General features: G+C 42.4%; 40 protein-coding genes, 3 pseudogenes and 1 CRISPR repeat array (2 of these 44 running past the window's edge). Of the genes and pseudogenes, 8 read left to right on the top strand and 35 right to left on the bottom strand.

Annotated elements, in window-relative coordinates; all coding sequences use genetic code 11:
- The 3 genes in view from BLS69_RS24010 to BLS69_RS24000 are tightly spaced (at most 19 nt apart) and all read left to right on the top strand, a layout consistent with a single transcriptional unit that may run on beyond the window.
- On the top strand, nt 1-1,044 hold the 3' portion of the coding sequence (locus BLS69_RS24010; RefSeq protein WP_091037278.1) for a hypothetical protein. The gene continues 930 nt to the left of window position 1, outside the view; 1,044 of the gene's 1,974 nt are visible here — the last part of the coding sequence; its start codon lies off the left edge, out of view; its stop codon occupies nt 1,042-1,044.
- A 19-nt stretch (nt 1,045-1,063) separates the two neighbouring features.
- On the top strand, nt 1,064-2,044 hold the full coding sequence (locus BLS69_RS24005; protein ID WP_091037277.1) for an AAA family ATPase: 981 nt from the start codon (nt 1,064-1,066) through the stop codon (nt 2,042-2,044).
- 3 nt (nt 2,045-2,047) lie between these two features.
- Nucleotides 2,048-3,529 carry a hypothetical protein gene (locus tag BLS69_RS24000; RefSeq protein ID WP_091037275.1) on the top strand — a complete coding sequence of 494 codons (1,482 nt, stop codon included), beginning with the start codon at nt 2,048-2,050 and terminating at the stop codon, nt 3,527-3,529.
- Between the two features lie 964 nt (nt 3,530-4,493).
- Here the strand turns inward: BLS69_RS24000 and BLS69_RS23995 are convergent.
- From BLS69_RS23995 to BLS69_RS23920, 17 genes and pseudogenes are all read right to left on the bottom strand, one after another.
- A pseudogene (locus BLS69_RS23995) lies at nt 4,494-5,338 on the bottom strand (Rpn family recombination-promoting nuclease/putative transposase).
- Between the two features lie 36 nt (nt 5,339-5,374).
- Nucleotides 5,375-5,677, bottom strand: coding sequence for a SpvB/TcaC N-terminal domain-containing protein (locus BLS69_RS33005; RefSeq protein ID WP_371129095.1), 303 nt, complete (start codon nt 5,675-5,677; stop codon nt 5,375-5,377).
- Nucleotides 5,678-6,012: 335 nt separating this feature from the next.
- A complete protein-coding gene (locus tag BLS69_RS23990) occupies nt 6,013-6,357 on the bottom strand; it encodes a DUF3221 domain-containing protein (protein WP_176872985.1) in 345 nt (114 codons plus the stop codon).
- Between the two features lie 32 nt (nt 6,358-6,389).
- Entirely contained in the window at nt 6,390-7,661 is a 1,272-nt protein-coding gene (locus tag BLS69_RS23985) for a chymotrypsin family serine protease (RefSeq protein ID WP_091037264.1), read from the bottom strand.
- A gap of 494 nt (nt 7,662-8,155) precedes the next feature.
- Nucleotides 8,156-9,736 carry a gamma-glutamyltransferase gene (ggt, locus tag BLS69_RS23980; protein WP_091037261.1) on the bottom strand — a complete coding sequence of 527 codons (1,581 nt, stop codon included), beginning with the start codon at nt 9,734-9,736 and terminating at the stop codon, nt 8,156-8,158.
- A gap of 57 nt (nt 9,737-9,793) precedes the next feature.
- Complete coding sequence (locus BLS69_RS23975; protein ID WP_091037260.1) at nt 9,794-11,122, bottom strand: amidohydrolase family protein; 1,329 nt, start codon at nt 11,120-11,122, stop codon at nt 9,794-9,796.
- Nucleotides 11,119-11,559 carry a cupin domain-containing protein gene (locus BLS69_RS23970; RefSeq protein ID WP_091037257.1) on the bottom strand — a complete coding sequence of 147 codons (441 nt, stop codon included), beginning with the start codon at nt 11,557-11,559 and terminating at the stop codon, nt 11,119-11,121. The genes BLS69_RS23975 and BLS69_RS23970 overlap by 4 nt, the downstream gene beginning before the upstream one ends.
- Nucleotides 11,560-11,605: 46 nt before the next feature.
- Nucleotides 11,606-13,288, bottom strand: a complete 1,683-nt coding sequence (locus tag BLS69_RS23965) for a CocE/NonD family hydrolase (protein ID WP_091037254.1) — start codon at nt 13,286-13,288, stop codon at nt 11,606-11,608.
- A 96-nt stretch (nt 13,289-13,384) separates the two neighbouring features.
- Complete coding sequence (locus BLS69_RS23960) at nt 13,385-14,719, bottom strand: FAD-binding oxidoreductase (protein WP_091037252.1); 1,335 nt, start codon at nt 14,717-14,719, stop codon at nt 13,385-13,387.
- A 48-nt stretch (nt 14,720-14,767) separates the two neighbouring features.
- Nucleotides 14,768-15,784, bottom strand: coding sequence for an ABC transporter substrate-binding protein (locus tag BLS69_RS23955; RefSeq protein ID WP_091037249.1), 1,017 nt, complete (start codon nt 15,782-15,784; stop codon nt 14,768-14,770).
- Between the two features lie 44 nt (nt 15,785-15,828).
- On the bottom strand, nt 15,829-16,686 hold the full coding sequence (locus BLS69_RS23950; RefSeq protein WP_091037248.1) for a fumarylacetoacetate hydrolase family protein: 858 nt from the start codon (nt 16,684-16,686) through the stop codon (nt 15,829-15,831).
- Nucleotides 16,683-17,525, bottom strand: coding sequence for a creatininase family protein (locus BLS69_RS23945; RefSeq protein ID WP_091037246.1), 843 nt, complete (start codon nt 17,523-17,525; stop codon nt 16,683-16,685). The genes BLS69_RS23950 and BLS69_RS23945 overlap by 4 nt, the downstream gene beginning before the upstream one ends.
- 72 nt (nt 17,526-17,597) lie before the next feature.
- Complete coding sequence (locus tag BLS69_RS23940; protein ID WP_091037243.1) at nt 17,598-18,785, bottom strand: amidase; 1,188 nt, start codon at nt 18,783-18,785, stop codon at nt 17,598-17,600.
- A gap of 21 nt (nt 18,786-18,806) precedes the next feature.
- Nucleotides 18,807-19,619, bottom strand: a complete 813-nt coding sequence (locus tag BLS69_RS23935; protein ID WP_091037240.1) for a cysteine hydrolase family protein — start codon at nt 19,617-19,619, stop codon at nt 18,807-18,809.
- Between the two features lie 63 nt (nt 19,620-19,682).
- Complete coding sequence (locus BLS69_RS23930) at nt 19,683-20,711, bottom strand: ABC transporter substrate-binding protein (protein ID WP_091037236.1); 1,029 nt, start codon at nt 20,709-20,711, stop codon at nt 19,683-19,685.
- Nucleotides 20,712-20,737: 26 nt separating this feature from the next.
- On the bottom strand, nt 20,738-21,616 hold the full coding sequence (locus BLS69_RS23925; RefSeq protein ID WP_091037235.1) for an ABC transporter permease: 879 nt from the start codon (nt 21,614-21,616) through the stop codon (nt 20,738-20,740).
- A gap of 30 nt (nt 21,617-21,646) precedes the next feature.
- Nucleotides 21,647-22,444 carry an ABC transporter ATP-binding protein gene (locus tag BLS69_RS23920; RefSeq protein WP_091037233.1) on the bottom strand — a complete coding sequence of 266 codons (798 nt, stop codon included), beginning with the start codon at nt 22,442-22,444 and terminating at the stop codon, nt 21,647-21,649.
- Nucleotides 22,445-22,716: 272 nt separating this feature from the next.
- Between BLS69_RS23920 and BLS69_RS23915 the strand changes: the two genes are divergently transcribed.
- Nucleotides 22,717-24,315 carry a PucR family transcriptional regulator gene (locus tag BLS69_RS23915; protein ID WP_176872983.1) on the top strand — a complete coding sequence of 533 codons (1,599 nt, stop codon included), beginning with the start codon at nt 22,717-22,719 and terminating at the stop codon, nt 24,313-24,315.
- Nucleotides 24,316-25,444: 1,129 nt separating this feature from the next.
- The gene (locus BLS69_RS23905) at nt 25,445-25,882 is read left to right on the top strand and encodes a hypothetical protein (protein WP_091037227.1); all 438 of its coding nucleotides are present in this window, start codon (nt 25,445-25,447) and stop codon (nt 25,880-25,882) included.
- Nucleotides 25,883-25,990: 108 nt separating this feature from the next.
- On the opposite strand, the gene BLS69_RS23900 is transcribed toward BLS69_RS23905, so the two are convergent.
- The 9 genes and pseudogenes from BLS69_RS23900 to BLS69_RS23860 form a co-directional block, all read right to left on the bottom strand.
- Nucleotides 25,991-26,461 (bottom strand): AbrB/MazE/SpoVT family DNA-binding domain-containing protein, encoded by a 471-nt coding sequence (locus BLS69_RS23900; RefSeq protein WP_091037226.1) that lies wholly within the window; start codon nt 26,459-26,461, stop codon nt 25,991-25,993.
- Nucleotides 26,462-27,985: 1,524 nt separating this feature from the next.
- Nucleotides 27,986-28,808: pseudogene (locus BLS69_RS23895) on the bottom strand (Rpn family recombination-promoting nuclease/putative transposase).
- Nucleotides 28,784-29,047 carry a hypothetical protein gene (locus BLS69_RS23890; protein WP_256332409.1) on the bottom strand — a complete coding sequence of 88 codons (264 nt, stop codon included), beginning with the start codon at nt 29,045-29,047 and terminating at the stop codon, nt 28,784-28,786. The pseudogene BLS69_RS23895 and the gene BLS69_RS23890 overlap by 25 nt, the downstream one beginning before the upstream one ends.
- Before the next feature lie 136 nt (nt 29,048-29,183).
- A CRISPR array of direct repeats spans nt 29,184-29,960; the repeat unit is 33 nt; unit sequence ATTTCAATCCACGCACTCCATACAGAGTGCGAC.
- 195 nt (nt 29,961-30,155) lie between these two features.
- Nucleotides 30,156-30,293: pseudogene (locus BLS69_RS23885) on the bottom strand (PD-(D/E)XK nuclease family transposase); the annotation flags it as partial.
- A gap of 1,321 nt (nt 30,294-31,614) precedes the next feature.
- Nucleotides 31,615-33,711: a CAP domain-containing protein gene (locus tag BLS69_RS23875; protein ID WP_091037223.1), complete on the bottom strand. Its 2,097-nt coding sequence runs from the start codon at nt 33,709-33,711 to the stop codon at nt 31,615-31,617.
- An 835-nt stretch (nt 33,712-34,546) separates the two neighbouring features.
- Nucleotides 34,547-34,609 (bottom strand): hypothetical protein, encoded by a 63-nt coding sequence (locus BLS69_RS32745; RefSeq protein ID WP_256332418.1) that lies wholly within the window; start codon nt 34,607-34,609, stop codon nt 34,547-34,549.
- Between the two features lie 43 nt (nt 34,610-34,652).
- Entirely contained in the window at nt 34,653-34,793 is a 141-nt protein-coding gene (locus BLS69_RS32740) for a restriction endonuclease (protein WP_371129094.1), read from the bottom strand.
- Nucleotides 34,794-35,800: 1,007 nt separating this feature from the next.
- Nucleotides 35,801-36,793 carry a WG repeat-containing protein gene (locus tag BLS69_RS23865; RefSeq protein ID WP_091037221.1) on the bottom strand — a complete coding sequence of 331 codons (993 nt, stop codon included), beginning with the start codon at nt 36,791-36,793 and terminating at the stop codon, nt 35,801-35,803.
- Nucleotides 36,794-37,666: 873 nt separating this feature from the next.
- A complete protein-coding gene (locus BLS69_RS23860) occupies nt 37,667-38,284 on the bottom strand; it encodes a hypothetical protein (RefSeq protein ID WP_091037220.1) in 618 nt (205 codons plus the stop codon).
- Between the two features lie 657 nt (nt 38,285-38,941).
- On the opposite strand from BLS69_RS23860, the gene BLS69_RS23855 reads away from it, so the two are divergent.
- Nucleotides 38,942-39,922: a hypothetical protein gene (locus tag BLS69_RS23855; protein ID WP_143023620.1), complete on the top strand. Its 981-nt coding sequence runs from the start codon at nt 38,942-38,944 to the stop codon at nt 39,920-39,922.
- Nucleotides 39,904-40,038: a hypothetical protein gene (locus BLS69_RS32735; protein ID WP_256332407.1), complete on the top strand. Its 135-nt coding sequence runs from the start codon at nt 39,904-39,906 to the stop codon at nt 40,036-40,038. The genes BLS69_RS23855 and BLS69_RS32735 overlap by 19 nt, the downstream gene beginning before the upstream one ends.
- A gap of 515 nt (nt 40,039-40,553) precedes the next feature.
- Here BLS69_RS32735 and BLS69_RS23850 read toward each other — a convergent pair.
- From BLS69_RS23850 to BLS69_RS23825, 6 genes are all read right to left on the bottom strand, one after another.
- Nucleotides 40,554-41,093: a hypothetical protein gene (locus tag BLS69_RS23850; RefSeq protein ID WP_091037213.1), complete on the bottom strand. Its 540-nt coding sequence runs from the start codon at nt 41,091-41,093 to the stop codon at nt 40,554-40,556.
- Nucleotides 41,094-41,099: 6 nt separating this feature from the next.
- Nucleotides 41,100-47,201, bottom strand: coding sequence for a polymorphic toxin-type HINT domain-containing protein (locus BLS69_RS23845; protein ID WP_091037210.1), 6,102 nt, complete (start codon nt 47,199-47,201; stop codon nt 41,100-41,102).
- An 11-nt stretch (nt 47,202-47,212) separates the two neighbouring features.
- Nucleotides 47,213-49,696 (bottom strand): chitobiase/beta-hexosaminidase C-terminal domain-containing protein, encoded by a 2,484-nt coding sequence (locus BLS69_RS23840; protein WP_256332406.1) that lies wholly within the window; start codon nt 49,694-49,696, stop codon nt 47,213-47,215.
- A 523-nt stretch (nt 49,697-50,219) separates the two neighbouring features.
- Entirely contained in the window at nt 50,220-50,750 is a 531-nt protein-coding gene (locus BLS69_RS23835; protein WP_091037207.1) for a S8/S53 family peptidase, read from the bottom strand.
- 146 nt (nt 50,751-50,896) lie between these two features.
- On the bottom strand, nt 50,897-51,808 hold the full coding sequence (locus tag BLS69_RS23830; RefSeq protein ID WP_091037205.1) for a trypsin-like serine peptidase: 912 nt from the start codon (nt 51,806-51,808) through the stop codon (nt 50,897-50,899).
- 64 nt (nt 51,809-51,872) lie between these two features.
- Nucleotides 51,873-52,868 (bottom strand): S8 family peptidase, encoded by a 996-nt coding sequence (locus BLS69_RS23825; RefSeq protein ID WP_091037199.1) that lies wholly within the window; start codon nt 52,866-52,868, stop codon nt 51,873-51,875.
- 208 nt (nt 52,869-53,076) lie between these two features.
- Here BLS69_RS23825 and BLS69_RS23820 point away from each other — a divergent pair, with 208 nt between their 5' ends.
- Nucleotides 53,077-53,889, top strand: coding sequence for a M12 family metallopeptidase (locus BLS69_RS23820; protein WP_091037197.1), 813 nt, complete (start codon nt 53,077-53,079; stop codon nt 53,887-53,889).
- 788 nt (nt 53,890-54,677) lie between these two features.
- Here BLS69_RS23820 and BLS69_RS23815 read toward each other — a convergent pair.
- The 3 genes from BLS69_RS23815 to BLS69_RS23805 all read right to left on the bottom strand — a co-directional run.
- Nucleotides 54,678-55,490, bottom strand: a complete 813-nt coding sequence (locus BLS69_RS23815; protein WP_256332405.1) for an Rpn family recombination-promoting nuclease/putative transposase — start codon at nt 55,488-55,490, stop codon at nt 54,678-54,680.
- Nucleotides 55,491-55,723: 233 nt separating this feature from the next.
- Nucleotides 55,724-55,960 carry a hypothetical protein gene (locus tag BLS69_RS23810; RefSeq protein WP_091037192.1) on the bottom strand — a complete coding sequence of 79 codons (237 nt, stop codon included), beginning with the start codon at nt 55,958-55,960 and terminating at the stop codon, nt 55,724-55,726.
- 18 nt (nt 55,961-55,978) lie between these two features.
- Nucleotides 55,979-57,671, bottom strand: partial view of a DNRLRE domain-containing protein gene (locus BLS69_RS23805; protein WP_091037189.1) — the 3' portion only. The gene runs 3,191 nt beyond the window's last position; only the last 1,693 of its 4,884 coding nucleotides appear in the window; the start codon falls outside the window, past its right edge; the stop codon is at nt 55,979-55,981.

Here is a 57,671-nt window from a genome sequence, read left to right as displayed (position 1 = left end):
TACCATGAAGATGGTGGCTTTCCCGCGGAAAAGTTCCCTGAATTGGAGTGGGCAGTTTGGGATGTGATTTGTCTAGATAATGCAAAATCACATTACGCTAAAATAGTTCAAGATCGACTCACTAACTTAATCGGATGCACTCCAAACTTCGGTCCAGTAGCATTACCAATGAGAAGGGGAGTGATTGAAAGATTTTTCAAAAACTTGGCTGAAAGCTTATTTCATCGATTACCAAATACAACGGGAAGCGGAATAAACGATCCAAAAAGAAACAATCCCGAAGAAAAAGCACTTAAACTAAATATCACATACGATCATCTATTACAACTTGTTGATGTGATTATTTCGAATTACAATGGGACTCCACATCAGGGTATTTATCAGCAATCGCCTCTTGAACTTATGGAAAAGAGAATTAGAGAAACTGGTTTACTCCCAAGGCGTTTAGAAGATGATAAACGATCGGAGATGCTATTTATGCAGACATCAATAAAAAGAACAGTAAGAGGTTCACTAAAATCCGGAAGGAAACCCTATATTCAATATGAAGGTGTTGAATATCGTAGTGAGAGGCTAGCAAATTCGGCTTATCTACTTAATAGCGAGCTCGTGCTTCATGTAAACGTCGATGATCTTCGAACGTTAAAAGCCTTTCTTCCTGACGGTAGTGAATTCGGTTATCTAATAGCGAGTGGGAGATGGTCACTGACTGCTCATTCCTTGCAAACGAGACGTGCGATCAATTCGTTAGTCCTGAAGAAGTTGATCCACTATACTACTTGGGACGATCCTATTTTCGTTTATACCGACTACCTCATGAGTCAAAAAAACTCAAAAAAATCTACTAACAAAATCACTCAGGTGAATGAGATAAGGAGAAAAAAACCGACAGATTCAACAACTGAACAATCGAAAGCATTAGAAGAAGCAAAAGTACAACATGAATTATTAGACAAAGTTCGAGAAGAACAAATCAATAGGGAGAAGCTTAATGAGATGGATAACTATGATCGCTTGATCAAACAATTCAAGACAAAGTATTAAATAAGGAGAAGAGATTACAGTGAAAAAACACTTTGTTCCTGTTGGAACACACCCTATTGAAGTAGGGCATTACAAACTCCCAACCAAGGAAGTAATTCGTTTAATGGATAATCTTAAAAAAATTGTACTAAACCGATTACCAGGAATGATTGTTTATGGGCGGCCACGTATAGGAAAGACCTTTGCAGTAGTCTTCGCATTAGAGAATTTGCCACAATATTTAAATGCGCCCATACCAATTTTTATTGTCAACAGCAACTCGTATAAGTTTCCCAACGAAGGGAAATTTTTTGCAGATCTCCTACGTGGTTTTAATTTCCCTTTTAAAGCCAGGAGACAATCTGATGAAATGCGGAATCAAATCGTCAATTTTCTAAAAGAAAAAGCGGAATTGTCTCGCTTAAGAAGGGTTATCTTGATTATGGATGAGGCACAAGTCTTAACAGAGTCACATTATGTTTGGTTAATGGACATTTACAATGAACTAGCTCAGGCCAAAATCAGTATGACTGTGATTTGCGTCGGTCAAGAAGAGCTGCTCACGAGAAGAACCTTCTTTCTAGGACAACGTAAGTCCCAAATTATTGGACGTTTTATGACACATGAGCATCGTTTTTTTGGTATTACTTCCTTAGACGATATCAGAGCTGTTCTTCGATGCTACGATTTATCAGAAATCTCTGCATATCCTGAAAACAGTGACTGGAGCTACACTAGATATTTCTTTCCTGAAGGATATGAGAAAGGTCATCGCTTGGAAGATGCTGCTCCTTTAATATATAAACAATTTCAAGATCTTCGCAGCGAACATGGAGTACATTCAAAATTTGAGATACCAATGGAGTACTTTGCTTATGCTGTTGAAAACGCTTTGAAAGTATATGGGGCCCATGGGGAACAACTTGAATGGATCTCAGATCAACATTGGGTTGAATCCATCAAGATTAGTGGCTATATTGAATCTGAAATTTATATGGCTTTAGCAAGTAAGGGCGGTTAGTATATGAATATCGTGTGGAGGAAAGAATGGATCAATGAATATGAATCTCCCTGGTCTATATTTGAAAAAATGACTTTGGTAAACCTAACAGATCGGAATGAAATTCTTAAGGTCTTTGGCAGTAGTCATGTAAAGAAGATTACACAACATATTGGAGATAAACAAAGGGAACTATTGCAGTTAAATGGTTTCAACATCGAAAGTCTTCATGAAACACTAGATTTTAACTTGCAAGAACACAATTATAAAAATATTCAGTCGTTGATAGCACCATTTTCTGAATTATATAGTTCCTGGGAGCATTGGTTTCATCGAGATTTGCATTGGTGTTCAAAGTGTATGGAGGGAGGGTTTCATTCTTGGTTGCATCAGTTTAAACTTCTCGATGAATGCGCATTTCATGATCTCAAATTGAATAATGTTTGTCCTACTTGTAGGTCAACAATACCTTTCTTGTTGTCAAGTAGGCAGTTAGAACACGCATTTCAGTGTAAGTGTGGATATGCATTTGCTACTTTTCATGTGTCCAGTTGGAACAAATGGAGAGCTCCTGATCAAATGAGTCCTGTTGTGGATCGTTGGCTTCAAGCAAACCAGGCAAAAATGAAGACATCAAACATCAATTCCAAATGGATCATTCATGCACAACATTGTAATTTAAAGCGTTTAGTTACGGATGAACCTGAAGAGATAAAAGTAATTCATTCAGAAGTATCCGCGCACAGAAAGGATTATTTCTCTAAGCGTTTCCAAAAAGATTTACTGCAAGTTACTTCTAATGCTGTTCAACAAGTCGTGGAACGATTATTTCAGAATTCCCTTAAGTTTCATCAACATTGTATTACTCAATTAATTGAACTTAGAAAATCGAATGAAACGATTGAATTCCCTGAAATTTGTCCCTATGCATACGCTTATGTTTTTTGGAGAAAATCTCTTTTAAAGGAGGAACATTTCTACAGCTTAAAAACAAGCTCGAATTCTGATGTAGCTCCACTACTAATTAGGGAGCTTCTGGAGTATTTCTCTGATCAGGTCGTCAATTATCAAATGAAAATCCGCAAAAGTATTGATATGGGGGGGCTTTCCTGGATCCTTGAAAAACTAGTGATACAGTTCAGTGAGAATTTCTTCCGTGCTTGGATGGAGACCGCAGGGAAGAGAAGTAAAGAAATTAGTGTACCTTCTTGGAATGAAATTGAAAATATGAGGGACCGCACGTTTCCAGATGTTGCTTTCAAATACAACTTTGATGAGAGCAGCTCATCTAGCAGCATTGAGTATTATCATTTGCAAAACAGAGAACCGTCGTTGACTATCAAATGCAATTGCCCGAATCAACATGAAACCGCTAAACAAGATATTCAATCAATGATATCGTATACACCACAAAAAATTGCGATCCTGAATATGAGTAATCCAAGTGACGAACATAAGATCCTCCAAAAAACAGTAGAGACATATGTGAAAAAATTGAATTTTTGAAGCCGTTAATCTTAAAAGATTGACGGCTTTTTGTTTTTAACCCGGACCTTGATAAATTATGAATGGAAAGGGGAAAGTAAACGGTAATCGGTACAAGTTCTTGTCCTTTAACGGTACAAGTTAAGTAAACGGTAATCGGTACAAGTTCTTGTCCTTTAACGGTACAAGTTCTTGTCCTCCGACAAAAATCGGCAAAAAAAAGTTGGTCTGCTATGCTGCACGAGCTTTGTTTACATTTACACAAAATCAGGATTTTGTACATATGTCTTAAGTGGAATCTTTACCCACTTGTAGGAATGTGCAAGTACATTTCTTTAGTAGTGAGTCTAGGCATTGGCTGATAATTCATATAAATTAATCCATTTTATTCCAGGTTCAATCACCCTGTCTTCTATGTATGTGCAAAGTAGCTAGATTGTATGCCGCGACCACCAATTTATTTTTATGATTCAAAATACGCTTCCTATGTGCTATAATCAAATGGCATGATTTGCCTTGAGTGCGGTTAGCTTATCTCCGAAAGGAGGTGAGCGCTATGAACTTCTCCTTCTCAGACGTGATAATGTTCGCAACATTTCTAATTGCGGTACTAACGTATGTAGATAAGAAGAAGAAATAACCCACTCTGAGGTTCGCGCCAAAAGTGTGGGTTATTTCCGTCTTTGTCATCATTAATGGAGATGGGATTCCCTACTCAACAATAATTGTGCAGGGAGACGGTATAGCGCACCGTCTTCTTTATGTAGTATATAATACCACAGTTGTTTTTATACATCAATAATGATCTTGTTGACTATAGTCGATTCTAATCTCTTGGTTCGACTGTTTTTAATGTATTACCCAGTTCAATCAACCTGTCCACAACAGTTCTTCTTATCTTGGGTACGTCACGGAACTATCTCCATTTTATTACTTATCTGTTGCTCAGATGCCCTTACTAAGATGTCATCGGCAACATTTATGATCAAACTTTATGGTGTTTTATGAGTCGTTCCACTTCTGCTTTTGTCAGACCGGTAGAAGAAGCAATGATATCAACATCTACTCCTGATTGAATCAATTTCTTGGCAACATCAGTAGCTTTGTTACGCTCTCCTTCTTCCTTTGCCCCTTCAATCATAGAAGCTTCATCATGCAAATACTTTTGTCTGTCCTCGTATAATCGGCGGGATTCGGCATCCTGACTAAGAAATTCCAACGTATCCATTGCTTTTTTTAATACAGGTTCGTTCATCGTCAGCACCTCCCAATTGGATTTATCGACACCTTTTAAGAATAATAGCCAGTTAACCAAACCACCATTTTCTACTGGAGTCGCATGGTCGCCAAGCTTGGGCAATTCCAGAAAATGCAGTTCTATGTCATCTATGAGCGAGATCCCACTCCGGTCTTCACGCAGATGGAATACGTTATGATATTGATCATTGGGCAAAAAAGAATAGTTCAGGATGTTAATCGTCACGCATGTTTCAGCATCTTATAAGAACGCCCCTCTTGAAGCTGTCCGCTGTATAGCTTGCTCCAGTAAAACATCGTTCGTTTCTCAGTATCATATTTATTGAATAACTGCATTTCAACGTTGATGAGCTCGCCCTCCGCTGTTCTTCCGTGTATATCAAGGATGGATTGCTTCTCACGAGGAGTGTCCTTCTCGGTATATGGATTCAACAAGATGATTTCTGTCAAAGGCGGCCTACCTGCCTCTACAAAAGTCTTGTTCAAGAAGGCAAGCAGAACATCCCGATTTTCTTCACTGCCAAATATACGTTTGAATAAAAAATCATTTCGGGGGTCAAGCAGTTCATTCATCTGCAATCATCTCCATTCATTCATAGTATATCACGCTTAAAGGTTCTTAGACACACACCAGACAGACCACCCTTTACGTCTTTTTCTCCATTCTTTCTCCTCTTTGGGTGTTGCCTCTCCGCCATGAGCAGAATTAACAAATATTCTGACCCGGGGGAGTCTTTTTATCGAACAAACGCTAATATTGACATTATCGAACGTATTTTCCGGAAGCCATTCATATATCTTTGCAGCGCCCGCAGGATCGGAACTTCTGGAGGATGCACTCCAGCCGAACACCGTGGAATTGTCTCGTGTCACAGCCCGCCATTCTTTTCCTTCGTCGCAAGTTCTGTGCACTTTCAATCTGGGCGTTTGCCCTCAATACTGGGGCGGTAGTATCGGATCATAAAGGAGCCATCGGGAGAAAGTTCTCTTTGTATATGACGATGAGTGGCTTCAGCTCACGGTGCTTCTGGTATTGATGAGAAAAGTTTATTCAAGCTCTGTTCTTGGCGATAGTATTCCATTGGGCATTAGTTTTGGGATTCTCTATCTCTTTGGAATTGTCTTCTAAGAAAACCCCTGATCAATTACTTGTTCTTGGCTCGGAACTCAGCTTGGAATAAAAATTTGGTTCTTAAAACAAAAAAGCCGCTAAGTAGCGACTTTGATATTAATTACCTTAACCTTTATTATTCAATAATGACTTTTTCAGCTATAGCTTGTGGAGGTGATGACTGGGCTATAAGATTTTTTATCCATACTTCAGCTTTTTTATTTTTTATTGAACTAGCAAATTTAGACTCGGCTGCCCCACCGATAACTATTTCACTATCCTCATCTTTACTTATCCAAATTTGTTTCATTGCAGGATCATCTGGGTTACCTTGTTCAATCAATATTTGATTATCTTTTTCATTAACTTCTATAATTGTACCGCTGATGTCCGCATCTGATTGAGTTTGTTCATTTTGAGAACTACAGCCGACGGCTAGTAGTAACAAAACGAGTGTGAGTCCACTCACTAGTTTAGCCATGATTATCACCTTCCACTTGCAATATAAAATCATCAATAGGAGGAATCGGTGTAGACTCCCGAGAGACCTAGCGAACTAATTGTATAACTATATTTTGAAAAAGCTTGCCATGTATCTATTCCACCTTGTCTAACTATACCAGTGTGGGTACCTTCAATTCTTGCATAGTTTCGTACACCATTATTGACGACATTGTATACTAATCCTCCACTATCTCCTAGCTGTGTACCACTAAGTCCAGTAATGATCATATCAGTCGGTCCACCATTAATATCATAACTAGTGTCAACAATCTCAGCTAGAGGATAACTACTTCCATTCAAATTGTACCCGTGTACTCTTACCTTATCTCCAACCTGACGATATAGGCCAGAGTAATCCGTTGTCCCTATCGTTAAAGAATTACCATTTAAATTATGGCTCGGATTTACAGATGAGTTGTATACTATATAACCTGCATCGAACTTAGACGTATCCGAAAATACAGCATTGTTCATTGTACCAATCGGGCTAGAACCGTCAGATAAGTCATACCAAGTTCCATTCTCACAATGCCCCGCAGTAACACCGACGTTGTTACCATTGGCACGACCGTTGAAACCTAAACTACATGCCGGGGAAGTAATAGCAGTTCCTCGTTCAATTTTTTCTCCGGGAAACAAGTTATACGCTTGTGTTTGAAGGCTCAACTCGCCTATTACCCATCTCACCATATCTTCATCGATATAGTTTAGTATCTCTTCCTTAGCATTATCGTACTGCTCTTGTGAGATGTACACATTAACTTTGTTCAACTTAGGATTTATACCAACCGCTTCTAACCCTAACTCTTTCATTTTTCCAGATAATGATTCTTTTGCTTTAGTCAGTTCTTCTAAAGAATATTTTACAATTAAATATTCAATATTTTGAGGAAAAACACTCGTGCTCATTACTGAACTTTTTAATTCGTTTGGTAACTCAGTAACAAGTATGACATTCTTACCGTTTTCATCGGTGTATGCACCAGTATAAATATCGCTATGGTTGCTCATTAACTCTAGTTGTACGTTACCTCGATCTATCAATATATTTGTGTTAAGTAGACTGGCTTCAGGATATTGTTCCGTGACTGCCTCTGCCTCAGTTTCTAATGACTTCGTGAAACTAGTAGCGGTAGGTATCTCCCATTTATGACCTGGATCATTGCTTTGCACTCTAATGTTATCGTTTGATATGGACTCCGCCGCTTGACCTGTACTAATAAAAATACTTAACGATATCATTAGCAAGGTTACTATCAGTGATAAAATGCGCTTGTTCATAAACTATCTCCTCTCATAAGGTATATAAAATAAAACGCAATTTTCAGTAAAATGTTGCATTTATTTTTATATTTTTACTCAAATTGGTTCATCTAATCGAGAATGGGAACATGTTCTTGTTCATTTCGGCAATCGGTACAAGTTCTTGTCCTTGGCTCGGGACAAGAACTTGTACCGATAACATAAAAAAGCCGCTAAAATAGCGACTTCAATAGGAATATGTTCTTGTCCCTCGTCATGTTTGCATCAAAACCAAGATTCGGAAACATCAACACCAAGATGTCCCAAATTACTGAGAGTTACGGCAACGGTTGATAATTGATACAAAATAATCCCGCTGCCCAGATTAATAGCGCAGTTTATACCCGGAATTTGTTCGGCTGGAAACCGGTGGGAGAATCCGTCCAATACTAGATTTATCATAACATCTAATAAAAAGCGACATGATATTTCCGTTTAATATATGACTGTTAAGGCTACGCCTCGGTTCTGGTTTACCATCCAATAGCCGCACCATCGCAGCGGGGGTCTGTGCCCCCGAGCAGGAAGCCATTTTCATCGATCATAATGGCATGCGCATGTCCCATGACTCTAGCAAAATCTTCAACTGTGTGTACCTCGTGTCCGGCTAGCCTTAAACGCTGCTGCACTTCTGCCGCAATTCGGCCTTCCACTCTTAATTCTTGCGTTGCCTCTCCCCATGTTCTTCCCCACACCCAGCGGGGTTCACGCACAGCGGTCTGGGGAGTCATACCATAATCGACCATGCGGGTCAGCAGCGCGGTCTGTGTTTGGGGCTGACCTTCTCCTCCCTGGGTACCGTACAAAATATACGGCTTCCCATCGCGGCACGCCATCGCTGGCATCAGGGTATGAAAAGTTCTTTTGTCTGGTTCAAGCCTGTTCACATTCGACGGCTCAAGAGAAAAGAACGAGCCCCGGTTCTGCAGCAAAATACCGGTGTCTCCCCCAACCACGGCCGAGCCGAACTCAAAATAGAGGCTTTGGATAAATGAAACGGCATTGCCCTCACTGTCTACTACCGCTGCATATGCTGTATCATGGCCTACCGGTTGAGTATCCATCGGCAGGGCTCGCTCCATATCGATGCAGGCCGCCAGCTTCGCGGCATAGGATTTGGACAGCAGCCGGTCCAGAGGAATGGAGAAAAATTGTGGGTCTGTCAAATAACGATCGCGGTCACGGAAGCTCTGCTTCAGCGCCTCCACAAGCAGGTGATAGTACTCATAGGAACCATGCTCTATACTCTCCAAATCAAACTGTTCTAGAATATGAAGCGCCATTATACCAGTAAAGCCCTGTGAGTTCGGAGGGACCTGATAAAGATCAAGTCCTCGGTAACTCCCTTTGACCGGTTCCACCCATTCACCTCTGTGTCTCGCAAAGTCCTCTAGTGTCAGCAGACCGCCCTGCTCCTTAAGGGAGCGAACAATCTCCTGACCAACACTGCCAGAATAAAATACGTCTCGGCCCTGGTCCGCAACCTGCAGCAGGCTGCTTCCCAAAGCAGACTGCACAAAGCGGCTGCCCTGCTCCGGGACTTTCCCCCCAGGCAGATAGATGGCGGCTGTCTGTGGATAAGCTGCCAGCACATCGAAGCGCTCGGCCGTATTGACATGCTGGTCCGGCGACAGCGGGAAGCCTTCCAGCGCATAACGGATCGCGGGCTCAAGCACTTCTGCCAGCGTCTTCGAGCCATATTCCTGCAATATGGCATCCCAACCGTCCACCATACCCGGCACGGTAATGACGCTTCGGGGTCCCCGCTGTGGGATGGCTGATTCGCCCGCAAAGCAGGCGGTAGTAACCCGGCTGCCCGAACGTCCACTCGCGTTATATGCCCTGACTTTTCTCTCTCCGGTGTTATAGGTCAGCCAGAAGGAATCGCCTCCCAGTCCTGTCATATGTGGGTATACGACGGCAAGACAAGCGCTCACCGCCACGGCGGCATCAAAGGCGTTACCTCCTTGCTGCAAAATACGCGCTCCTGCCGCGCTGGCCAAAGAGTGAGGACTGACTACCATGTTCTGTGTGCCTGTGACTTGTGCAACCATCTTGCCACCCTCTTTCTCTTCTGTGTTCAACTGACGGTAATTCCTTTTTGTTGCCAATCATGTTATCAAATCAGACGCAAACGTCTGGGCTGTATGCAAAGCAGACTGCCATCTGCCGGAGGCATACACCCAGCGACTCATTTTTGTACCAGATAGCAGCTGCGTGATATCCGAAGCATCCGTTACGACAAAGTTGCAGTCATGCCCTTCTTCTATTCCGTACCGGTCGCAGCCTGTGATCTCAGCAGGTGTATCCGTGATCATCCGCAGCAGCTGTACTAAATCCTGTTCACTGCCCATATGGGCCGCATACGATGTGATTTGGGCGATCTGTATCAGATCCCCGCGGCCGAACGGATGGAACGGGTCTTGAATATTGTCGGAGGCCGCTGCAAGTGGAATACCTTCTGCAAGCAGCTCGCGAATGCGTGTTGTGCCCCGTCTTACCAGGCCGCGATCTTCCCGTCCCTGAAGATACAGGTTCACTGCAGGCAGCGTTACCGCGTTCAGACCAGCTTCCTTCATCTTCGCCATCACATGCTGTGCATCTTTTTCCGTCATTGCAGACAACGAGCACAGATGGTCTGCCGTCACTTTGCCCTGATAACCGTAGCGAATCGTATGCTCTGCTATGCTCAGCACGGTTTTTTTTCCGGGATTATCACTTTCATCTGCATGCAGATCAATGGGTACGCCGAAACGTTCCGCTAACCGAAAAATCCTGCCTATCTCCCGTTCAGGGTCGTCTGCCAGATGAGGGGCTCCACCCAGTACATCAATTCCCATCCGCAGTGCTTCCTCGATTGCCTCATCCGCAGCTTCATGATTGCCGCGGAACGGAACCATTAGCGCATATTGGATAGCCATACTGCCCATCAACTTCTCCCGTACTTCCAAGGCTGCCTCAATCGTCCGAAAGGCCACCTCTCTCCCCAAATGAACAGGGAAGTCAAGGTGGCTCCTTATGGTCGTGGTCCCGTAGCTCAGTGCCATTCTGGCGGCCGTCAGCATGCGTTCCGCCAACTGCTCCTTGCTGAATGTCTGTACAGCCTGGCTGTAATTAAGAATGGCTTCATGAAGTGTGCCGGATCGGTTCGACACCTGCTCAAGCGAAAAAGCTTTATCCAGATGCATATGACAGTCAACCAGGCCAGGAAGCATCATCCCGCCCTGCAGATCGATGCAATCCGCGTCTGCCAACCGTTTCAGATCCGATCCAGCCTGGTGCGGGACCATCAGACGGGAAGCACCGCTTTCCCGTGTATCAAGGAAACGATCCTGCCGACGGACACTAACCCATTTTCCAACCTCCGCCTTTAGTTCATAAAGACAGAGGTCTTCCCGATGCGGAAGACGCACATTAATGAAATGCAGCCCTGCACTCATTGCGCGGTAGCCAGCGCCTGAAGCACGGCCAGATCCTCCTCGTCAAGCTCGGTGGCCGGACCCGCTTTGATCATATCCGAGAACATTTCGTCCGGTACCATTGTCGTCAAACAATACAGACGCGTGCTGCCAGTGTTAATAATGTCGTGATGGTTGCCCGGCGGAATAATAATAAATGAGCCTTGACGGATCGGAGTCTCATATTCGTTGCCAACTTTGGCAATCCCCTCCCCTTTTAGCACATAAAAATATTCATAAGCCTCCCGGTGTTCATTGGATGGAGTTCTGCCTCCAACCTCGAAGATCTCCACAAATGAAGTGAAAGGAACCTGCTCCCTGTCGCACAGTAAAATGAACTTGTTCGTATCCTGTGCGGAAATTTTGTGGACGGGACAATTCTCAAAGTTACCAGCAACCAGACCTGGAATGTTCACCATATACATTCAACCTCACTTTGATTGATTTTAATGTATGCTTCGCTTTTCATCTTTTCAACGGCAGCTTCAAACAGGATATGTCCTGTTTGAAGCTGCGAACAGCCGTGGTGGCAATCTTCAACCCACCTGTTCCCGTGCTGTTCCTCTCATCCCAGACACCGTTCGGATGCCGAGCGAATAACGGGAAGGCGCTGCCTGTCAACTCAAGCCGGACATACGAGCCAGCCGGCAGGGTAGCAGCCAAGGGACGCAGCCGAATCCTTGCCGTTCTCCATTCATTGGAGGCATCTGCTCCTTCACTGCAGATTTCCGTGCGACCCACACTCAGTAGCCGGGCCGTTCCATTCTCAGATACGGTCGTCAGGACTGCTACCAGATCCGTCGGACCTCCCAATGTTTGGTACTGCACGGACAACTCCGGGGATCCAAAAATCGGGATATTCTCTGGAATCGGTCCTCCCGTATATACCAGAATCTCTTGCCGTTCCTGAATGGCAGTTCGGTCGGATGGCAAGTAAGAGTCCAAACGCATCGGCAGACGCGAGTCGTATACGAATACATCCGGAACAGCCTCCTCCACGTCTTCCTTATGCTTTTCGAGTCTTCCGCCTCCTGCTGCACCGTTCGCCGGGGTCTGTGACCCCGACAGATAAAAAGATTCGGACGGAGAGGACCCATCCTCAAATACAGAAGGTAGCTGTTCCGCTGTATGCCATTCATGACTCAATTGGTCAAAATATCGGATCGGCAATTCACCAGGCAATTCCATGTCTTCCTTGCCCTTCAGCCAATAATCAAACCAGCGCAGCTGCTCCAGATGATGACCACCATCCGCTTGCTCTCCATGGTCGATTCCGCCCGCTCTGCGTCCCCATGGAATGTGAGCCCACGGGCCGACAATGAGCCGTTGAAAACAATCCGAAGTGGCCGTAGCTTGTAGAGCCTCGAACGACTGTAACGTGCCCATTAGGAAGGCGTCATACCAGCCACCAATATGCAACGCCGGCACCGGTTCCCGGGCGATCTCGTCGATCCAGTTCATCCGCTCCCAGTACTCATCGTACGCTTGATGATCGGTCCAATCATAAAATGCGGGAAAGTATTGCTCCAGAATCGGATGTCTTTCATTCAATGGCATTTTCCAAAGCATCTCCTCGGGGCTGCGTATGAGTCGTGAGCATTGCTCTGCCGTTTCGAAGTCACCCGCTCTTTGTGCCGTGTCACGAGCCAGTTGGAAAGCCCAGGGCAGATGGTTGCCAAGTGCGAAGGAGCCATGCGGATAAAATAAGCCGTGGTACATATCTGCCGGACACATGCTCGGTGCAATCGCCTTGAGCGCAGGGGGGTTGAGGGAAGCTGCTGCCCATTGTGTTAGGCCTTGATAAGAGAAACCGTACATGCCTACGTTCCCGGTCGAGCCGGACAGACCGGCTGCCCATTCAATGGTATCAAATCCGTCCTCAGCTTCTTGAACAAACGGATTAAATTCGCCTTCCGACTCCCCCCTCCCTCTGACATCCTGGATTACCACGATATATCCCTTACTTGCATACCAGACGGGGTGGGCATGCGTAACGGTAGAAGCAATCGACCGTCCGTAGGGCTGGCGCATCAGCAGCACAGGATATTCTCCTGTCTCGTCCGGCAGGTATATATCTGAATACAACGTTATGCCGTCGCGCATCGTGCAAGGGACCTTGCGGCGGATGACTACATTTCCAAATTTCATGCAACTCGCTCCTTTGCTGTAGATACGGATTGACTATTAAAATCCGCATGGCACGTTAACTGCTGCAGGTTGCGCCATTCTTCCATCACCCGTTGATTAGACACCGCTAACAGCCGAACGCTTTAATTTCTCCTGATTCAAAATTCCCTTCGGGTCATTGCGATGTTTGATTTCCCACAAACGATCATGGGCGTAAGATCGCCCGCCCTCCTTCAAATCCCATGTATGCGGATTGTTGACTATAACGCGGTTTTTCTCGTAACATTCCATCAGCTGATTCAGGTTTTCCTCCGTTGTGAAGGGAACCAGCGGCAGGCCGGAGATCAGCAAATTCCCGTTTTGCCGGGCAAACTCGATATGATTCATCACTTCCGGATATTCCTTTTTCACAGAGGAGATTTGCTCAAGGGCACTGGATGGTTCAAAATTTAGCTGCAGGTAAGTCAAGCCAGGATCTGCCTTGCGCGCCCACAAAGTTGTATGATTCCATGTGAAATCGGAGACACCTACACCTTTGTGATACTGTTCGGCAGCGACCTTCATAGCCAAGTGACCTTTATACTTCGATAGGATACGTTCAAGCTGGGATTCGTTGGCCGTATCCACTTCCAGTAATGCGACAGCATGGTCAGCGGGGAGATCAAGCGGGAGAAAATAGGATGGTACCGGCCATTCATGGATGGAAATTAGCCGTTTCATCAAGGAAGTGTCCTCAGCTACCGACTGCCCGAAGCGAAAAGCCTGTTCAAAACTGTCAAAGGTCACTGCCCATTGCATCCATTCCACTCGGGGAGCCAGATTGATTTCCACTTCGGACAAAATGCCGATTGTACCGTAAGTATGCAGGTAAGGCAGCACTTCGTCTCCCTGGAGCTCAATGGTACGGGGATGAACCTCAACGGTCTTGATTTTTAGTGAACGTACCAACCCATCCCAGATCGTCCCCCAGCTGATCGAACCGATGCCGCCAAAACCGCCGCATAAAAAACCGCCGATCGTCGCGGATTGAAAGGTGGAAGGCATCGTACGCAGCTCGTAACCTGCCTTGCGGGCAGTGGATTCCATTTTGCCGAGTCTGGCACCGGCCTGGATCCGCATAGTGCCTTCTCCCATTTCGAGCACCTTATTGTATTTGGCCAGATTCAGGACGATTCCGCCTGTGACCGGAACGCATTGGCCATAGTTGCCGGTGCCGTTCCCCCTGATGGTCAGCGGAACTCCCAGCTCTGCTGCTATGGAGAGCAGATCGTCAAGTTCTTCCTCGGTGCGCGGACTGGCGATGCACTCGGCGACCTTACCCTGCAGCTGACTGGCCAGCACAGGAGAGAAGTGATGATAATCCATCGAATATTTGGCAAGGGCTGCCTCCTCCCACTGCAGTAATTCCGGATCCATGCGTTCTTTCAATACGGCTATCCAATGTTCATTCATTCGGTTCCCCTCCCGTATGTTGTAAAACTGATTTCCTAAAGGAATCTCTTAGGAACTCGGCAAGAACTCATCCGTAAATACTTTGCTGACATCAGGCTCCTCTTTCAAGGCCCCAATCTCCTTTAGCTGCTTTCCGAGCTCCGTCCAGCGTTCCTCTGTCATGTATCCAACACCATGTGTCGCCGCATCACCTTCATATACAAACGGGATAAGCGCTTCTGCGGCATAGTTCAGCTTTTCTTTCGTAAAATCAGGGTTTTCCTTTAAAATGACGTCATTCACGGTATCATAATTGGTCTTGTAATAATCCCAGCCCTTCATCGAAGCCTCGACATAACCACGCACAATATCAGGATGATCCTGCATGTACTGCTCCGTGGTGAACAGCACATTGGAATACGGGTTATAACCGGCATCTGCCAGTAGCAGGAAATTAATGTCTACATTCTGCTGCTTCATCTCGTACGGCTCACTGGTTACATATCCCTGAATCGCAACCGTTTCATCGGCTACAAAAGGAGCCAAAGAACCGGTATAAGCCAATTCCTTCACGTTACCCAATTGGTATTTACTCTTCACAAAATCCCAAAACACCGAGCCTGTCCCCACGTATACGGAGCGGTTGTTCAAATCGGCCAGGGAGGACATGTTCTGATTGGCATGAACCATAAGTCCCTGCGGGCTTTTCTGGAATATTGTCGCAATCGCTACAAGAGGGATTCCTTCTTCACGAGCGACCAGCAATTGATCCGCTGTTGCCAGTCCGAACTGCGCCTTACCTGAAGCCACGATCTGTGTTGGAGACACCTGCGGCCCACCAGCCTGGATGGTCATATCGAGACCAGCCTCATTGTAGTATCCTTGTTCCTTTGCCGCATACAGACCCCCGTGCTCTGCTTGTGCAAACCAGTTCGTCACCTGTGTAATTGCCGTGAGTTCCTCGCTTCCCCCTGTAGCAGAGGCTTTCTCAGCCGTTGGCTGATTCCCGCAAGCCGCTAGCAATGTGGATAAGGAAAATATTGCTGCGAGTAAAACTGCAATTCCCTTTTGTCTGTACTTGTTCATCTCATTACCACTCCCCAAGGAAAATTACTGATGATTTATACGACTTACCCTACCGGATTTCGAAGCGTCATAAAGCCACTGATTCTACACTCGGCGACATCTCCTTGCTGAATCCGGACGGACCCGGGTGTGCCTGTCATGATCACATCTCCCGGATAGAGAGTCATCATCTGTGAAAAATACGAGACAATGAACCATGGATGATACATCATGTGAGACACCGTATTGCTATGAATAACCTCATCATTCAACACAGTTTCAACAACGAGGCTCTGCAGATCACTTATTTCATCAGGTGTTATTAGTTGTGGTCCAAGACTGAAAAATGTATCGAATACCTTGGATCGCTGCAGGAATCTGGGGTTCCGTGCGTGAATGTCCTGGTTAGTCATATCCAGCGTTACGGCAAAACCTGCAATGACCTCCTGCGCACGTTCTTCCGGCACATTTTTGCAGGTTCGGCCGATGATAATGGCAAGCTCTGCTTCTGATGTCACATTCACATCCTGAGCCGTCAGCTGGATATACTCTTCCGGCCCGATCAGGCTTGAGTCCGGCTTCATGAAGCAGACTGGCTCACGCTCTGGAGGAGTAGATGCGAGATCGATCGCTTTTTGCACATAATTCATGCCAATTCCCCATATTTTACGAGGGTGGCGGAAGAGAGGAGCGGATATGGCTCCTTCTGAAGGTATGAAAGGTATTGATGAAACTGCTCTATCCCCGTGCTTCTGATACCACTGGATTAGCTCCTCTAGCTGGCCTTGCTGCAAAATCTCCATAACGGAGGTGCTCCAAGTGCTTCCTTCCGCCCTGTTGATCTCCTCTAGAAGAAAGAATCGTTCCGCATGTTCAATCGCGGCCTGTTCACCATCGCCGTGTTTCAGACTGACGAGCTTCACGGGGTGCTTCCTGCTGGCTGTTGAACCGGTTCAGTCCCGCGGACATCGGTGATTTCAAAATCACACAGTTCCTCCAGCGCCTCTGACAAAATCGTTGAGATTCTATCCTGAATAATGCTGCCTTTCTCAGGCGTGGCCGTCGTAGCATCACCAGCAATGCCGGTAGCGGAGATATCAGCCATCTTCCAGGCGAAACGAATTTTCCCTTCTAATGTAAGAAAGCGGTAAGAGGACATATCAGGAAGCTCTTTGACGAGGAACTCCTTGTTCACCCATTCCGGTTTAATGGACATCACGAGAGAGGTTTCATAATCGCCACCATGAATACCGTATTCCAGCTCCTCGGAAGACAGGAGATCCTCTGCCACATTCAGACTGCTGGGACTGAGATAGAAAACCATCATCCCCGTTCTGATCCGTATTTCTCGTGATACCGTATTTAGCAAATCCGCGTTGCCGCCATGGGTGTTAAACAACAGTAACTTGCGAAAACCACTAGCCTTCAGACTTTCTGCAATGTCCAGCATGATGGCATGCAGTGTGCTCGCAGATAAGGAAATCGTGCCCGGAAGTCCGATATGTTCATTGCTTTTGCCATACGAAACCGGAGGCAGCAGCCAGATCTCCTTATCCGCCCGCACCCGCTCCAGCGTTTGTGATAATGTCGCTTCCCCAATCAAAGTGTCCGTATATACGGGCAGATGGGGGCCATGCTGCTCCACAGCTCCGACTGGGAGAATAACCAGCGCCTTATCCTTCGGCAGTTCTTTGACCTGTTTGCTTGTCAGACGGGGCAAAAATCGTTCCTCCCACGCTGTTCCTTCATATCGTTGAAACATAACTGACACCCTTTCTCCTGAGGCTTTATTGTTTTTACACGTTGCTTCATGTCCATATATCGAATGATGCTCTTATCCTTTTACTTCTGAATTTACTGCTGAAAAAAAGGATGTGGCCCATTCCAGCAAACGTTGATCCTGTCCCAGACCGGCAATGATCGAAATACCGACCGGGCCGCCCAGTACCTCCGCAGCGGGAATTGTAAGCTGCGGCAGACCCGACAAGCCGGAAATGCAGGTTAAACGCATCGTTTTCACTCTTCGTTCTTCAATTAAAGGCCCGCCCAACCCTAACTTCGGGGCCGCTCCAGTCGTCGTAGGAATCACAAGCACCGTATCCGTTCTGAGCAGGTCAGCCATGTGCTTGCACACCTCAATCCGGCTTTTTGCTGCCTTCTCCTGATCATCACGTTCAACGGTGGATGCCCAGGAGAATCGCCCGGCCGTATCTGGTCCGAAGGTCGGCTGCTCACGTTCAATCCACGCCCCGTGCTCCTGCCATATTTCATAACCCTGGATCGTCCTGAACATGGTCATCCATTCAGGTAGACCCTGCGGGGCGATCCGAACAGTTTCATGACTCGCAACCATGCCGCACAGCAACTTTAGGTAAGGGGTAAGCGCCTCTTTGCTCTCAGTGTCAGCAAGCTCCCACGCATCCTCACCGATGAGCACCCGGCTGAAGCCTGTACCCGAGTCTGTCTGCGGCAAAAGCACTTCTCCTACCCGGCACAGCGTCTCGAGATCACGTGCCATCCAGCCGACGGTGTCGAAGCTGGGAGCGAGTGGGATAACGCCTTTCGCGGAGACAATGCCATGCGATGGACGCATTCCATAAATTCCACAGTACGAAGATGGAACACGGACCGATCCTCCCGTATCCGTTCCAAGGGAGAAGTCAGCAAGCCCAGCGGCGACAGCAACCGCCGATCCGCTCGATGAACCGCCAGGGATGCGATCGGGAGCCCTTGGATTCACTGGTGTTCCATAATGAACATTTTCACCATTCAAGCTGAACATCAGCTCATCCGTATGCGTCATCCCCGTTAGTCGAGCTCCTTGCTGTAATAGCAGGTTGAGCGTTTCCGCGTGTTCCATCGCCGGCCCATGCGTCTGGAGCCAACACGGATTACCGGCGCCATTTGTATTGCCACAGACGGCAAACACATCCTTGACCATAAAGCTGAGTCCGTTCAGCCTACCCTGACCTGTCGGTTCAACGATCACTTGGTTGACGATGGCGTTCCATTGGTCCTTCATTGCTTCATCCCATCCTTCCGCTCAGCCTTCTAACGATGCCAGCTCTTCTGAGGTATTTCTCTCTATAGGAGTCGCTGCCCCGCTCAGCTCTTGTACCAACCAGGTGGAATCCGTAACGAAGCCATAACATTGCTTGATATTGTACAATGTCGCTTCTATGCAGAAATCCGGGGAGCTTGTTGCCGAGCAATCCTCCAGAAGTATGCCGTCATATCCGAGACAAGCCGCGTCCTGCAGAGTATGCATGACACACTGATCGAGATTTACTCCGGCAAACAACACCGTTTGAATATTAAGATTGCGTAGAATACTGTCCAGTGGTGTATCCCAAAACCCGCTCATGCGATATTTATCCACATAGATATCGTCGGGGGACGAATCCAGACCATCGACAATTGCCGTTCCCCAACTGCCTTTCTCCAGCACCTTGGAGCCGTTCCCCGGCAGCGGGTCCCCGATGCCGTTGCCCCGCCCATCCGAATTGTATACATGAAGCACGGATGGCGGCACGTTCATTCGGTCTTCCCGATTGCCCCAGTTCACCCATATCACAGGCACTCCCGCTTTGCGCAGCTCGGGCATCAGTCGGTTCAGCCGGCTGACCGGGTTAAGGAGCGGAGAGGTATCGACCCCAATGGAATCCAGCCATCCACCCGGTGTACAGAAATCATTCTGCATATCGATGACAATAACTGCCGTATGCTCGAGATCGAATATGATTTCCTGCGGCTGTGCAGGGAGGGTTACTGACTTGCCGTACTTTTGCGTTCGCCTTAGATCCACCAGCGTTTCGGACACTTGCCAATAGCTCTTTCGATTTCCAAGTTTGAACATATTAAGTCCCCTCATTTTTTCTGAAATTTCTGATTTGAAGCTTCAAATACTTTTGGTTCAGGTTTATCGCTTCATCAGATACTCCGTTGTAAACGCCTGGGTAACATCTAGTGATTTCGTTAATCCTCCGCCCTTGATCATCTGATCCTGCAGGGTGCTCCAGCGTTCCTTTGTCATGTAACCAATACCATTTGCTTCGGAATCTTTGTTAAGAATAAAGGGTTTTTCCTGCACTGCCTCATAATTCATTGCTTCTACCGTCATATCGGGATTGTAGGTTTGGATAAACGGGTTTACCTTTTCATAGTTGTCTAGATAATAGCTCCAACCTTTCTGACTTGCCTGCACCACAGCTTTAACAACATCAGGGTGCTCTTTAAGGTAATCTTCCGTCGTAAAAAGAACGTCTGCATAGTTCGCATAACCGGAATCGGCGATTTTCAGATAGTCCACCTCAACCCCCTGCTGAGAAAGTGCGTAAGGCTCATTCGTGATGTAACCCTGATTGAGCGAACTGGGGTCATTGATAAAATTGACCAGCTGCCCGTTATACTTCATTTCTTTTACATCTGTCAGATTGTATTGGCTCTTGATATATTCCCAGTAAGGCACCGCTGTGCCGATGTATACGGTTTTGCCGTTCAGGTCTGTGAAATCCTGAATGTTCTCCCCCTTGTGGTACATCAGAACCTGCGGTGTGCTTTGAAAGCCAGCAAGGATACCTACAACAGGGATTCCCTGTTCCCGCGCCTTCAAAATTTCATCCGCATAAGAGATACCGAATTCAGCTTTGCCTGCAGCGACAAGCTGCATGGTTGACACCTCGGGGCCTCCAGGCTGAATCGTCATGTTGATCCCTTTGTCCTTATAATAGTTCTGCTGCAATGCCGCAAAATAGCCTCCATCTTCCCCTTTGGCGTACCAGCCCTCGATCAGTTTCACCTGCTTCAAATCTGTTCCAGCTTCCCCTCTCGCCGGGGCGGCGGATTCTACAGCGGAGGAATTGGAGCATGCGCTCAGAAGCAGTAGGACCAAAGAAGCAGCCGACAGCAGCCATTTCTTGTAACGAAAGTTCATATGATGTTTGGACATGTTGGATCTCTCCCCCGGGTCTGGTATCATTTCATTGCTGATTCATGCCAGGACTTCAAAAGTTTGTTCGACACCATGTTGATGATTAGGAAAAATGCGATTCCTAGGGCAGATGCCGCTAAACCGCAGGCGAACAGATAAGGCGTTTGCAGGCGGGTTGCCGCAACGGTAATCCCGTAACCGAGTCCGCCTTGTCCGCCACCAATGCCTGCAATGTATTCACCCACGATCGCTCCAACAACCGAACTGGAGCATGAAATTTTCAGTCCTGCCATAATGTATGGAAGTGCCGCTGGAAATCTCAGCCTCCAAATGGTTTGCAGCTTGCTTGCATTATACAAATAGAATAAATTCTTCATGTTCTGATCCGTTGAATTCAATCCGATCAGCGTATTCGATAAAATCGGGAAAAAGCTGATTAAGAATGAGATGATCACAATGGCATTTATTCCAGCTCCGAACCAGATCACTATGATTGGCGCTACCGCAACGACCGGAATAGTCTGTAGGATAATAGCGTAGGGATATACGCTTTTTTCCACTGTTTTGGACAGGGCCAGTAGAATGGCCAATGAAATACCGAGCACTACACTGATCGTAAAACCGATCAACGCCTCAACAATGGTTGTGCTTACCGACGTAATCAGATTCGCGCTGTTCTCAGCAGCGGCTGCGGCAATATCGGATGGCTTGGGCAAGATATATGGGGGCATTCCGAGTATCCGCACGATTAATTCCCATCCACCGATAAACAGGACAAACACGACTATTGGCGGCAGAATTTTTTTCAGCAGTCCAATGACTGGGCTCTCTTCTGCCGGATGATGGCTGCGGGCATTGTCCTTCCCAGAAGCTCGGATACCTGGTGTCGTTTCAACGGCTGGATTAGCTACCATCTCTTCCATGTTGCTTCCCTCTCCTCTCATTTCTGGCTATCAATGATTCAGTACATTGGACACGCTGCGTACATATTCACCGAATTCAGGTTGGGTCCGGAATTCATCATCCCTCGGATAGGCAAACGGAATATCAATGAAATCCGAAATTTTACCGGGGCGAGGTGTCATCACCACGACTTTTGTTGATAGAAACACACTTTCGAACACGTTATGCGTAATGAACAGAACCGACATCTTCTTGTCCTGTTCCCAAATATTTAGCAGTTCATTCTGCAGCGTCTGCCTGGTAATTTCATCAAGGGCGCCAAACGGTTCGTCCATTAACAGCAACTTGGGACGAGATATCAACGCTCGTGCAATAGATACTCTCATCTTCATTCCGCCTGACAACTCACGGGGCAGCACCTTCATATAATCCTTCAGGCCTACCAACTCTAAAACCCGCTCCCCTTCGGTAATCCGCTCCTTTTTGGATACGCCACGCAAAGTAAGAGGCATGGTGACATTATCAATCAGCTTGGCCCACGGGAGCAGGGTATGCTCCTGAAATACAAAGGCAATTTCATTCTGTTTACGTGCTTCCTTTGGAGAAGTACCCAGCACGGTCAGATGACCGGAGGTCGGTTCCGTCAAACCGGCAATCATATTGAAAATGGTAGATTTCCCGCAACCGGAAGGACCGACAAAACATAGAAATTCTCCTTCCCCCACATGCAGACTCGCATGCTGCACAGCTACAGTGCCATTGGGGTAGATTTTGCCGACATCATCGATTACAAGCATGGAACGACTGTCCTTTTGGGCCGCTGCCTGTTGATTTTGGGTGAGCTGCATCTGAATCCCCTCTTCTCTTTGAAGTTGTGTCCTATCATATAGCCAAAAAATATGCGCGTAAATATTCATAACACAATTTTGGTTTTTTTCTAACAGCATACGCTTTACGTTGGTTCAAAAACAGAAAATCCTATGTTTTGTGTTAACTTATATGACATATATATAACAAAAGGGATTGCGGAAATTCGACAAGACCCTATATAATTGCTTAAAAAGTTACGTGATGTCCGGTACCTGATTCAGATATGTATCGTTTAGGAGGATGGATTGACATGCAATTAACGATAGAAGATGCGTTGGCGGTGTACCCGTTATCGGAAGGGAAGTTGGCAGCCGGTAAAAAAGGAATTTCTCGAACGATTAGCTCCATCAATTTGATGGATGCGCCGGATGTGATCAACTGGATGAAAGAAGGGGAACTCTTGTTGACTACAGCGTATGCGATTAGAGATTCACCCGAGGAATTTGTTAATTTGCTGCAAAAGCTGAATGAACGTGGGGCCTCCGGACTTGGCATCAAGCTTGGTCGATACTGGGCGGAAATACCAGAGATAGCCCTGCTTGAAGCTGATCGGCTGGGCTTGCCCCTAATTGAGCTGCCTTTCCAATTCACCTTCTCCGAGCAGATTACCGCTCTCTACCAATCCGAGTTTCAACGCGATACCCGCCGGCTGAATGAATTGCTTGAAACGCAGAAGAAGCTGGTTGATTTTGCGATGCAGGCGGATGAGTACACCAATTATTTTCAAAGTATCACAAGCATTTTAGGGGTTCCTTTAGCCATCGTTACCTCTGAAGGACAGACCTTGTATAATATGACCCGCTGTTCCGATATGGAGCTGTTGAGCGATTGGCCCTGGAATCATGACAATCGGTTTTACAAGTCGGCGAGCAACCTGTTGTATCGGGTACCCCTGCTGAAAAACGGAAAGTCATACGGTTACTTGCTGATACAAACTGAAAATCTGCTGGAAGCACATGAAATGGAAGGCATTTTTCACCAAGCTGCCGTGATTCTTTCCTATCATCTGGAGGTCATCCAGAATCAGGAGGCTACTGCAGCAGGCAGTCGTCTTGGCACGGTCATGGAACGTTACTTAAAGGGGAACGCCTCTTTGAAAACGGTGCTCGAATTTGCCGAAGCATTGGGAAGCACATTTTGGAGCACACCCTACGTATGCATGGTATCTTCCACAAGAGCGGATGCTTGGGACCATGAAAGTCAAAGGCGAAAACTGAGGGAGATTCAGAATAAGCTTCAGGATCATCCCAAAACGTCCTCCTTGGAATCCCATCACTTTTATGTGATGAATCGCATATATTCACTCTTCCCCCTTCTAGATGAAGAGGCCAAAGATCGAAGGAAGTATGAGAATTCGGTACGTTTGTATGCGGATTTGATGCATTCATGGGACCACGGAACAAGGACATGTTTTATCAGTAAAGTGAGAACAGGCATGGAGGAGTTCACGGACGGCTTCCGGGAGTGCGGGGAGGCTGAGAGAATCAGTACAGAGCTTGGTTTAAGCGAACCGGTTGTCATGTTTGCTGACCTGGAGTTTATTTATCTCTTCAAGCATATTCCACAGGAGGTTATGGTCAGGTTTTGCTCTTATTTATTTCGTCCACTGCTGGACAAAGAAGAGGAATACACCAGCGAGATGATGCACACACTTGAAGCCTATTTCGCCAACAACGGCCAAGTGAATGAAACTGCACGTGAGTTATATATCCATCGCAACACAGTACTGTACAGGCTGGAGAAAATTTCGGGGCTGCTGAATCTGGATTTGAAGAATACCGATCATCTGCTGCTCTTAAAGCTGGGACTTATGTTTAGGCATTTAATGTCTCCCGAGAGACAAATTTAAAAAAGGCCTAGGGTATACCTAGGAGCCTCGATTCCTGGTAACCGGTCAGAGCTCCCTGCGAATTGGCCTGGTTGAAAAAGTTTGGGTCAATTTCGAATGAGCAACCATTATTCAGATTGAACAAAAATGCTCAAACAAGTTATCTTTCAGTCGAATTATCATCCAAATGTAACTATTTACTTAATTCCAAATGTTTTTAAACGGCAAAGTCTTATATTAATGTGCTTTTTCCCGCCACACCCCGGGGTTAACAATCACATGGTGAACCCTGAGGACCTTAACATTAGTTCTGTCATGATAATATTTAGATAACAATCTAATCCGCAATGACACAATGTTCTTGTCCTTTTCGGCAAAGGAACCAAGTTCTTGTCCTTGGACACCTGGTATAGAGTTTGGCTCATCTTACCAGAACCTTCTGATCATGCTTTATATCTAGCCTCCGCCATGCAACAAGCATTCTACGATGAGGGTATGAGCCTCAGTGATCCAAAAACGTACCATACAATTGCCCTGGCTAACAAAATTGATCCAATCGCAGTCCTGGAACTTTTGGATATCAATCAGCAATGACTGCAGGTCGCGCAGACTTCGCCAAAGTAAATCATTTCGAGGTAAACAGCTTCCCTACCCTACTTCTCCGTAATGGGAATGAATTAATTTCACTAGGGGGCCTTTGGAATCGAGGAACTTGAACAACGCATAGCCCACGCAAATGTAGTACTAAACACCGCAACAGATCATTGTTCACTGGATAATAAAAATGGCTGTTAAAGTCAGCTGATAAAAAAAGCCCTGAATCTGCATTGGGGACTGCACCCCAATTGTTAGACATACTCTAACCTTTGGGGGGTCACTTCATTTAAAACAAAATATTCAATGCTGCTAAATGCAGTGTTCTCATCAAAACTGTAATTTACTTTTCGTCTCATCATATAACACTTGCTTTTTTATAACTGCTCGGATCAACCTCCGATGCAAATCCAGAGACTAGACCTTAATGGCTCTCCAGCACGCATCCTTGAAATCGGCATCAGCGTGCCGCATCTGGATGAGTCCTACGTCTATCAAAAGTGGAAGTCTATTGTTTCTGATTTAGATCCCCTTCTCGGAGAGGAGGTGAGAATCAATGGATAACATCGGTGTAGCACTGGGTGAAGGTAGAGCCCTTTCAATTCCGACTTTGCTTGTACTGTTGATGATTACATTTGGGATATTTGGTATGTGCAAATTTGTCCCTGTAACTGGAGCTTTTGCTTCGAATAACACTACGGATAGAATTAAACCTAATACAATAGACTCAAGATTAACAATCGAACCAGGATCTGATGAAGTAACCATAATGAGTGCGGAATGGTTAGTCACCCAACAAGCCAATATAAGAAAAACCGCATCGCCTAACGGAGAACATGTATTAGCTATATATCCTTATCAAAAGGTTAAGCTAATAAGTGGTCGTGATTATACCGTTGTGAACGGAGTAACGTGGGTTTATGTTACAATTACAAATCTACCTATAAATTATAGCGGATATATACTTCTCTCTGCTCTAACTGAAATTGGCTAAGGATAATGAAAAGAAGTATTTTCAAATATGAAGATGCACATATCTATAAATCAAAAAAGATCCACTCGCTAAAATTTGCGAGTGGATCTTTTTCTTAGTTAAAGTAGTTCACTGTTGTATTGATTTTGATTTTACTTCTTTCAATAACTGACTTACCCTACCCTGTGATAGAGCTAACAGTGTAGAGAGTTCTTTCTGAGTAGCTTTGGGATTCTCATTGAGTAAAATTAGTAAACGTTCCATAGAGGTTGCTTTTCTTCTTTCTTGTTTAACTTCTGTTTGAGTATCCTGATTAAGTATGTAAGCATGAGTACCCGTTTGCTTTAATCCTTCATTTGAGAATGATAACGAACAAGAATGGCAAATCAGTCTATCTCTAAATAGAAATAGATTATCCAGCGAACCACAAAAAATGCATAAACGGTCTTGATACTTTCTTAACACAATCGTTCCTCTAGTGTTGTCTATGAAGAATTCAACAGGATCTTTTTCTTCTAATTCCATTGTATCTCTCAGTTCTTTCGGGAGCACAATTCGTCCCAAATTGTCCAACTTTCTGACGATCCCTGTGCTTTTCATCAACATTTCCCCCTTCTCTATTATATCAAAATACCATTAAATCCCTTAGATATATATATTTGTATTAAAATAGTTAAAGATATAATATTGTGCGGGAGTGATTCAGAAACAACAGGTAATTCAAGTACCAATGAGATGTCTAAATATAATTTTGGTTCTTAAAGCAAAGACATTTTGCTTAAAAAACCAAACTTGAACTTGTTATAATTCACAAAACAGAAGTATATTCTACTCGAACGGAGTCTGCACATTAGGGGGGAATAGCTTCTCTTCTTCATCTTAAGTTTTGGATATTGAAAGTTTTTTCAATGCAGCTTTGTTCGTTTGAAAGGAAACGATGATGTTCTAGAGTGAAGAAGATAATGTTAAATGAATAGCTGTAGAAAGCATTACGGGGCATCTCGAATTAAACATCCAACCATTCTGCTAAAATTAAGCAATACTTAACTGCTGAGCTTCCATCTTCGAATTAGATGAAGAAAGAATATAAAAAGTGTAAATTTAAATCCTTGTAATTTAAAAATTCAGCAAGGATTATGTTTTGAAAATATCATGTTGAATGGAATTAGGCGAAACCCTGGCTCATGATACTTAATTATCATTAACAACATTGAATACAACCGATGATCGTAGTTAACTATAAAATGAACATGCCTGAAATCTTACGTTAAAATGATTGGGTATGTGAGATCTAAGATGTCAAAAAAACACATCATGTGCCGGTTAAGACAATACGAAGTATTTTGGCGCAAGTCTCAGTAATATTGTTTAACCTTTGAATAGCACCGTCTCAGGGTGACGATCCAGTAAATTATTTCAATCAGTTAAACTATACTGTTATTCCTCTCATTGTAACAAACGATTGAAGAACTCCCCTCTCCATCGTGTACGGATTAATTGCAACTTTTTAGGCTTGTATATTTCATCCCTCCTCAATTTTACTTGAAGATGATATCTACAGGGTTCTATACCGCGCTTTTGAACAGTTGCTATGTAAAAACGATAAAAGCTATACACCAAAGATGTACAGCTTAGTGAAGGTAAGCTTTATTATTAACTGTTTGTCTGCTTCTCTTAGGTCTTTCTTTGCCCACCATCTAGTTAACAGTTGTGTAGCCAATCCTGAGACTACATGTACTCCTACGCCAATCAGTGCTGCTACAGACTCTTCCATGGAACCTGCTATTTTGAGTCAACCGCTTTACTAGTCCAACTATTGTTCAGTCATGGTGTACTCTACTTCCTAAAGATTTACTGGAGTTGCCCCAAGCTCATCAGGGCAATTTGTGTTTCCTGAGATACACCAAATTCGAGCCAAATATTCATATCATGAATTTCATCCAACAGATCTACTCGACCTATCTCAGTTAAGTGAAATCGTAAAATGATCTCCTCAGAGAGAAGAGTGAACAAAACTGGTGATGAAATCATATCATATGCAGTTTGTTTTTTGTTTACTTGCTAACTCAAGTCTCTACTTCACAAAACAAAAAGCCGCTAAGTTAGCGGCTTATAAAAAAGGGCTTATCTTTTCAATTGAATAATTTCCTGTTCAGTCAGCCCAGTTGCCTTAGCGATCGTTGATATATCCAAATTCAAATCCAACATATTTTTGGCTACTTCTGTGATACCCGATTTGATACCCGCTTTTCGAGCTCCTTCTAGCATCGACGCTTCATCATGCAAATATTTCTGACGCGCTTCATACAAGCGACGCGCTTCGGAATCCTGGCTCAAAAATTGCAAGGTATCCATAGCCTTCTCTAATCCTGGTTCATTCATCTTCAGCACCTCCCAATGCGTAGTATCCACACCCTTCAGAAACAACAACCAGTTCTCAAGACCACCTTGTGAAGGAATAATGTCATCTAACTTAGGTAATTCCAGAAAATGAATCTCAATATCATCAATTAGGGTTAAACCTGTCCGGTCTTCTCGAAGATGAAAAGTACTATGGTAATTATCATTGCCTAAAAAAGCATAGTTCAGGATATTAATTGTGACGCATTTTTTCAACTCCTGATACTTCTCTCCCTCATGAAGTTGACTGGAATAGGTTTACTCCAGTAAAACAACGTTCTTTTCTCAATGTCGTACTTATTAAATAGCTGCATTTCAATATCAATCAGTTTCCCCTCTGAGGTTTAGCATAAACATCAAAGATCGATTGCTTATCGAGCGGGTCATCTTTGTCCGTGTATGGATTCATGAGGGTGATTTCTGTAAGTGGTGGATCTCCCGCTTCAGTAAGGACTCGATTCAGAAATGCCAGTAATACGTCTTTATTATTCTCACTGCCAAAGATACGTTTGAAGACAAAATCTACTCTGGGATCAAGCAAATCCATAACAGCATCTCCATTCTATATCCACTTCCATTATACCAAAAATTAAAGCGTTCAAGGCAAATTTCATGGAGGCATCGACCTATTGATGCCTGGCCAGCATAAGGTTTGTATTCACCAATTGTGTTTAAGGGAACATTTACAGTAGCCATAGTCCTTTTCTTTTGTTCATCATTAACGTGCGTATAAATCATGGTTGTTTCAATCGAAGAATGCCCCATTAGTTCCTTCACAAACTTCAATGGGACTATGTTCTTATCACGAGACAAGAATATTTTTTGTTCTATTGAAATTGCGAAAGCTCTTAATATTTACACTTACACTTGAGGAGGACTAGTCATGACTCATCGCCTTGTTATTTGTTGTCCTGACTGCATCAATTCGATCCGCGCACTCCATATGGAGTGCGACAAGATTAGAGACTGCACCATCGAATACGTGGGCGAATTTCAATCCACGCACTCCATACAGAGTGCGACCCCGGTGTGGTTAACGCGGGTATCATGGACAACCTATTTCAATCCACGCACTCCATACAGAGTGCGACTTACGGGAGAGGGAGTACCACCGATGACGACACGAATTTCAATCCACGCACTCCATACAGAGTGCGACTTAATGTAGGCGTTGGTTCTGGCGTAATTGGAGCAATTTCAATCCACGCACTCCATACAGAGTGCGACCATGCTGTAGTACTGGTTGACTTACCTGGGCATGATTTCAATCCACGCACTCCATACAGAGTGCGACAGTGTTAGACAAGCTTGGGGTGGGTTTTCACATATATTTCAATCCACGCACTCCATACAGAGTGCGACAAAAGGTGGGGCCAATGGCGACAACCGTCATGCTGATTTCAATCCACGCACTCCATACAGAGTGCGACGACGCGTTTGCTCTTGTAAGCTCAAGTGTGAAGATTTCAATCCACGCACTCCATACAGAGTGCGACCATGATCCACGCTGGAGCGCTCTCCAGAAGCTAAAATTTCAATCCACGCACTCCATACAGAGTGCGACCATGATCCACGCTGGAGCGCTCTCCAGAAGCTAAAATTTCAATCCACGCACTCCATACAGAGTGCGACCATAGACAACCTCCTAAAGTTGATGCACCGTGATATTTCAATCCACGCACTCCATACAGAGTGCGACAGCGAAAAGTGACGTAATAACTATGCTCCATAAACAGATATTAACGTATTTTCAGCATCTCTACTACTATACAATGATTACCTCTAGTTTTCGTGCTCTAATTCATTGCCAAAAGGTCATGAATTAGAGCTTTTCGACAGAATTCGAGGTGCGAATCCCCCAGGGAAATCATGTGAGCTTGGCATTCGCACCTGTTAAAATGATCTCTGTAAGTGCTGGATCTCCTGCTTCAGTAAGGACTCGATTCAGAAATGCCAGTAATACGTCTTTATTATTTTCACTGCCAAAGATACGTTTGAAGACAAAATCTACTCTGGGATCAAGCAAATCCATAACAGCAACTCCATTCTATATTCACTTCCATTATACCAAAAATCAAAGCGTTCAAAGCAAATTTCATGCAGGCATCAACCTATTTATGCCTTACCAGCATAAGGTTTGTATTCACGAATTGCGTTCAAGGGAACATTTACGGTTGCCATAGCTCTTTTCTTCTTCAAATGTGAGATTGACGATTTTCTGTATCTGCCTAATGGATAGTCTGCGTCCTTTTTAAGATACAAAGAATGCTTCTTCCTGAAGTCTGTAAGGAGAAATCCTTTCCTTTTCTACCTCAAGTAGATAGTTCAGTAATACGTCTGGTACAGGTATCTCATTCCACTTTCGACCTTTCCCGAACACTTCAATTGTTCCTCTAGCTTTTTTTCAAATCATTTACATTTAACCTGTGAACTTCCCCTACTCGCAGTCCACAATAGACCATAAGTAAAAATATCGCAATGTTTCCTGTTTTTATAGCGTCCCTCTATATTTAAGACTTTCGGACAGATCCTCTTCCTCTAAATAGATCGGTTTCTTATTTTTTTCGGTTTTAGACTTTTTCACTTCAGCAGCCGGATTTTTTGATGCAAGTTCAAAATTAATCAGAGCCATATAGAATGTTCGAATGGCAGAAAGAGATCGAGTACGTGTTTTATCAGCGTTGAAGCTAGTCTCTTGATCATACTGTTATCAGTTAATCGCTCAAAAGAGACTCTCTTCTACACTTAGATGTACATCTAATCGGTAATCGGACTATGTTCTTGTCCATTCCGGCAATCGGTACAAGTCTTGTCCTTGGCTCGGGACACGAACTTGTACCGATAAAATAAAAAAGCCGCTAAATTAGCGACTTCAATGGGTATATGTTCTTGTCCCTCGACACCTCATTAGTAGTGGCGGATTTAGCATCAAACTAACAGCGTTTTTGTCCCAACCTTCAGTCTATCAAGGGTGGAAGTCTATCGTTTCTGATTTAGGGCCCCTTCTCGAACGTACCAAGTTCTTCACGCCATCTAACTTTTTGCCTTTAGTCGGATGACTTAGTTCCTGATACAAAAAATCGTTATAACAAGCGAAGTCTTATTTCATATGCTTTTATCCAAGAGTATGTTCTCCATCACGATACTATTTAGATAATTACCTACTCCGAAATGACACGTTGTTCTTGTCACAGCTTTCAAAAACTTGGTTCCTTAAAACAAAAAATCCGCTATAATAGCGACTTTGAATGGAGCAATATTCTTGTCCCGCGACACGACATGTTGAAGCGTCCTCACCTGCACGGACGCTTCTTCGCCTATCGTTCTTAAGTTGTGAACATTTTGTTCGGTCATTATTTCGAATAATCCGACGCGTTCATTGTGCCTCTTTTGACCCCGATGGCATAAACCACTCCTTGCGTCCTTAGATACACATTTAGTGTAGCATCGCTATACGTACCCGTGGACGAAATAGAGAAGTGACCCGATGAATCAATCTGCACTGGAATTTTCTCCAGCATCTTTCCACTTTGAACGCTATCCTGATGCTGATCGATCTGAATCTCCAATTGCTTGCTCGCCTGATCTATGAATTTCCCTTCCACCAACAACCTGCCGTCCGTGCCGAATTCAACAATCAACGTTTTGCTACCAAGTGCCGGTTTAATATACACTTCCGGAAACAGCTGTTCAGGTAGTTTTTTCTCGGAAGTGCCTGATTTCGGTGCTCCAACCAATTGCTTCATGTTGGACTGCAATTGCATCAAAATCACTGCTGCCTGTGCTCGAGTAACGATATCATTGGAACCAAACATCTTACTCTGATTGCCTTCAGTTCCGCGCATGTAATTATGAGCCAGCACGTAGTTCACTGCATAGGTAAAATCGAAATTCACACCGTCCATCGACGCGATCAGGCCAGCTGCGCGATAACGGTTAATTGGCTTATCCCGGAATTCGCTTTTGCCCGGACCTGAGCTGAACAGTAGCAGGTTGCGGGCCTTGGCCACGTTGTATGCGCCTTCCGCCCAGTGCTTCTTTTTCTTGGAAGCATACGATTCGTCATCAATTTTGTAGGTGCGTAGCAGCATGATAAGGAACTGAGCTTCACTCACGGAATCTTCTGGCCGGAATTTTCCTTTTGCGTCCGCTCCAGTGATACCTGAACGAAGCGCCCACTCAATCGCTGCTTGGTCGGCACGTCCTGCGATATCATTGACCTTGGCCGGATCAGTTGATGGGTAGCTCTTGCTCTTGAGGCGCTCGAATACTCGTACCGGTACTGTTCCCTGGACCTCACCGGAGCTGAGCGTTACCTTGTAACTGCCAGGCTTAACTCCTTCGAGCATGCCATCCGGCGAAACTTTCAGACCCGCAGGGGAACTGCTGGAGTATGCGATCACCGTTTTTGGAGTTGCGAATGTCCCGTCGTCGTAAGAGGCCACGATCTGCATCGGCAACTTACTTCCTGAATTCAACACCAATTCGTCATATTGAGCAGATAAACCCTTCATCGTGTGCCCTTTCCCTGTCGTGAACGACCAAGTTTTGCTTCGTCGCTGCGACTCCTTATACAGCGTATAATCAAACTTCACCGTATAGACGCTGTAGCCGTCCAGCACATCCTTGGGATACAAGAACACCGTATTGCCATGCAGTTCACTGTAGTACGGAACATCTTGTCCTTGAGAATCCAAAATGCTGGCTTCAAACGAATCGATGGCGAAGCCAGCTGAAGCGGAGATGATGCCACCCGAGTGTTCAACACCGAAGCGGACAAGAGGATTCGGCTTCTCGAATCCGTAGAAACCAACGTCCGCTTCTTTCATTCCGTCATACGGATATACTCTCGCTTCCGTACTATCCTTCTGTAACTTCATGAAGGCTGGGTTCATGACAGCAGTACCATTCTGTAATCCAATGCCGACCGATGTGTACTGCTCATCCAATATAATCTGGCGATGATAAGCGGTGCTTAGCCAGGCATCGACCGCTTGACGTGTTGTTGCCATATTAAAAGACATGACTTCAGCTACCGATTTATTTGGCCATCCAGCTGCCTTTCCCCGGTCTCCTGCTGTCACTCCCGTAAATCCTGGGGTGCCCGGTCCCTCCTCATGAGCCGTCCTTCCTTTGAACTGAGTGGTATTGTAATATGTCGCGTGTGCTTGAGACGCCTGAGACAATCTCGCGTCAAGCTCCAAGGGGCCTACGCCTACCTTCGCCCGAATCTCATTCAGATAAGCCAATCCGTCGTGTTGATCCTGTGTGAATCCTCCTTGGGAGACCATCGTAGCCGATGCCGCCGATGCGTGATCCGCCGGATAAGCCGGCACGATGACAGTTAGGGCAAAAGTTGCAGCGAGCATATAGATACCCCACCCACGTCCCCTTTTCCGGGTATTTCCTTGATTTTGCATGTCTTTCTTGCTGCGTTCGCTTGATTTCATATTCGTTTATCCTCTCTGCATCCCTTATTTACGAATTTTACTAGTATGTTTGGGACGCGTTCGCATCCAATTTCCCATAACGATTATTCAAAAATTTAATTTTCACTTGTCCTGATTATGTAAAGCATGAATCAAGAAATCTATCTCTGTACATATATTCTTCAAAACATCATAAGGAGGCAATCCAAGTTAAGTTTGAAAAGATGGGTGAGCGTTCATATTTCTAATATTTCTTAGCTAGTGATATCTAGACTGCTTTTCTTGATCAATCACATTTCTCTTTGACATCCTGTCTATCATAGACGAGAGCTGCAAACGAGTGGTTCCAGTGTAATTTGATCCGCATCTTTTCATGAATATGGGGAATCGTTGCCTCAAAAGCTTTAAATGCTTGATCCATTGATAGTGTTTTCAATCGACTCTATTAAAGATGTCTCCGTAATTTTTTGATATTCACCTGTCAGAGGATCTCTGTAACCGAAAAAAATAAAAGGTTCATCTGCATTCTAATAGTTCTCACTTGTAATTCGTTTCATTTACCTACCCCACTATTCTAATAGTTTACTTGCTTTAGATTCCGTATAATAAATTATATCGGCATTTCATCACTAATGGCTTAAAATCAATGAAATCGAATTATTAGGAGAGTGGATATACTTTGACGGTACAACCTAAGACTTTTCTCGCCATTTCTCATAGCCATCAAGTATCCTTCTGGGTTCCGCTTCAATTATATTATGAGCTGCAAAGGTATCATCAGCTCTGAGAGCCTCTATAATGCTAGACTTGTCCGTAAGATCAATTAATTTCACGTAATTTACACCAGCCAGCGTTTTCATGAATCTGTGAATCTGGTTGTTGCGATGACAACCGCTTTTTTAGCCTTATAGTATCTCATACAAGAGAAAACTTCTTGAACAGCACTAATGCCTACCGGATTTCTACCGAATATCTTTGGCTTGAATGACATTTTTAACTCCAACTGGATCAGTAAAAACGATATCAACTCCAAAGTCACGACTACCTATAGTCTTATAGACACAAGAATAGCCTAGTTCGACTAATAATCTGTATAAGTACATCTCAAAACCGGAGCCGTCTTCCATACTATCAATATCAGCTAATGTAATATCTCTTAGTTCGTAGTCCTCCTTATCAAATACAACGATAGTCTTTTGTTTTCTCGACTAGATGAGAATTAAAATAGACAACACAAAAACTTAAGCAATAATCAGCAGAAAAACAATATACTCCATTAGACCTACACCCCTTCTAATTCCCAGTACAATAATACCATATATTTCAAGGTTGTAGATAGAATTTGTGATCACAGTATTATGCAAATCAAGATTTTCAATTTATGCAAACAAGCTATAAGCCAAGGTCTAAAACGGATGATCCGGCTAAATCGTTATCTTCAAGCAGCAGAGGGGACTCTTAAAGAAGGCTCAGCGCGATGAAGATGTCTTCAAATTGGCGAAGAAAACCTTTCATCGCCGGAAGCTTCACGTTTCATCTAAATCAGTATCATGTATAATCTCAAACGAAGTCGTGGATTGATGAAGAAATTCGGTTTGGTCTGTCCTCATCTGAAACTCAAACCATACAAACGAGTGGCTAAGGCGACTCAGGAGCATCGAATTTAACCCATCCTTTTTATAGAGGGACTTCAACAAAAGAATCCCTGGTCTCGCTCTTCTGACAGATATCATCTATTTACCTTATGGCCACTCCAAGATGGCCTATTTGTCCTTCAACAATATGGAAGCAAGCATTCCAGGGATTGGGGATAAGATTCGCATTGAGTAAAATTAGTAAACGTTTCATAGAGGTTACTTTTCTTCTCTCTTGTTTAACTTCTGTTTGAGTATCATGATTTAGTATGTAAGCATTAGCTCAATAAGGGTAAGGTTACAGTTAAAGTGGTGGTAGAGTATCTATATTCCAGTGAAGTCAGTGTTGGGGCATCATCGAACTAAGATGCGGGCACATAAAAGATCTCGGCTATTAAATAATAAGAAAAACTTTTTGTTCTGTAAAACATGAAGTCCATCTCAAATGAGATGGACTTCATTGTTCATACTAGTTTTTATTCATCATATTCCCACTTCAGAATGTCTTTAGCCTCCTTGATCACTTTTCCTTTTTTGTTGATGTAATAGGCCTTTCCATTCTTATAAACGATAGCTTGTCCATTACTGAAGCTCGTTACACTACTGTAAATCGCGGGGATGACCATTTTACCTTTTTTGTCGATGAAGCCGACTTTTCCGTTGTGTAGAGTTACAGGAGCTAACCCTTCCGAATAAAAAAAGATACGAGCATACTTAGGCTTCACAACAACTTTTCCTTTTTCATTGATGAAACCCCAGTTTTTTCCGATTCTTACTCCAACCAATCCTTCATGAAAACCAGTATCATCAATTTCGTCAAACTGCGGCTTAATTAAGTAGGCTCCTTTTTTATTGATAAATCCATACTTTCCATTGATGCTGACTGGGGCTGCCCCTTTAGCGTTAAATGGTTTGGCTGTCTGAAATTTAGCCGGAATGATGATTTTTCTGTTTTTATCAACATAGCCGTATGTCCCTTGGCTACTCTGGTAAACATAAAGCTTTTGATTGTGAGGATCATCATTAAAGATTTTTAGAATACTAGGTTCTTCAGATTCAACGATAAATTCGATGATAAAATCGTTCCATACATAACCACCGATTTCATATACCGAGAGTTCTAGCAGGTATTTCCCAGGTTTCACCTTTGGGGCGAATTTGACGGTATACGAAAACGCGCCACCTTCGCCCGGAAGCAATTTTAGTATTGCTGGCGAGCTTGTGACCGAAACCATGTTTCCTCCAGCGTGACCCCAACCGGACAAATAAACTTGGGGTTTTAGATACATCGTTTCGTTGGTGTTATTGGTATAATGGGAGGGAATATTGAGTTTCTTCGCTTCGCCAGGTTTTAATTTAATCGTTTGGATCGCTTTTTGGCTTGCGGAAACTTGCGTAGGAATGCAAAGTACAGATAATAGAATGGTAACAATAGAAAGCAGTAATGCTAATCTCAATTTCTTTTTCACGCTGAAACCTCCAGTTGATTTTTCATTAAACTCTGATATATGTAAACTTCTAACTTATAAATGAGCAATCCACTTCTAGCAAACAGTAAAATCAAAAAGATAGCTGCAAGTAGCAATCCCTTATTGATAATGGCTAGTTATATACCTAATCAGGCCAGAAGAGAAAACATGACGTCATATAAAGGTAACACACCTAAAAGTACGCCATTTTCCAACTAATTATTTTTAGAATAACCTGCTCTACTTCTTTATCCAAATGGTTATGGCGAAGTCTTATATTGTTGCTTGGGCGATCAAAAGATTCTTGGGAGAAGTGGTTGGTTGGGCAGACATCTGACTTCCGTTGACCATTTTTGGTAGAAGGCAGATGAGATAAAAGCGCCCCAGTCCTTCCTTTCATTTCAATAAATTTAATGGTACATCGCCTTCCTTCAGGCTTACATACTGATTGACTAAGACCATTTGCAAACTTTGCATAAGAACCCAATTTAGTGTTTATTTACTTAGATTCACTTTCTCCCTCCCCTCTAGGTAATTTTTAACATGAAACAATCTTTAATTATATTTTACTTATTCAAAATTATCAATTTAAAATTCACTATTAAAATAATTAATCTCCTTTATATCTACGTAACGTGACATTCAACATATACATTGTTATAAGCATATTTAGAATGTGAAATACCTGCTTTAATATTATTGTTTCAACTACAGCAACTTGGAACTTTCCCGGCGCCACTTCATATGTAATGGCTAGGAGGTCCTCCCTCCCCAATTAAATCATAAACCTGGGCGAATTAATCCAAGCGATGAATTGTGGAAAGTCGCTGCGGTTTGAACGGTTCAAGTCTGATCATGCCCATCCTGTTCTTCTCAATAGTCTCGACCCCTGATATGTTCTTGTGTATCTCGAAGCGTTTTCGCAAGCAATTGGTCTCTAGGTACGTATGTGTCAACTAGCTCATCATAGCCCTCGGGAAGCGGGCATTCTCTATTAACGTACTTCTTATTTGTCATGAATAAACCTTTACCAAAGTGAGTGTCAATAATTCCAGCAGAGTAATCTACAAAGACTCGTTCACCGCAATATTTACATTTTAAGAATGTAGTAGTTTTTTTATATGGTGCGCAGTATGTAGCAGAACATTTGCAAGCAATTTTGAATGTAACCCTAGGTATGGGTAATGAAATATCCGTTTCAAGTAAGTTACTTTTATCATGATTCAATTCTGTTTCTGTAATATCCTCTTTAGTTTGGGAACTGTTAAGGGTATCAAGTTCAATTTGCTGTTCGGATTGTTCGAGTTTAAAATCAGCTACCAGAGTTGCATTTAATCCGAAAATATCTTTACCAACGGAGGTTATAAATCGAGTCTCGTTGTTATAACACGTAATCCACTCTTCAGATTGCTCTTTAGAAAGCTCAACCTTACCCTTAACACCACTATTTAGTGTGTAAACCATTATATTAAGCCTATTATCTTCTTTCATCCAATAGCTCCCTTCCCTTTTTTTATTTGGTTATTGTTTCTCTAATGTTCCTCTTTCGTAAGCTTCATATCCCTAACTGTAGTTAAATAACTTCACTATAGATTTCAGTATAGTATGAATTTTAATCGATTGATTATCGCCTATCCCCCACCTACGAGGTTTAGGATTCCCGATTCTTTGTTTTATGCTGAAGGATTATATTCAGTTACCTATCCCTCCCCTATCGCCTTTTACATCCTAACAAGCAGATATATATTACAGATTGAGTATTTTGTAGTGACCTGGTTGTACCTGCTCATAGTTTTCATAAGAAGATTTGTGATGATGTGCAGTGTTAGAGCAGCACCTAGAAGTAATGTGGGTTCTAATGGTGGATTCAGCGAAAAGTGTGTTCGCCCTCTTCATATAATCTATCACTAGGTGTAAAGAGGAGAATCCCTTTAGCTGAAACAATTGCTATAGTATCCCTCAAAATCTCTTCTCTACAATTTACCCCTCCCATCGGATTATCTCCATTAACGATTTCTTTTATCTTAACATGACTTATCTTTCAGAAGAATATAAGTTGTGTATCATCTATGCTCTTATTTCCCCATTCAAATCCTTTGTTTTTATTAATTAGACAGACTATTATGAGGAAACGAGGTGAGACTATTGTTGAAGAAGGAACTAAAAGCCCAAGCTAAATCACGCGGCATTGAACTTAATGATAAAAAGATTGAACGCTACGTTGGATATGGACTACTTATAGGCAACAAAACAAGTGAAGGAAATGCGAGCCGTACCGGTGTGGTGAAACTGTTTGATGAGCGATCCATAGATGCTATATGTTTAATAAACGAACTGAATGAAAACAAGAATATTAGACGTCAGCAGGATTACATCTATGTTTTGTTCTGGCGAGGATACCCGGTTGATCTGGAGAAGCTACGAATAAGATTACTGGAGTATCAAACAAAGATGATACAGTGGTTCGAGGAGAGATCAGAGTATACTTACGATCAGAGCGAATTTATGGATATGATTCTTTCGGAGAATGTAGGTAAGCTGCCTAGGAAAGTTGGAAGACCTTCTAAACAGTTCTTAGCTAGGGAGAACAAAGAATTTCAAAAAACTGCAGATGCAATGTTTAAAACAGGGAAATTATTTAGGGAGTTACTGAATGGAACGATTACTCCAGGAGTATTTCGTGAATTCATTCAAAGTAAGAGTACACTATCAGATGAACCCCATGAAGAATTACTACTTCAATATGTGAACCGCTGGATTAAAGAGAATGCTTGGATGAACGCTATTAAGACGTCGAATGTTCAGGATTACAAGGATTGCTATGAACTAATTGCTTTATTAAAGGAGTATTGGTTGGTAATAAAACAACAGTATGGAGACATTTATAGTATTCCAGGAGTTGGAGATACCCTAAATATACTTGAAGAACATCTTCATATATCAAAGCTAGCTGATCAGCCTTTCATTTATAGATTTGTAATTCTAATCTTCATTAGTGGTGGATTTAGCCGCAAACTAACAGAGTTTTTATCCCTACCTTCAGTCTATCAAGGGTGGAAGTCTATAGTGTCTGATTTTAGGTTACCCTTCTGGAGAGGAGGTGAAAATCAATGGATAACATCGGTGTAGCACTGGGTGGAGGTAAAGCCTTCTCAATCCCCACTTGGTTTGTCCTAATAATCATTGCGTTTTCAATATTTGGTATTTACAAATTTGGACTTCAATTTAAAGAAGAATTGGCTTAATTAAATAACTAAAGGACTAATCTAATATAGGATTAGTTCTTTTGCTATTCGGCTTTAATATGTTAAAACTTTAATAAACTACCACAGATTAACCTGTTAATCCGAACTTTAAAGAGCCACAAATCACAGATACAACAGTTTTGGCAGTTAATTCAAAGGCTAATATGTGAGCTACCCCGTCATCAGCTGGTTAATTGCTGCTTATGCTTTTATCCCTAGACATTTATTCCAGTAGTCATCCTGCAAGTAGACGGCGGTCGTGCATAAATCTCTGTCCACTTTTCACTGCACTCTAGCAGCTTAACAAAATAATAGTAAACTACATTTAGATCGAAGATGTAGAAAATCAACTTGTACCGAATAAAAATAAAAAGCCGCTAAAGAATTAGCGACTTCAATGGGAATATGTTTTAGTCCCTCGACAGCATTTTTTTGTTAATTACGTATTGTAATTCATATCACAAAGGGATGAATACGGATTTATTTTGAATAATGTCACAATACTCTCTTTATATCTACCGTCTTGTTTTGTCGAGCAATAATTGTAACTGAACTATTCTTTGGCTCTTACTTAGGAGAGAGTTTATTTGAGATAGGTCATTAATAAAATTTTTCGTTTTATTAACTACCTCTGTGATAAACTTCACCCTATTGACTTGGATGTCTCTCCATTCGGGATAAACTCGATTTGCTAAAGGATTGGTAATGAGATATTCACTAATGAGGCAGTCAGACTGAACCACACTCACTAGTAAGTCATTATCAGCATAAGTAAACTCAATCCATGTATTATAGGATTCCGTATCCTTTATCGCTACATACTTAGTATCATCTATTAACAGACATACTTCTAATAAATTGGATAACCAAGTTGAAATAATGTCAAAACCTTCTTCACCCTCGCCCAGTTCCCTATTATGGTAATAGCCATAATCAACGGAATGCAGGTTTAGTTGAAAGAAACCTTCAATTCCCCCTTCTTTTTCAATTTGCTCTAGGTTCATCGTTTTCCAATAACTCTCATCAATAATAATACGGTAATTTATCTCAAACAATTTTGACTACCTCCCGAAATCACCCAGAGTTAACTTATGTTGGCCAAACGCAGTATCAAATTTCCCATCTTTGAAGAAAATTTGAATAGTCTCGCTCTTATAAGAGTAACTATAATAGCCATTTGTGAATCCCTTACTAATTGCTTCATTAGCTCCGTTTTGAACACCTGTGATGATATCTTGTTTTGTCCATTTCGGGTTAAAGAATGTGTTTTTGTTCAATTTTGATGCTAAGGCTTTATCCGAGAGATAGGGTACTTGATTCGCAAATTCACTCGAAATATGTTTTCCAATGTGGTCTATATTATTACTACTCAAAGTGAAACCACAATCAATGTTATGCACCCAAATACCTAAACTACTAACAAAATAAGTGTGAAAATCTGCAACAGTGAAATTATAAACAGTTATATTTTCATGGTGATGTACGATTTCAATGTTGTCAATCTTTAGATGATTCTCATTACTTTGAACTAATTCATCGCCAATCTTTAAATCAATAGCGAGCACCCATCCCTTGCCATCCACCCAAAATGGATGATTATCGGTGGTCTCTATAATCTGATTTCCAACTAACAATTTATAAGTAGTTTCCTTCTCATTACGATGAAGGGCAACAACTTCCTTGTAAGCCTGCTCACCAGAATCCTCATTCTTCGAGAGAACCTTATCTCCGACTTCAATGTCTTCAATATTCTTCTCCCCTTCGTCTGTTTGAACCTTAGTTCCTGCTGTAAAGCAATTACACGCTTTGCTAATTGCTTTATCTATGAATTTGCCACCTTTTTTAGATAGTTTTGCTGTAGCCTTTCCATAAGGATTTAGTTCCACGACCAAAAAACCCGCTTGAAAGAATTGTTGCATTGACCAGGGGTTTTCCATAGAAACCCTGTAATATTCATTTAATGAGGTGAGGGTTCCCATCGTCCAAAAGTCAATCGCTCCGGACCAACTGGAGTTTGCCTGCTTGAATGAATTCCACTCTTTTTGCCAGAACCCAAAATCATCGCCCCCACCTCCGCCTGAACCCCACTCTTGTCTATGCCCGCTTGGGTCTACATATTTTAAAGGATTGTTGCTTACATATGAATATAAATTTAAAGTCAACGGATCGTTGATTTCACCCTTGTACGTATCTTCTGTAAGGAATCGTTTTGTCTGCGGATCGTAATAACGAGCTCTTAGATAATAATAACCCGTTTCTTCATCATACAGCTCTCCAGCATACTTGAAAGAATTATCGAACGTTCCTTGTTCCGAGACTAGGTTACCCCAGGTGTCATAATCATAAGAGTTCAGTATATTTCCAGCTGAATCTTTAATCTCGATTACATCACCATGATCGTTGAAGTAATAATATCCCCCTTGCGAACCACTTTCACGGAAAAGGAGTGAGTTACCCCATATATTTCTCGCCTTAGTTTTTCCTTGACCATCTAGTTCCTCTATGACTTGTCCATTTAAGTAAATGAACTGCGTTTTTTTGTCTTTAACCATTTTGGATGCACGAAGTCCATCACCATAATAGGTATACTCCGTCGATGCTTCAACATCATGATCATTCGTTGTGGTTACTTTAGTGAGTTGATTAAGACCATCATATTGTAAGTCTGCACTTCCTTCACTATAGGCAGCCAGGCTATCTTCAATTGTAGATTCGATATTTCCTCTACTATCATAGCTATACGTTTTGTTACCCAAAGGACTCGTTTCCATTTGAATTCGATTCAATTTATCATATTGATATGAAGTGACTTTAGAATTGGTCATCTTCCGGGTTACATTACTAAACCCATCATAATCAATCTGTTGAGTATAGCTGCCAAAATGATTTGAAACGACTTCACCAAATGCATTGATAGTTAACGATTGAGATTGATGATTCGGAAGTTCCGTCGTAGAATGGTTTGAATCCTCACCAATGGTATAATTTATTAATACTTGGCCCATATCTGGGTAAGATACAGAAGAAATTCGATTTAAAGCATCATAGCCATACTGAACACTCTTTCCATCAGGATATACTAAGCTTTTTAATTGGTCCGAATCATTATAAGTAATCTGATACGTATAGTTTCCGACCGTCTGTGCACTCAAGCGGTTCCATTTATCATAGCCATATTGGATAGCATCCTTCTCACTACTTGATTGAACCGAAGCGAGCAAGAGATTGTTCGGATCGTACGTTTTATTAATACTATAAATGACATGGTCTTGAGCATCTTTAATATCAATTAATACCGGCTGATTATATCCGTTATAGTGATAGTTATAACTCTCATTAAGCTCATTTTTATACTTAGCAAGGAGCCCTGCGGGTGTGTACTCATAGTGTTTTTCTCTAATGGTATCTTTCAGATCTGGCGTATCACTTTTTTGTATTTTTGTCGATGATAACTGCCATCCCATTTCATTATAGGTACTTTCTTGTTGGAGCTCCCCATTAATAAATTGTTTGGTAACCGAACCATTCGTGTCGTAGGTATATGCGTAGTCCGTTCCTTCAGCATCTTTCATAGAGATCAGTTTGCCACTTGGCTCGTAGTTGTATTGCGTAACTTGCTGGCCTTCATCCGTTTTCACCATTGTTTTTGTGTTCTGAGCTAGCGAGTTAAACGTAAATTTAGTTTCTCTATTCTTACTTGCACTTTTTTCTTGATATACATTCGTTTGTCCAGTTAAAGTATCAAGTTTAACCTCTACCTTACCATTTGGATTTACAACCTTGACTGACTTTCTTGGCAGAATTTTTGAACCTTCTTTTGCCGTATTTCCATAATAATAACTTGTAATATTTCCATCTGGATCAATTACTTTCAAAATTTCACCATTTGCACCATACTTGTAATGAGTCATCTGCTGGTCATTTCCATAAGGCAACGTCGAAGTTAGCAATACTCCACTAGTATTGAAGGTATTTTCAACTAATGTCCGTGTAGTTCCATTAGAGACAGCTGTCTGATTCTCAACATCTCCAAAAGGAGTAAATGTCGTGACAGTACGAATTTCACTCGGCTCAATTGTTGTAATCTCTCGGTGATAATTGTCATACGAATACCTATAACTCAAGTTTTTGCTTCCATCAGCAGGTAAATATTTTTCTTGGATAACTCGATCCTGCTCATCATAATCAACCTGCGCTTTACTACCATCAGGATAGGTTATAGATGTTTGTCTACCATATGAATCATACATATAAGAATAACTTACCGGTTGGGGTGATGATCCATCCTTTAACGTTAAATAAACAGTTTGTTTCGTAATATGCTGCCCGCCATCATCATATTCAAGATACTGATCACTTTCTCGATACTTGCCAAACCCATCGCCCGAACTGGATTCTTTAATATGAGTGGGTTTGTGATCTGAATTGTAGTTCAAATATTCGGTAACAAGAGTATCTGTCGAACTTTTGCCTTGATTAGAGTACACATTAATCTCTGTACTTCTTAAAAGGGTGCCATTAGCATTGTAATCAAAAGACTGCCTCTTCGAACTGTCTGCATCAGCAGCAGTTTTTTCAATATAACTAACCTGATGGTAGGGACCATTATATAGATAAGTCGTTACATTCCCTAAAACATCAACTTGCTTATTGGGATAACCGTAGCTATCATACTGAAATGTTTGAATAGCTGCAAAATTATCAATGTTTGAAGTATTATCACCGAAATATAACGCATCTTTGACTGAGTCAATGCGAGGATCTGAAGAAAAACCATCCGTAAACATTTTAATAAGTGATGGATTCAATCCATCTTTATAAAATATCGATGTTACTTCAGTGTTTCCAAAATCAGTATTTGCGTCACCTATTGATTGTTTTAATGCATTTTGTATATTCGAGTATTCTGTCGATGAATAAGTTTCTTTTAACGTTCCGTAAGCATTCGGTGTATAACGATTTATAGTTGTTGCTACATAGTCACCGTAATTGTAACTTGTTTTTGTAGTGATTTTGTCCCCGGTTCGAACAGAGCTATCTGCTAATCTGAAGTAAGCGAGCTCCTCATCTGCTCTGGAAACATTCCATATTTCTTGAGCATCCTTTGTATTCCCACTTACACTTTTTTGAAGGAACTTCAAGTTGTCTTTATGATCTCCGAACGTATAATAGACGGAACTGACTGGATGATAACCGATATACGTTAACACATTGGCGTCAAGATAATTACGGATTGTTCCGCGAAGTTCTGCTTGACCAGCCCATGTTTCTTGAAGAGACCACGATTTGTCATAGGCAGAATACCGATAATGCGTCTTAAATCCTTGGTCATTCTCGACTTGCTTTAAAAGAAGGTATTCAATTTCGCCGTACGTTGCCAAGTCACGCTTAAAGATTTGGCTAGCTTCTGCGCCTTCTTGGTCAAGAATCGGTTTGTAATTCTTGTCAAACTCATAATAATAGTCATCTTCAAAATTGAAATCAGCATGAGAATTTATATCTGGTGAATAATAAGAATACGATTCAATAGTGCGATTATTCAATGTATCTTTCACTGCATTCAGTTCGTTGTATGAAGCCGGAACATCTTGCATTTCATACGAATCTACCTTATCTTTCACCGCTGTTCTTAAAGATGTCGTATGATTGACTAGGGTCGTATCATATAAGAGTTTATACAATTCTATTCCGTTCGGTGAAGTTACGGTATATCCCGTAATCACTGCATTCTTGCTATGAATTTCAATGTGTCTTCCTACTGAATCAACAATGCTTATTCCATTGCTAGAATATCGATACGTAATTTGATCGCCAAATTGATTCTTTTTGTATAATATCTCACCATTTTCATTAAACGCATACGTAAGATGGTCATCTATGGTTAGTAGGTGATCGCCGTTACTATTCAGTCTATAAACAACATTTTCATATGGATAATTCTTTGGATGCTTTACTAATTCTTCTGAATTTAAATCGAATTCATAAGTGGTGCCATCTTCGAGAGAAAACCGGCGAACGCCATAATCATAATTGTAACTACGATTATACGAATCATAAGTCACACCTGGCTGAAAAGTGATTGGAATAGACTCAAAAATATAATCGGTGTGCATTACAGGGAAAGCCAGGCTCCAACCTGTCGCAATATAATAATCAGTTTCTGTCAACTGATCAATCGCCTGGCTTACTCTATTACCCATACAATCTGAAGCTGGAGACGATGCATCGAAATCGCTGTTTCCTTGATCGCAGACCTGCATTGCTTCATATGATGGATTTGTTGTTTTAGCATTTAACGAATCGTACGTCCTAATAAGGGAAAAGTCCAGATTGCTTTTTCCTTTTAAATTCAAATCGATTTTGCTTTGTGTTGCAGTTTTGTAAGTAGAGTTGACATCTGAATTAGTACTACTTTGATAAACAAAGGAACTGTTTCGATCAGTAAACGCAAATTGCTCGGGCAAGCTTATTAACGATTGAGTTAAGAAAGAATTTGATTCCAAGGAATCTTCTGTACCTTCTAAATCCTCTGTATCTCCTACATCTTCTGTAGCCTCTACGTCTTCTGTAGCCTCTACGTCTTCTGTATCTTCTACATCTTCTGTATCTTCTACGTCTTCTATATCTTCTACGTCTTCTGTATCTTCTACGTCTTCTGAATTTCTTGCGTCTCCCACACCTTCAATGTTATTTTGGTATACCGAGTCGGTTACCGAAGGCATCTCTAATGTAGGACTTTGAAGTGAGTTCCAATATGCCGTAGCCCCCTTGGCATCCTTCTCGTAGTTATATACCTGCATGGAAACTGGCGTATAACGTGATAATAATTCTCTTTCCGATTCAGATAATTCATCCATAATACGAATAACTTGTTCTTTATCTAAATCTAAAAGCCTTACTAGTAGATCGGCATTCAACAAGTAAGTTACATCAGAGTAATAATAAGCGGCCACTAAAAGCATATCAGCTGAAAATAAAGACTGCATTTCGTTTAATTGATCCTCACCAAGTTTAGAAAAAGAAGATATACTCTTGAATGAGTTGTCCTCAGCCTCTTCTTTTGTTGGATTCGCATAAACTTTGATATTTGAAAATGGGTTTAATACCAAGCTGATAATCAGCAAGAATGACAGTATAGTTTGCAATCGTTTTATATTTTTCAATATTCTATCCCCTAATTATTATCAATAATAATACGATCCGTTTTTATCATGTTACCAAGCGCATCAAAAATATAGTCTATGATATAGAGCTTTTCATCTTTAGCAAATCTTTCAGAAATGATCCTATTAAACGCATCATATTCATATTTTTTTATCCCGATATCATAGGTGAAGTTGTAGATTTGTGTAATCTGTCCATTTTTAACAACAGCAGCATTTATATCTGTTGAACCCGAAATATGAATGGGTTGAGTATAGACTGTTCCATGGTTTAAAGTAGGTTTCGAGCCATCAATGGTATATAAGATCTTGTCTGCCGTTGTTGAAAGTGTTAGGTTAAATGGTTTTTCGTACAAACCTGTGGGTTTATTGACTTTGATCAAGTCTGGCAATATCCACCCATCCCGTTTTACTTGTGCATAAGCCCAAACATAAACTTCACCAAAACCTTGATTAAAACCATCATTTATAGCCTGATTAATATTGTCCCAAACATGTAAATGCTCGACGTCGTTAACAAAACCTGCAAAATAATGTATGAGTTCAACGGGGTATTTGAGATGGGATTGTACATAAGTCAACGATTTGATATGTTTATCCTTTTGGTCATAGATCAGATAATCGTAATCTTCGAGCATGAAAAAATCTAGATTTGGATACTTCCACTGTTTATAAGGGAAGTTAACGATACTCATCATTTGAGGTACTCTATCCCGGTCAACTACAGAAGGAGTAAAGAACAACACGGTAAACTTTGCATCAGGGTAAACTTTTTTTACTGCGTCTCTCAGCATTAATGTAAACTCACCGTTTTTATTCCTCAACCAATAAAGCATATCCTCATGACCTTTAATTGATTCCAAACTAGACTTAAATTCATACATACGTTTACCCGTCTCTTTTTGGTAAAGTTCTTTCGTCGCCTTATCATAAAATGTGGGCGGTTTATCCTTTAAACCTTCCATGAACCACCACCAAGGCTCTCCCTCCTGGATCATTGGCTCCATTCCATTTTTAACAGACATTCTTGCTAGTTCTAATACATATTTTTTATAGAATTTCTGTACTTCTGGATTTGTAAAACTCAATAAATGAGGAACGGGCACCCATCCACTTGTAGCTGGTGTGTTGTCCCACGTGCGTTGCCACCAGTCAGCAGGCGCATCAACACTTTCCATAGAAATAGAATTGATAAGCTTGAAATCATGCTCACTCAATCTCTTAATATAGTTGTCATACCACTGTTCAAATCCTGAATTGAATGGATAATCCGTAATGACTTCCATTGCTCCATTTGAATACTTTTTGTCATAGTAATGTGAAGCACCCACATACATAGTCACATACCCGTTAAAGCCCAACTTGTGATAGTCTGATACGACTCGTTCGGGGGTCAAATTGTAGATATCATCATAATCATCAGTAATGCGAAGATCTTGCCCAGGCCGAGCCGTAGGCTCTTTGCCCAAATAATCATTACCTGACACATTCCAGTTGGTCATTTTAACCATGAACTTTTCAGAATCCGATAAATAATCATCGGCTGCTGTTCCATCGTATTCTGTTGGAACATAAGCCCACATAATTTTTTTGATATCACCAACAGGGATTTTATTCCATTCTGGATTCTTAACCCATTTTTCAATATATTCCTTTGTTCCATCTTCATGAGTGATGATATTATATTCTTTCTGGTAAGGTTGCCAGCCTGCATAAAGATTATTAAAATCGATAGTTATATTTCCTTGTGTGCCACTAGCAGCACCAGCTACTCTACCTGCAGGAAATATAATATTATTCTCTTGTTCCCAATCATCCTGAGGCCGATTGGTCACATAGTTCCACAATCGAGCGTAATAAATTTCACCAGTGTTCGTCTCAATCGTAAGCGCAGGCGCAAGGACGGAATTCATCTCTGGTAAGTTTCCGTAAAGATAGTAACTGTAACTTAAAGTGACGTTTGAAAAGTTACTATCCGTTGGATATTTTAAATCTGGATGACTATAGTGATCTATAGATTCCCAACTCATCCCGCTGAGATCCGAAGGCTTTCGAAAGTTCCCCATGGTTGTAACTGTATTTCCATTAGTAATGGTTGAAGCCATCATTGAAAATGAAAAATTATTGGTTAAATATTTGGGCTGGAGTTTATAAACCTCATTTTCATGTGAGGATTTAATCATGGAAGGCACTGCTAATTTTGACTGAAGAAGTGATTTGTTCTGTGGCGTTTTCTGAGGCTCATAATCAGGAAATTCTTTCTTCCATTTATTTAATTGAGCTGTGTAAGAATCTGATATCTCTTGTATATCCGATTTATTATGGGCTGTTTCTTTTGCCCTCAAGATCTCCTCATTTTCCTTTGGTTCTTGTTCTTCTTGAACTTCTTGTTCGTTGGATACAATGCCTTTTGCCTCGCTTACATATGTACTAGATAAGACCAGCTGTAAACATAGTATAAAGACTATACATAAAGCTACTTTTTTTGAAATCACTTTCTCGCTCCCCTATAAGTAATTTTTAATATATAACAATTTACTATTATATTTATTTTTCAAAATTTTACAATAAAAAAATAATTCTATCTAAACTAGGGTTAAATTAGTATTCGCCGGAATGCTAAAAATTTTGATTGCCCACCGATTCTTATATAAGAAAATTGACTTTGTATATTTCAGGCCTTTGCCTCCACTCCAGATGGCCTTCTTCACCTTAAAGTTCCTAGCCAATTTTGATCCAGCACCCGGTTACGTTAGGAAGACAAGTGGCAGCTGGACGATTTCGATTCCTAGAGCAGATCTTCCCACGGAATATCTAGACACTTGTCTGCCGTATCTATTTCACGGGACTTCGGTCTTAGAACCTCTCCTTTTATATAATCACTTAATTGGTAATAAGCCTTTCATGTGAAAAGGACGGCGAATTTGCCGTCCCTTTTTCACTCCCCGATTCAAGAATCTAGCAGTACGTTGGAGCTACCCCCGGAGAGCACGCAGCTTTCGTTCCAGGCAATGCCAATTATGCGGGCCTCGGGGCAAATCCCTCTAATCCCTTTGAATCGTGATCCCCGCCCATCAGCCCAAGCACAGTAGTTCCTTGATCGTTATAGTCATTCCCCGTACCAATGCTACCTTGCTCATTGACCTGCAAATCCTCATGTGAATGTTTCATCCCAATGAACCGCACTCTGTTACCATAACCTCCGGGCATGGTCCAGGCATAATACGCGTCAATCCCTGTCGGTGCTGCATTTAAATAACCTTGCCGTTCGCCGAAATCCGGAGTAGCTGACGGCAAGAGGGATACATCCTTCTCCGTTTCCACTGCTACTGGGCGAGGCATTTCCGGTTCAGGCCGCACATAAGCACCTTGAATTCGGCTGTCTTGACGCAATTTCTCCGCAATATGATCCAATTTATCATCGGGAGCGTCGACCCTGTAGAAGATGTGCAATCCTGCCTTGGCCTCGGCCATCTCAGCGGTCATTTCAACAGTCTCAGCTTCCTGTTCCCGCGCAAATAACGGAAGCAGTTGAAAGGATTCTCCCATCTCCGCAGACAATTCAGACTATAGCGTATGGACTGTAGGCAGCGGCTGAATCAAGGAGATTTCAGGAGGATTTAATACACCAGGGTCTGATATAACGATCAGCTCGCGTCTGTTCTCGGGCATGCACCCAGATGCCGATGCCCGACTCATACCTTTACCGTGTCTTGTCCTGATTCTGCGGATGCTTGGGGAGATGCGCCGGCTTCCTTCCATTTCAGCACATTGGCGTACACCTCACGGTCAATCCGGGTGCCGGAGTTACTGCCATTGGCAGCACAACCGCCGTAAGCGTGAATACAAATGACTTGATTAGTCTCACCTAGACATACCGGACCTCCGCTATTACCGCCCATTGTGTCCAGTTTGTAGTATACTTTTCGCGTCTGCACGTTATCGACAATCCCCTTCATGTACCACTGTGTGCCATTTTTATCGGAAGGATAGCCTGTATTCAATATAGGCTTTTGATTGATAGTGTCATTAGGATCATACCTGAAGCCAAAATAGCCAGTGTTGTTGCCTATGGTAGAATTTAGAATGATTGCCCCATAGTCATATTCTTGATTCCCATCTTGAACCCAGCCATTGACGGACCAGAAATGCTCGGTTGTAACGGTGAACCGTCCATAAGGTTCGCGTCTGTCATCTTTACCTGGAATGACAACTATCGATTTATGCCATTTTCTAGTTTCGCTGTCAAATACACAATGCCCCGCAGTAATCACCGTACCCGGACCACATAGCCACCCCGTCCCAACGCCCTGACGTCCATCATCCAGTGTAATAATTAACCGGCAGACCGCGGACCAGGAGAATTTCGCCGTATCCATTACTCTAAGCCTCTCATCAAGCTGGCAGACGTCCTCTTTATTCACAAATAGCAGCGACTCAATCGATGGAAGTTTTTTGTCTTCGATATCTGCCTCCGCCGTTCCCCCATTGGGGAGCATACCCGTGCCTTGAAAAGCTTCGGTCTGCGCCGACTCAGCCGCTGTATTGGTAGCGGCATCCATAACTTCTCCTTTACCGCTCACCATATTATGCAATGTATCAGCCATCTAATTTCACTCCAATCGACTATTTGTACATATTTTCGTTATCCGGCATTTTTGCTCTTCTAGATTAGGCATATTCACTGACATTGACCGGGTGTTGCCGTAAATGTTCCTCCAGCAGCTCGTCGGCGGTAAGATACAACAGACCGTTACCTTCAACGGATTTCGGTCTTCCCAGCGGAATCGTCCGCTTCGTCAATTGGGCGTAAAGCTCCGGCTCGGTCAACTGTCGGTTAAACTGTTCCGCACTTTGGCAGCTATTGATTAGCAGCGCCAATGCCCCGGCTACATGCGGTGCAGCCATCGAAGTGCCGGAAAGGATTTTGTAGGGGATGGACTTATCCTCCGCTAGCTCCAGCGGATACGTCGACTTGATGTCCACACCCGGAGCTAGCAGATCAATTTCATTGTTCATCGTCAGGAATGGTGCCGAATCAGAGTTGAAATTAATGGCTCCTACTGAAGTCGATTCATTGAACCCGGCCGGATAACGAAACTCTTCTTTTCCCGTATTTCCGGCTGCACACACGACAATAATATCGTTGTCCACTGCACGCTTAACCGCGTCATGAATCCCTCTGTGGTCAGTTGCAAAAGACAATGACATCGAGATGATCTGTACATTTTGGTCAATCGCATAATGAATCGCCTGGGCAATCCATTCCGGTCTTCCGCGCCCTTGACGGTTGAGAACTTTCAGAATCAGCAGCCCCGCTTCGGGAGCAATGCCGACCACGCCGTCCCCATTTTTCGTCGCAGCGATAATCCCGGCCACATGCGTTCCGTGTCCGTTGTAGTCCTTGTACACGCGAGGAATTCCATCGTCATCATCGGTGAAGTTCTTACCGCCCATAATCCGCTCGCGTAAATCGGGATGTTCGGCATCACAGCCGGTATCCAGGACTGCTATCATAACTCCCTTGCCATAATTCCCTTGTTCCCAGTATTGCGGGGCCTGGATCATCTGCACGCCTTTCGGGATTTCTTTCACATGCTGCCGCACACTTACCATTTCGACCGGAGGCAGCTGTACGTCATCTGCATTGCCTACAAACGTTGACATGATTCACCTCTTGTAACAAATTTCAGCTTTTAGCTGCGTGGTTATTATTTGAGCATCTTTTCATATCATCCACTCCTTTTTTTGTTAACGTGTTAAGCCATTGCAGTGCATTTGCCGATTTTCCAAAAGTTAATCCGGATACCGGGTGATCCTTGGTTCATAATATAGATTGGTTAAAAAATACTCATTACGAAAAGGAGTAACGTCAATGACCGAACCGCAGAACGCATTGAAGATTTGTGTCATCTTGAAACCCCCTGCTGACAAAAACAACGAAGCCGTGTCCATCGCAATAAAAGAACGGGCAGATAATGCCGGCTCTCTTGAACTTGAAGCCGACGCCTTGGAGAACATGACTGCCCGCAATGAAGTCGGCCCTGAGATGGCACTTGTAGTCCGAAAACTGTGGCGAAACGGCAGAACGCTACGCGTCCGCTTTCTGGACGGAGAGCCTGCGATTCAGGCCAAGGTCATCCGTTGGGCCAAGGAATGGGAAAATTACGCAAATATTACCTTTGATTTCGGCGATCACCGGGAGGCGGAGATCCGGATTACCTTTCTCGACAAAGAGAAAGCCTACTCGGCCGTAGGGACGGATGCGCTGTTATTCAATACGGGGGCAACCATGAATTTCGGCTGGTTTGACCATGATACCGAGGAGTCGGAGTTCGAAAGAACCGTCATGCATGAATTCGGCCATGCCCTGGGATGTATTCATGAGCACCAGAGTCCATCGTCTGATATCTGCTGGAACGAACAAGCTGTTCTGGAGCATTTCCGTAGAAGCGACTGGGACGAGGAGACAACAAGACACAATGTATTGGATAAAGAAAACCCCTTAAATACAAACTTCACTGAATTTGACCCCAACTCAATCATGCTGTATCCTTTCCCGGGTGAATTGACCTGCGACGGAAGAGGTACGCCGTTCAACACCACCCTGTCGGAAACGGATAAAAACTTTATGCGTCAAATGTATCCGCGCGTAGCCGCACCCACACCGGAGCCGGTTATGGGCTGATAATTCACACTTGCAGCAGTAAATCAGATGAACCTGTTCTGAAGACTACGGCATTGCAGAGACATCCCCGTTTTATTTTATTTAAATAAATAACCCAAGACCCTTTATCTTGTTCTAAAGGGCCTTGGGTTTATTGTGTTAAGCTTTCCGAGCAAAGATTTTACTGTTTATTCGGGATAATCTGGGACGTGCCTACTGAAATAAGCCGTTTCATTGTAGACCTTATTCTAATGGACCAGTCATGGAAGTACGGTTGCTGTTGCTATCATATTTGAACGTTGTTTGCTTCCGTCGGGATAAATCATTTGTTTTAAATTTTCTTTTACCAGATGACGAATATCTTAATATTCATTAGTTTTTTCAAGATATGTATGGTCTAAATCACCTTAAAATATTCATGTTGTCCGGAGTTCGGACCTCAGAAATAAAGTCTGTGGAAGTTACCAGACGGTTCCATATGAAGTAAGCAAACAAGAAAAACACCAAAAACACTTTTTTTATTTTGGAGGTACAAGTTTTGACCTTTTACCCAATAACAACATAATCGTTTTACATCGAGGTCGATCTCATAAGTAATTAAACCTCAGTTCCCCCCAGTAGAACAACAGGATAAGGTCGTAGTTTAGCCCTGTCTTTTTAGATCTATCTATCTTCACGACTAGACTGCATTTTCTACCATTACTCCCGATAATACGAAAAATTCAATTCCTCTCAGTGTTCTAAATAGAAAAAGTCGCTAATTAGCGACTTGATTTGATTACTTTTTTTTGTTTTCACCTCATTTTTCTTTATCTCTTCAATTGTATAATCTCCTGTTCAGATAAACCAGTCACCTTGGCAATCGTAGCTAAATCCAAATTAAGTTTCAGCATATTTTTGGCCACTTCTGTAATACCTGCTTTTCGAGCCCCTTCAAGCATCGAGGCTTCGTCATGCAAATACTTCTGACGTGCTTCGTACAAACGACGAGCTTCTGAATCCTGGCTCAAAAATTGTAAGGTATCCATAGCCTTCTCTAATCCTGGTTCGTTCATCTTCAGCACCTCCCAATGTGTAGTATCCACACCCTTCAAAAACAACAACCAATTCTCAAGTCCACCTTGTGAAGGGATCACGTCATCTAATTTAGGTAATTCCAGAAAATGAATCTCGATATCGTCAATAAGCGTTAAACCCGTTCGATCTTCCCTGAGATGGAATGTATTATGATATTCATGATTTTCTAAAAAAGCATAGTTTAAAATATTGATAGTAACACATTTTTTCAACTCCTGATACTTTTCACCTTCATGAAGTTGACTGGAATATCGTTTGCTCCAATAAAATAATGTCCGTTTCTCAATATCGTATTTATTGAATAATTGCATTTCAATGTCAATTAGTTTTCCCTCTGACGTTTTGGCATAAACATCAAAAATGGATTGCTTATCAAGCGGATCATCCTTATCCGTGTATGGGTTCATTAAAATGATCTCTGAAAGCGGCGGATCACCAGTTTCAGTAAGGACTCGGTTTAAAAATGCCAGCAATACGTCTTTGTTATTTTCACTGCCAAAAATACGTTTGAAAACAAAATCTACTCTGGGATCCAGTAAATCCATAACAGACAACTCCATTCTTTCTTCAGTTCCATTATACCAAAAATCAAGCCGTCACAAGTATAATTTTAAGCAAATCACCCTCACCCAGAATTCATGAATCTGAGTGGGAAAACTGGATTGCTTCGAGGGAGTTCTTGTCCTTGGCTCGGAACACGAACTTGTAACGATAAAACAAAAAAGCCGCTAAAAAATAGCGACTTTCAACGGAATATGTTATTTCCCCTAGAGAATCATCAAAATACACTAGTCACGATAATATGGTTCCATAACTCCTTTATTGTTTTGCCCTCAATTTTGGATTTTGATATTAACTGTTCCACAGAGTCATATCTAAGTTGAACTTCTTCATTTTGTTTAACACAATACCATCCATCTTCATTATAACTGATTAAAAAGTGGACATTGTTTAAGTCAAACTCAACTTCATGTCCAAGATTTAAATCCTCAATAAACTCTTCATAACTGTACATACTGTTTCTCCTTTCACATTATCTCCAAGGGCTTCTAGGTTTCTGTTTATTCCAATCCCAATCATGGGTATGAGGGACTTTTGGATGTTCTTTAGAATTCCCATGATTCGTATAGTCAATATCTTTTTTTGCATTTCCATTTTTGTCATAAAATCTTCTTTGAACAAGTTTACCATCTTCATCTATTCTATCAGCATATGAGTATGGTTTTTGTTCCTTAGCTGGAAGCTTGTTCGTTGTTTTCTTACCAGCATAAGATACTTTCTTAGCTGTTCCACTAGTCCCTTTTTTAAGAGATTTATAAATTGCTTTTTTAGCAGTTTTCTTAACCACTGCTTTTACAGTCTTTTTAGCAACTACTTTAATTACGAATACAATAACAAAAATAATGAATGGATTATTTCCATCATCATCTACGAATGTAACTGGATTATTCAATCCATAGCTGTACCCATTTCGATTCAGCGGATTATCCAGATCTGAATCTTGTTCCGCGTCTAATGAAATAAAGGAGCCTAGTTTCGGATCGTAGTTTCTGGACATCAGATAATATAAACCAGTTTTTGCATTGTATCTATAACTAGCATAACGGTACGGGTTTTCATCCGCAAGCGAGCCACTCTGATTTAAAATATTGCCCCATGCGTCATATTCATACTGAGCTACTTCGTTACCAGTTTGATCCGTTAAACTAACGACATCTCCATGACCGTTTAAGTGGTAATAATAGTTCAGTCCATCTTTAGTCATTGCTACCGGACTTCCACTATCATCCCACGTATACTCTCGAAGTGTTTTGTTACTTCCATCCGTTTCATAGATGACTTTATCGCCATCATAGAAGAAATTCGTCGTTCCGGACTGACCAATGGACTGGATACGTCGCCCTTGTTCATCATAACTATAGTGTTGTATTCTCTGACCAGATTGATCTTGCACTTCAATTAATTGATCCAGTGCATCATATATATACGTTTGTTTTCCATCGTTTAATAGGTTTCCATTATTGTCATATTGATAAGATTGTCCATTAACAGAAGTTAATTGATTGGCGTTATTATGCTCATATACAGTGGTTTGCTCCTGCCCATTGGTGACAACGACTTTTTGTTTCCGATTACCCACGTCGTCATATTGGTATTTAATTGTTGTACCATCGGGTAGAGTTTCTTGTTCGAGTTGGTTAAGCGCATCGTACTCATACGCTGTATCACCTAATTCTGAATGAATTGTCTTTACATTCTCATTAGAGTCATACGTGTATTCGTACTCGCGAAGTACACTTCCTGTGCTGGAGTAATCACCGTAAGTGCGCAACTGTTCCCCAGTATCGTAGTCAGCCTTGGTTACAATTCCGTTTGCCCGATCGGTTTGTTCCATTGCAGCCATATCATTGTACTGATAAGAAATGAGGTTTTGATTATCCTTGCTAATGCTTTTGACTTGATCTAACTCCGTGTAATCATAACTTACAGTAGACGAATGTACACCAGTTGCATATGAGAGCTCCTGAAGTCCACTATTTGCATTATAGTTATACGACTTTTGATGTCCTCTATCTACCTCTGTTTCAGGCAATCCGTCAGACTTATACGTGAAGGAACGAGCACCATTGTTTACATTGACAAGTAACCCATTTTCATCATATTCATAAGACCACTTTTGTTGCCCATCTATACTTATAGTTTTGAGTTGATCCAAAGCTGTGAAT

The sequence above is a fragment of the Paenibacillus sp. CF095 genome (assembly GCF_900101225.1).
Taxonomy (GTDB): Bacteria; Bacillota; Bacilli; order Paenibacillales; family Paenibacillaceae; genus Paenibacillus.
The sequence above is the reverse complement of the archived record's forward strand: the minus strand, read 5'-3'. Positions and strand labels throughout refer to the sequence as shown.

Excerpts from the sequence above, each read along its gene's own strand:
- BLS69_RS24000 (WP_091037275.1), top strand. The coding sequence starts at position 2,048 with ATGAATATCGTGTGGAGGAAAGAATGGATCAATGAATATGAATCTCCC.
- BLS69_RS23990 (WP_176872985.1), bottom strand. The coding sequence starts at position 6,357 with ATGGCTAAACTAGTGAGTGGACTCACACTCGTTTTGTTACTACTAGCC.
- BLS69_RS23985 (WP_091037264.1), bottom strand. The coding sequence starts at position 7,661 with ATGAACAAGCGCATTTTATCACTGATAGTAACCTTGCTAATGATATCG.
- ggt (WP_091037261.1), bottom strand. The coding sequence starts at position 9,736 with ATGGTTGCACAAGTCACAGGCACACAGAACATGGTAGTCAGTCCTCAC.
- BLS69_RS23975 (WP_091037260.1), bottom strand. The coding sequence starts at position 11,122 with ATGAGTGCAGGGCTGCATTTCATTAATGTGCGTCTTCCGCATCGGGAA.
- BLS69_RS23970 (WP_091037257.1), bottom strand. The coding sequence starts at position 11,559 with ATGGTGAACATTCCAGGTCTGGTTGCTGGTAACTTTGAGAATTGTCCC.
- BLS69_RS23965 (WP_091037254.1), bottom strand. The coding sequence starts at position 13,288 with ATGAAATTTGGAAATGTAGTCATCCGCCGCAAGGTCCCTTGCACGATG.
- BLS69_RS23960 (WP_091037252.1), bottom strand. The coding sequence starts at position 14,719 with ATGAATGAACATTGGATAGCCGTATTGAAAGAACGCATGGATCCGGAA.
- BLS69_RS23955 (WP_091037249.1), bottom strand. The coding sequence starts at position 15,784 with ATGAACAAGTACAGACAAAAGGGAATTGCAGTTTTACTCGCAGCAATA.
- BLS69_RS23945 (WP_091037246.1), bottom strand. The coding sequence starts at position 17,525 with ATGTTTCAACGATATGAAGGAACAGCGTGGGAGGAACGATTTTTGCCC.
- BLS69_RS23940 (WP_091037243.1), bottom strand. The coding sequence starts at position 18,785 with ATGAAGGACCAATGGAACGCCATCGTCAACCAAGTGATCGTTGAACCG.
- BLS69_RS23935 (WP_091037240.1), bottom strand. The coding sequence starts at position 19,619 with ATGTTCAAACTTGGAAATCGAAAGAGCTATTGGCAAGTGTCCGAAACG.
- BLS69_RS23930 (WP_091037236.1), bottom strand. The coding sequence starts at position 20,711 with ATGTCCAAACATCATATGAACTTTCGTTACAAGAAATGGCTGCTGTCG.
- BLS69_RS23925 (WP_091037235.1), bottom strand. The coding sequence starts at position 21,616 with ATGGAAGAGATGGTAGCTAATCCAGCCGTTGAAACGACACCAGGTATC.
- BLS69_RS23920 (WP_091037233.1), bottom strand. The coding sequence starts at position 22,444 with ATGCAGCTCACCCAAAATCAACAGGCAGCGGCCCAAAAGGACAGTCGT.
- BLS69_RS23915 (WP_176872983.1), top strand. The coding sequence starts at position 22,717 with ATGCAATTAACGATAGAAGATGCGTTGGCGGTGTACCCGTTATCGGAA.
- BLS69_RS23905 (WP_091037227.1), top strand. The coding sequence starts at position 25,445 with ATGGATAACATCGGTGTAGCACTGGGTGAAGGTAGAGCCCTTTCAATT.
- BLS69_RS23900 (WP_091037226.1), bottom strand. The coding sequence starts at position 26,461 with ATGAAAAGCACAGGGATCGTCAGAAAGTTGGACAATTTGGGACGAATT.
- BLS69_RS23875 (WP_091037223.1), bottom strand. The coding sequence starts at position 33,711 with ATGAAATCAAGCGAACGCAGCAAGAAAGACATGCAAAATCAAGGAAAT.
- BLS69_RS32740 (WP_371129094.1), bottom strand. The coding sequence starts at position 34,793 with ATGTACTTATACAGATTATTAGTCGAACTAGGCTATTCTTGTGTCTAT.
- BLS69_RS23860 (WP_091037220.1), bottom strand. The coding sequence starts at position 38,284 with ATGAAAGAAGATAATAGGCTTAATATAATGGTTTACACACTAAATAGT.
- BLS69_RS32735 (WP_256332407.1), top strand. The coding sequence starts at position 39,904 with ATGGATAACATCGGTGTAGCACTGGGTGGAGGTAAAGCCTTCTCAATC.
- BLS69_RS23835 (WP_091037207.1), bottom strand. The coding sequence starts at position 50,750 with ATGGGAGAATCCTTTCAACTGCTTCCGTTATTTGCGCGGGAACAGGAA.
- BLS69_RS23830 (WP_091037205.1), bottom strand. The coding sequence starts at position 51,808 with ATGGCTGATACATTGCATAATATGGTGAGCGGTAAAGGAGAAGTTATG.
- BLS69_RS23825 (WP_091037199.1), bottom strand. The coding sequence starts at position 52,868 with ATGTCAACGTTTGTAGGCAATGCAGATGACGTACAGCTGCCTCCGGTC.
- BLS69_RS23820 (WP_091037197.1), top strand. The coding sequence starts at position 53,077 with ATGACCGAACCGCAGAACGCATTGAAGATTTGTGTCATCTTGAAACCC.
- BLS69_RS23815 (WP_256332405.1), bottom strand. The coding sequence starts at position 55,490 with ATGGATTTACTGGATCCCAGAGTAGATTTTGTTTTCAAACGTATTTTT.
- BLS69_RS23810 (WP_091037192.1), bottom strand. The coding sequence starts at position 55,960 with ATGTACAGTTATGAAGAGTTTATTGAGGATTTAAATCTTGGACATGAA.